56 protein-coding genes (1 of these 56 only partly in view) are annotated in these 56,030 nt (G+C 72.2%); 24 read left to right on the plus strand and 32 right to left on the minus strand.

The features are described from left to right. Positions 1 to 222: 222 nt before the first annotated feature. From JJV70_RS14750 to JJV70_RS14785, 8 genes are all read right to left on the minus strand, one after another. Positions 223 to 1,839 carry a type IV secretory system conjugative DNA transfer family protein gene (locus JJV70_RS14750; protein ID WP_219048419.1) on the minus strand — a complete coding sequence of 539 codons (1,617 nt, stop codon included), beginning with the start codon at positions 1,837 to 1,839 and terminating at the stop codon, positions 223 to 225. 1 nt (position 1,840) lies between these two features. Continuing rightward, complete coding sequence (locus JJV70_RS14755; RefSeq protein ID WP_219048420.1) at positions 1,841 to 3,262, minus strand: ATP-binding protein; 1,422 nt, start codon at positions 3,260 to 3,262, stop codon at positions 1,841 to 1,843. Then, positions 3,259 to 4,803, minus strand: a complete 1,545-nt coding sequence (locus tag JJV70_RS14760) for an SCO6880 family protein (RefSeq protein WP_219048421.1) — start codon at positions 4,801 to 4,803, stop codon at positions 3,259 to 3,261. Before JJV70_RS14760 ends, JJV70_RS14755 begins: the two co-directional genes overlap by 4 nt. Next, entirely contained in the window at positions 4,800 to 6,125 is a 1,326-nt protein-coding gene (locus JJV70_RS14765; RefSeq protein WP_219048422.1) for a cation:proton antiporter, read from the minus strand. Before JJV70_RS14765 ends, JJV70_RS14760 begins: the two co-directional genes overlap by 4 nt. A 49-nt stretch (positions 6,126 to 6,174) precedes the next feature. Next, on the minus strand, positions 6,175 to 7,011 hold the full coding sequence (locus tag JJV70_RS14770) for a hypothetical protein (protein WP_257573985.1): 837 nt from the start codon (positions 7,009 to 7,011) through the stop codon (positions 6,175 to 6,177). 216 nt (positions 7,012 to 7,227) lie between these two features. Further along, positions 7,228 to 7,518 carry a DUF397 domain-containing protein gene (locus JJV70_RS14775; protein ID WP_306823464.1) on the minus strand — a complete coding sequence of 97 codons (291 nt, stop codon included), beginning with the start codon at positions 7,516 to 7,518 and terminating at the stop codon, positions 7,228 to 7,230. 33 nt (positions 7,519 to 7,551) lie between these two features. Next, entirely contained in the window at positions 7,552 to 8,202 is a 651-nt protein-coding gene (locus JJV70_RS14780; protein ID WP_219048423.1) for an O-methyltransferase, read from the minus strand. 87 nt (positions 8,203 to 8,289) lie between these two features. After that, on the minus strand, positions 8,290 to 8,598 hold the full coding sequence (locus JJV70_RS14785; protein WP_219048424.1) for a hypothetical protein: 309 nt from the start codon (positions 8,596 to 8,598) through the stop codon (positions 8,290 to 8,292). Positions 8,599 to 8,749: 151 nt separating this feature from the next. Between JJV70_RS14785 and JJV70_RS14790 the strand changes: the two genes are divergently transcribed. Next, positions 8,750 to 9,670 carry a bifunctional lytic transglycosylase/C40 family peptidase gene (locus JJV70_RS14790; protein ID WP_257573991.1) on the plus strand — a complete coding sequence of 307 codons (921 nt, stop codon included), beginning with the start codon at positions 8,750 to 8,752 and terminating at the stop codon, positions 9,668 to 9,670. A 257-nt stretch (positions 9,671 to 9,927) separates the two neighbouring features. Beyond that, the gene (locus JJV70_RS14795; RefSeq protein ID WP_219048425.1) at positions 9,928 to 10,599 is read left to right on the plus strand and encodes a phosphatase PAP2 family protein; all 672 of its coding nucleotides are present in this window, start codon (positions 9,928 to 9,930) and stop codon (positions 10,597 to 10,599) included. A gap of 213 nt (positions 10,600 to 10,812) precedes the next feature. Here the strand turns inward: JJV70_RS14795 and JJV70_RS14800 are convergent, their stop codons facing one another. Further along, positions 10,813 to 10,983 (minus strand): hypothetical protein, encoded by a 171-nt coding sequence (locus tag JJV70_RS14800; RefSeq protein ID WP_219048491.1) that lies wholly within the window; start codon positions 10,981 to 10,983, stop codon positions 10,813 to 10,815. An 87-nt stretch (positions 10,984 to 11,070) separates the two neighbouring features. Between JJV70_RS14800 and JJV70_RS14805 the strand changes: the two genes are divergently transcribed. Next, complete coding sequence (locus JJV70_RS14805) at positions 11,071 to 11,976, plus strand: hypothetical protein (protein ID WP_219048426.1); 906 nt, start codon at positions 11,071 to 11,073, stop codon at positions 11,974 to 11,976. A 148-nt stretch (positions 11,977 to 12,124) separates the two neighbouring features. Next, positions 12,125 to 12,283, plus strand: coding sequence for a hypothetical protein (locus JJV70_RS14810; protein WP_219048427.1), 159 nt, complete (start codon positions 12,125 to 12,127; stop codon positions 12,281 to 12,283). Between the two features lie 176 nt (positions 12,284 to 12,459). Here the strand turns inward: JJV70_RS14810 and JJV70_RS14815 are convergent, their stop codons facing one another. Beyond that, complete coding sequence (locus tag JJV70_RS14815) at positions 12,460 to 12,822, minus strand: metal-sensitive transcriptional regulator (protein WP_219048428.1); 363 nt, start codon at positions 12,820 to 12,822, stop codon at positions 12,460 to 12,462. A gap of 217 nt (positions 12,823 to 13,039) precedes the next feature. Between JJV70_RS14815 and JJV70_RS14820 the strand changes: the two genes are divergently transcribed. After that, positions 13,040 to 13,660, plus strand: a complete 621-nt coding sequence (locus tag JJV70_RS14820) for a DUF47 domain-containing protein (protein WP_219048429.1) — start codon at positions 13,040 to 13,042, stop codon at positions 13,658 to 13,660. 5 nt (positions 13,661 to 13,665) lie between these two features. Beyond that, entirely contained in the window at positions 13,666 to 14,664 is a 999-nt protein-coding gene (locus JJV70_RS14825; RefSeq protein WP_219048430.1) for an inorganic phosphate transporter, read from the plus strand. 273 nt (positions 14,665 to 14,937) lie between these two features. Here JJV70_RS14825 and pstB read toward each other — a convergent pair whose 3' ends face one another. The 7 genes from pstB to JJV70_RS14860 all read right to left on the minus strand — a co-directional run bounded on the left by pstB (position 14,938) and on the right by JJV70_RS14860 (position 21,414). Further along, positions 14,938 to 15,714 (minus strand): phosphate ABC transporter ATP-binding protein PstB, encoded by a 777-nt coding sequence (gene pstB / locus JJV70_RS14830; protein ID WP_219048431.1) that lies wholly within the window; start codon positions 15,712 to 15,714, stop codon positions 14,938 to 14,940. Between the two features lie 52 nt (positions 15,715 to 15,766). Further along, positions 15,767 to 16,846 (minus strand): phosphate ABC transporter permease PstA, encoded by a 1,080-nt coding sequence (gene pstA, locus JJV70_RS14835; protein ID WP_219048432.1) that lies wholly within the window; start codon positions 16,844 to 16,846, stop codon positions 15,767 to 15,769. Continuing rightward, a complete protein-coding gene (gene pstC / locus JJV70_RS14840; RefSeq protein WP_219048433.1) occupies positions 16,843 to 17,841 on the minus strand; it encodes a phosphate ABC transporter permease subunit PstC in 999 nt (332 codons plus the stop codon). The genes pstA and pstC overlap by 4 nt, the downstream gene beginning before the upstream one ends. A gap of 147 nt (positions 17,842 to 17,988) precedes the next feature. Next, entirely contained in the window at positions 17,989 to 19,116 is a 1,128-nt protein-coding gene (pstS, locus tag JJV70_RS14845; protein WP_219048434.1) for a phosphate ABC transporter substrate-binding protein PstS, read from the minus strand. A gap of 741 nt (positions 19,117 to 19,857) precedes the next feature. Beyond that, entirely contained in the window at positions 19,858 to 20,208 is a 351-nt protein-coding gene (locus JJV70_RS14850) for a DUF2516 family protein (RefSeq protein ID WP_219048480.1), read from the minus strand. Positions 20,209 to 20,326: 118 nt separating this feature from the next. Next, a complete protein-coding gene (locus JJV70_RS14855) occupies positions 20,327 to 21,019 on the minus strand; it encodes a hypothetical protein (protein WP_219048435.1) in 693 nt (230 codons plus the stop codon). 20 nt (positions 21,020 to 21,039) lie between these two features. Continuing rightward, positions 21,040 to 21,414 (minus strand): helix-turn-helix domain-containing protein, encoded by a 375-nt coding sequence (locus tag JJV70_RS14860; protein WP_219048436.1) that lies wholly within the window; start codon positions 21,412 to 21,414, stop codon positions 21,040 to 21,042. Between the two features lie 331 nt (positions 21,415 to 21,745). Between JJV70_RS14860 and JJV70_RS14865 the strand changes: the two genes are divergently transcribed. After that, on the plus strand, positions 21,746 to 22,849 hold the full coding sequence (locus JJV70_RS14865) for a DNA alkylation repair protein (RefSeq protein ID WP_219048437.1): 1,104 nt from the start codon (positions 21,746 to 21,748) through the stop codon (positions 22,847 to 22,849). Positions 22,850 to 23,061: 212 nt separating this feature from the next. On the opposite strand, the gene JJV70_RS14870 is transcribed toward JJV70_RS14865, so the two are convergent. Next, positions 23,062 to 26,613 carry a GDSL-type esterase/lipase family protein gene (locus JJV70_RS14870; RefSeq protein WP_219048438.1) on the minus strand — a complete coding sequence of 1,184 codons (3,552 nt, stop codon included), beginning with the start codon at positions 26,611 to 26,613 and terminating at the stop codon, positions 23,062 to 23,064. A gap of 453 nt (positions 26,614 to 27,066) precedes the next feature. On the opposite strand from JJV70_RS14870, the gene JJV70_RS14875 reads away from it, so the two are divergent. Then, entirely contained in the window at positions 27,067 to 28,278 is a 1,212-nt protein-coding gene (locus JJV70_RS14875; RefSeq protein WP_219048439.1) for a hypothetical protein, read from the plus strand. Here JJV70_RS14875 and JJV70_RS14880 read toward each other — a convergent pair. Next, positions 28,262 to 29,116 (minus strand): putative protein N(5)-glutamine methyltransferase, encoded by an 855-nt coding sequence (locus JJV70_RS14880; RefSeq protein WP_219048440.1) that lies wholly within the window; start codon positions 29,114 to 29,116, stop codon positions 28,262 to 28,264. The two genes, JJV70_RS14875 and JJV70_RS14880, sit on opposite strands and share 17 nt — an antisense overlap. Positions 29,117 to 29,315: 199 nt before the next feature. Between JJV70_RS14880 and JJV70_RS14885 the strand changes: the two genes are divergently transcribed. Beyond that, the gene (locus JJV70_RS14885) at positions 29,316 to 30,653 is read left to right on the plus strand and encodes a diaminopimelate decarboxylase (RefSeq protein WP_308294826.1); all 1,338 of its coding nucleotides are present in this window, start codon (positions 29,316 to 29,318) and stop codon (positions 30,651 to 30,653) included. Between the two features lie 426 nt (positions 30,654 to 31,079). Next, on the plus strand, positions 31,080 to 34,247 hold the full coding sequence (locus tag JJV70_RS14890) for an alpha-N-acetylglucosaminidase (protein WP_257573987.1): 3,168 nt from the start codon (positions 31,080 to 31,082) through the stop codon (positions 34,245 to 34,247). An 86-nt stretch (positions 34,248 to 34,333) separates the two neighbouring features. Here the strand turns inward: JJV70_RS14890 and JJV70_RS14895 are convergent, their stop codons facing one another. Then, entirely contained in the window at positions 34,334 to 34,858 is a 525-nt protein-coding gene (locus JJV70_RS14895) for an SRPBCC family protein (RefSeq protein WP_219048441.1), read from the minus strand. A gap of 127 nt (positions 34,859 to 34,985) precedes the next feature. Next, entirely contained in the window at positions 34,986 to 35,411 is a 426-nt protein-coding gene (dtd, locus tag JJV70_RS14900) for a D-aminoacyl-tRNA deacylase (RefSeq protein ID WP_219048442.1), read from the minus strand. Positions 35,412 to 35,513: 102 nt separating this feature from the next. Between dtd and JJV70_RS14905 the strand changes: the two genes are divergently transcribed. From JJV70_RS14905 to cutA, 5 genes are all read left to right on the plus strand, one after another. Next, positions 35,514 to 36,143, plus strand: coding sequence for a hypothetical protein (locus tag JJV70_RS14905; RefSeq protein WP_219048443.1), 630 nt, complete (start codon positions 35,514 to 35,516; stop codon positions 36,141 to 36,143). Between the two features lie 51 nt (positions 36,144 to 36,194). Beyond that, on the plus strand, positions 36,195 to 37,247 hold the full coding sequence (locus JJV70_RS14910; RefSeq protein WP_219048444.1) for an asparaginase: 1,053 nt from the start codon (positions 36,195 to 36,197) through the stop codon (positions 37,245 to 37,247). 71 nt (positions 37,248 to 37,318) lie between these two features. Further along, complete coding sequence (locus JJV70_RS14915; protein ID WP_219048445.1) at positions 37,319 to 37,717, plus strand: ankyrin repeat domain-containing protein; 399 nt, start codon at positions 37,319 to 37,321, stop codon at positions 37,715 to 37,717. Positions 37,718 to 37,853: 136 nt separating this feature from the next. Then, positions 37,854 to 38,192 carry a hypothetical protein gene (locus tag JJV70_RS14920; RefSeq protein ID WP_257573988.1) on the plus strand — a complete coding sequence of 113 codons (339 nt, stop codon included), beginning with the start codon at positions 37,854 to 37,856 and terminating at the stop codon, positions 38,190 to 38,192. A 49-nt stretch (positions 38,193 to 38,241) separates the two neighbouring features. Then, positions 38,242 to 38,568, plus strand: coding sequence for a divalent-cation tolerance protein CutA (gene cutA / locus JJV70_RS14925; RefSeq protein ID WP_219048447.1), 327 nt, complete (start codon positions 38,242 to 38,244; stop codon positions 38,566 to 38,568). Between the two features lie 32 nt (positions 38,569 to 38,600). Here cutA and JJV70_RS14930 read toward each other — a convergent pair whose 3' ends face one another. From JJV70_RS14930 to JJV70_RS14945, 4 genes are all read right to left on the minus strand, one after another. Next, complete coding sequence (locus tag JJV70_RS14930) at positions 38,601 to 39,440, minus strand: carbohydrate ABC transporter permease (protein ID WP_219048483.1); 840 nt, start codon at positions 39,438 to 39,440, stop codon at positions 38,601 to 38,603. Between the two features lie 86 nt (positions 39,441 to 39,526). Continuing rightward, a complete protein-coding gene (locus JJV70_RS14935) occupies positions 39,527 to 40,864 on the minus strand; it encodes a carbohydrate ABC transporter permease (RefSeq protein ID WP_219048448.1) in 1,338 nt (445 codons plus the stop codon). A 19-nt stretch (positions 40,865 to 40,883) separates the two neighbouring features. Further along, complete coding sequence (locus JJV70_RS14940) at positions 40,884 to 42,215, minus strand: ABC transporter substrate-binding protein (RefSeq protein ID WP_219048449.1); 1,332 nt, start codon at positions 42,213 to 42,215, stop codon at positions 40,884 to 40,886. A 309-nt stretch (positions 42,216 to 42,524) separates the two neighbouring features. Then, complete coding sequence (locus JJV70_RS14945) at positions 42,525 to 43,796, minus strand: ABC transporter substrate-binding protein (RefSeq protein ID WP_219048450.1); 1,272 nt, start codon at positions 43,794 to 43,796, stop codon at positions 42,525 to 42,527. A 135-nt stretch (positions 43,797 to 43,931) separates the two neighbouring features. On the opposite strand from JJV70_RS14945, the gene JJV70_RS14950 reads away from it, so the two are divergent. From JJV70_RS14950 to JJV70_RS14960, 3 genes are all read left to right on the plus strand, one after another. Next, positions 43,932 to 44,438 (plus strand): PadR family transcriptional regulator, encoded by a 507-nt coding sequence (locus JJV70_RS14950; protein WP_219048451.1) that lies wholly within the window; start codon positions 43,932 to 43,934, stop codon positions 44,436 to 44,438. Between the two features lie 83 nt (positions 44,439 to 44,521). Then, the gene (locus JJV70_RS14955) at positions 44,522 to 45,256 is read left to right on the plus strand and encodes an ABC transporter ATP-binding protein (protein ID WP_308294828.1); all 735 of its coding nucleotides are present in this window, start codon (positions 44,522 to 44,524) and stop codon (positions 45,254 to 45,256) included. Positions 45,257 to 45,261: 5 nt separating this feature from the next. Next, positions 45,262 to 47,706: an FtsX-like permease family protein gene (locus JJV70_RS14960; protein ID WP_219048453.1), complete on the plus strand. Its 2,445-nt coding sequence runs from the start codon at positions 45,262 to 45,264 to the stop codon at positions 47,704 to 47,706. Between the two features lie 116 nt (positions 47,707 to 47,822). Here the strand turns inward: JJV70_RS14960 and JJV70_RS14965 are convergent, their stop codons facing one another. The 6 genes from JJV70_RS14965 to JJV70_RS14990 form a co-directional block, all read right to left on the minus strand. Beyond that, positions 47,823 to 50,219, minus strand: a complete 2,397-nt coding sequence (locus JJV70_RS14965; protein WP_219048454.1) for an ABC transporter permease — start codon at positions 50,217 to 50,219, stop codon at positions 47,823 to 47,825. After that, entirely contained in the window at positions 50,216 to 50,899 is a 684-nt protein-coding gene (locus JJV70_RS14970; protein ID WP_308294827.1) for an ABC transporter ATP-binding protein, read from the minus strand. The genes JJV70_RS14965 and JJV70_RS14970 overlap by 4 nt, the downstream gene beginning before the upstream one ends. 116 nt (positions 50,900 to 51,015) lie before the next feature. Then, positions 51,016 to 51,390, minus strand: coding sequence for a hypothetical protein (locus JJV70_RS14975; RefSeq protein ID WP_219048455.1), 375 nt, complete (start codon positions 51,388 to 51,390; stop codon positions 51,016 to 51,018). Between the two features lie 547 nt (positions 51,391 to 51,937). Beyond that, positions 51,938 to 52,264, minus strand: a complete 327-nt coding sequence (locus tag JJV70_RS23515; protein ID WP_219048456.1) for a DUF397 domain-containing protein — start codon at positions 52,262 to 52,264, stop codon at positions 51,938 to 51,940. 64 nt (positions 52,265 to 52,328) lie between these two features. Next, positions 52,329 to 52,538, minus strand: coding sequence for a DUF397 domain-containing protein (locus JJV70_RS14985; protein ID WP_219048457.1), 210 nt, complete (start codon positions 52,536 to 52,538; stop codon positions 52,329 to 52,331). Continuing rightward, positions 52,535 to 53,371 carry a helix-turn-helix transcriptional regulator gene (locus JJV70_RS14990; protein ID WP_219048458.1) on the minus strand — a complete coding sequence of 279 codons (837 nt, stop codon included), beginning with the start codon at positions 53,369 to 53,371 and terminating at the stop codon, positions 52,535 to 52,537. The genes JJV70_RS14985 and JJV70_RS14990 overlap by 4 nt, the downstream gene beginning before the upstream one ends. 107 nt (positions 53,372 to 53,478) lie before the next feature. On the opposite strand from JJV70_RS14990, the gene JJV70_RS14995 reads away from it, so the two are divergent. Genes JJV70_RS14995 through JJV70_RS15005 form a run of 3 tightly spaced genes read left to right on the plus strand, consistent with a single transcriptional unit; the run spans position 53,479 to position 54,421 of the window. Continuing rightward, a complete protein-coding gene (locus tag JJV70_RS14995; RefSeq protein ID WP_219048459.1) occupies positions 53,479 to 53,733 on the plus strand; it encodes a hypothetical protein in 255 nt (84 codons plus the stop codon). Then, positions 53,730 to 53,999 (plus strand): hypothetical protein, encoded by a 270-nt coding sequence (locus JJV70_RS15000; protein WP_219048460.1) that lies wholly within the window; start codon positions 53,730 to 53,732, stop codon positions 53,997 to 53,999. Before JJV70_RS14995 ends, JJV70_RS15000 begins: the two co-directional genes overlap by 4 nt. After that, on the plus strand, positions 53,996 to 54,421 hold the full coding sequence (locus JJV70_RS15005) for a hypothetical protein (protein WP_219048461.1): 426 nt from the start codon (positions 53,996 to 53,998) through the stop codon (positions 54,419 to 54,421). The genes JJV70_RS15000 and JJV70_RS15005 overlap by 4 nt, the downstream gene beginning before the upstream one ends. A 412-nt stretch (positions 54,422 to 54,833) precedes the next feature. On the opposite strand, the gene JJV70_RS15010 is transcribed toward JJV70_RS15005, so the two are convergent. Then, on the minus strand, positions 54,834 to 55,109 hold the full coding sequence (locus tag JJV70_RS15010) for a GntR family transcriptional regulator (RefSeq protein ID WP_219048462.1): 276 nt from the start codon (positions 55,107 to 55,109) through the stop codon (positions 54,834 to 54,836). 183 nt (positions 55,110 to 55,292) lie between these two features. Here JJV70_RS15010 and JJV70_RS15015 point away from each other — a divergent pair, with 183 nt between their 5' ends. The 3 genes from JJV70_RS15015 to JJV70_RS15025 form a co-directional block, all read left to right on the plus strand. Further along, positions 55,293 to 55,634 carry a hypothetical protein gene (locus JJV70_RS15015; RefSeq protein ID WP_219048463.1) on the plus strand — a complete coding sequence of 114 codons (342 nt, stop codon included), beginning with the start codon at positions 55,293 to 55,295 and terminating at the stop codon, positions 55,632 to 55,634. Continuing rightward, a complete protein-coding gene (locus tag JJV70_RS15020) occupies positions 55,631 to 55,837 on the plus strand; it encodes a hypothetical protein (protein ID WP_219048464.1) in 207 nt (68 codons plus the stop codon). Before JJV70_RS15015 ends, JJV70_RS15020 begins: the two co-directional genes overlap by 4 nt. A gap of 90 nt (positions 55,838 to 55,927) precedes the next feature. Beyond that, positions 55,928 to 56,030, plus strand: partial view of a Fur family transcriptional regulator gene (locus tag JJV70_RS15025; RefSeq protein WP_219048465.1) — the 5' portion only. Its footprint extends 335 nt past the window's final position; 103 of the gene's 438 nt are visible here — the first part of the coding sequence; it begins with the start codon at positions 55,928 to 55,930; its stop codon lies off the right edge, out of view.

Here is a 56,030-nt window from a genome sequence, read left to right on the forward strand (position 1 = left end):
CAGCGCCGATGGTACTGCATGCGGGAGCGTGTGGGAGAGTAGGACACCGCCGAACAGTTTGTGTGGAAGAGCCCCGTCGGGATAACCGACGGGGCTCTTCTGCGTTTCCGGTAACACGTGTTATTGAGGGAAACTCTTGCGGTTCTTCCTCGCGCGATGCGTAGCCGCAGCTCAGCAGTGCTGCGTGAGGGAAGTCGAAGAGTTCCCCTTTCCATACCAGGTTCAGGGGCGCGGGGTGGTGAGGGAAGCGGCGGGGAGGTCGGGCCACCAGGTGTGGGCCTGATCGACGGAGCGAAGGTAGGCGTGGGTGTGCAGGCCCCACTCCGGGCCGACGGTGAGCAGGGCGGGGAGGCTCGGGAGCGGAGCCAGCGCCGCAGGGTCATCGAGGATCAGGGTGAGTGGTGGGTCGAGCCGACCGGAGGATGACCGTTCGGCCATGCTCCGGCCGTGCTCGACCACGCTTTCGGTGAGCGCCGTCAACAGGGGCAACACGCCAGCCTGGCGACGTGGAGCCTCGGCCGGTTCGCCCACGACATACAGCGTGCCCAGTTCGGCAGCGAAGGATTCCAGCGCTACCGAATCGTTGCGTACGGCGGTGCAGGCGTCGCGTACGTGCAGCTGGCCGAGCTCCGCCAGGGCGTGCCGGATCAACGCGGTGGCGGCGTCGCGGCGTTCGGAGTGCGCGGTGAGCGATGCCTCCAGCTCTCCCGCGGTACCGGAGGCGGCACGCGGGTCGCGGCGCAGGATGCGGACGGCGTCCACGGTGCCGCTGCCGGTGGCCCAGCGGTGCGCCTGACGGAAGGGCTTGCCGGAGACGGCCGCCGCGTGCAGGCAGCAGCGCAGCAGGGTCTCGGCGGTGTCGTGCACGGTGCGGTCCACGGTGGCCGGACTGCGCACGGGGGCGAGCAGGGCGGCGGCCCGGGCGCGGGCGGTGTCCAGGTGGGCGCAGCCGTGTTCCGGTGCCCAGCGCAGGCGTTGGGGGGCGTTCGTGCGGTGGGTGGGGTCGTAGACGTGGACGGGGCCGAGCTTGGCGCGGGCACCGACGGTGGCGGCCCACAGCTCGGGGTCGGCGGTGAGGACGAGGGCCGCGCCCGCCGCGGCGTCCAGCGCGGCGGCCGGGTCGGCTCCGTGGCGCAGGTGCAGCCCGGAGACGGCGCCGGGGAAAGGAGCCTCGGCTCGCGGGAGGCCGTGCACCGGCGCGGGGTGGGAGGAGGACGGCTTGGTGAGGGGCACCGGCTGGTCGGCCGGAGACCGCGTGGGCGGTGGGTCGTCCCGGTAGGCGCCCGGTCGCGGCAGGTGGCTGTGCGCGGTGGTGCCGGGCGGCAGCACGGGGCCGGGCGCGGGAGCTTCGGCGGCCGGGACGGGGCCGTGGGCGGGGGTGCTGCTCGCGGGGGACGGCGCCACCGGAGTGCTGGGCTCCGCGTCTGCCGTGGCCTGCCGTGTGGCGGCGCGGGCGCGCTTGCGGGCGCGGCGCCGGGCCACCGACGTCAGCACGGTGAGGGCCAGCGTCAGGAGCACCAGCAGCTGGCCGATCAGGAGGCCCCAGAACAGGCCGGGGCCGGAGAGCGCGGCCGGGTCGGTGTCGGGCCAGGCGGCGCTCACGTCAGCTGGATCGGACACCAGGGCGCGGAGGGCCAGCGGGGCGCGGGCGAAGGACAGCCCGGGCGGCCAGGCGCCGTGGGCGAGGAGCCCGGCGAGCCCGGCGGCCGTCCAGGTGAGCACGGTGCCGCCGAGCAGCAGGCCCAGCAGGCCCAGCAGGAGCCCGTCGGGAACTCCGGTGCCGGGTGTGCGGGCCGGGCCGGTGGCCGGGGCCGGTCTGCCCGGGGTGCCGCCGGTCATGTCAGGCCACCGTCTCGTCGGCGTGGCTCAGCTTGTCGAAGGTGAGCGCGCGGCGTTCGGTCTCGGAGTCCAGCGCGTGCTCCAGCTCGGCCAGGGCGGACTCGCCGACCTCGGTATTGTGCGCGGCGGCCTCCGTCATCGCCCGGTCGGTGAAGACCAGGGGACGTTCGGTCTCGGTGACCAGATGCTTGACCACCTGCACGTTGCCGTTGACGTCCCACACCGCGATGCCGGGGGTGAGGGTGGGGATGATCTCGACCGCCCAGCGGGGCAGGCCGAGCACCCGGCCGGTGGCCCGGGCCTCGTCGGCTTTTTGGGCGTAGACCGTGCGGGTGGAGGCCATTTTGAGGATCGCGGCGGCCTCCTTGGCGGCGGCGCCGTCCACGACGTCGGACAGGTGGTGGACCACGGCGATGAAGGACAGGCCCAGGCGGCGGCCGAACTTCAGCAGCCGCTGGAAGAGCTGCGCCACAAAAGGGCTGTTGATGATGTGCCAGGCTTCTTCCACCAGGAAGATGCGCTTCTTGCGGTCGGGCCTGATCCAGGTGTGTTCCAGCCACACGCCGACGATCGCCATGAGGATGGGCATGGCGATGGAGTTGCGGTCGATGTGGGAGAGGTCGAAGACGGTCAGCGGGGCGTCGAGGTCGATGCCGACGGTGGTGGGTCCGTCGAACATGCCGCGCAGGTCGCCATCCACGAGGCGGTCCAGGACGAGGGCGACGTCCAGACCCCAGGAGCGAACGTCGTCCAGCGCGACGTTCATGGCCTGGGCGGCCTCGGGCTTGGGGTGGCGCAGCTGCTCGACGATGTCGGTGAGGACCGGCTGGCGCCCGCTGACGGTGGCGTTGACGTAGGAGTGGGCCACCTTGAGGGCGAACCCGGCCCGCTCGTCCAGCCCGTGGCCCAGGGCGACCTCGATGATCGTGCGCAGCAGGGCGAGCTGGCCGGTGGTGGTGATGGCCGGGTCCAGCGGGTTGAGGCGGATGCCCTGGTCGAGGGCGGCCGTCGGGTCGAGGCGGACGGGGGTGATGCCCAGGTGTTCGGCGATGAGGTTCCACTCGCCGACGCCGTCCTCGCCCTGCGCGTCGAGCACGACGACCTGGCGGTCGCGGAACCGCAGCTGGCGCAGGACGTACGTCTTCTCCAGCGCCGACTTGCCGTTGCCGGACTCGCCGAGCACGAGCCAGTGCGGCGCGGGGAGTTGCTGGCCGTAGAGCTGGAAGGGGTCGTAGATGTAGCCCTTGCCGCTGTAGACCTCGCGGCCGATGATCACTCCGGAGTCGCCCAGGCCGGGGGCGGCGGTGGGCAGGTAGACGGCCTGCGCCTGCCCGGTGGAGGTGCGCACCGGCAGCCGCGTCGTCTCGGTCTTGCCGAACAGGAAGCTGGTGAAGGCGTCGGTGACGGCGGTCAGCAGGTTCATCGGCGGATGCCCGTCGCGAACGGCAGCGTGTTGACGAAGGCGCGGTGGTGCTCGCGGTCGCACCACTCCAGCTTCAGGTAGCTCTTGCCGGCGGCGGCGCGCATGGTGCGCTTGTCGCGGGCGAGGGCTTCGGGGGAGCGGGCGGAGACGGTGAGGTAGCCCACCAGGTTGACTCCGGCGGCGCCGCTGGCCAGGTCCTCGCCGCGCTGGTCCACGCGGCCGCTGGCGGCGATGTCGCGCGGGTCCACGGTGCGGTTCATCTTGGCCTGGCGGCTGGCCTCGGCGGAGTCGTTGGTCTTCTCCGTCAGCATCCGTTCGATGGCCAGCTCGGTGGGCTCCAGGTCCATGCAGACGGCCACGGTGCGGATGACATCGGGGGTGTGGACGAGGAGCGGGGCGAGGAAGTTCACGCCGACGGGCGTCATCGGCCACTCCTTGACCCAGGCCGTGGCGTGGCACCACGGCTCCCGGGTGGCGGACTCGCGGGTCTTGGCCTGGAGGTAGGTGGGCGCGGTGGCGTCCAGCTCGGCGGGCCAGGCGTTGCGCTGCGTCATGGCCTGGATGTGGTCGATGGGATGGTCCGGGTCGTACATGGCGTGCACCAGGGACGCCAGGCGGGCCTGGCCGAGCGGCTGGCGGACGCGGATGTCGGCCTCGGCGAGGCGGGCGCAGATGTCGGTGAGTTCGCGCGTCATGACGACGGCCAGGCCCTCGTCGCGGGAGAGTCTGCGGCCCGAGCGGCGGCTGGCCTTGGCCATCGTGGCGGCCTCGGCGGCCAGCTCGCGGCCGTAGCTCATGCAGGCGACGAGGTAAGCGCGGTGCTGCTCGCTGGAGGTGGAGACCATCGACTGCAACTGGTCGTAGGACTCCGCGAGCCAGTCCGGGCAGCGGGCGTCGCCGCGCTGGGCGACGTCCTTGGCGTGTGCGTCGGGGTCAGCGGGCAGGGTGCGGGCGAGCATCTGGAGCCGGGTGACGTAGCCGTCGCCGTTGGCCACGTGTTTGAGCAGGGTCCCGAACCGGTCCACGAGTGCTTCCTGGTCCTCGCTGTCGCGCAGGCCGACGCCGGGGCCTTCGATCTCGATGGCGGCGGTGACGGTGCGCCGGTCGGCGTGCAGGAGGACGGCGATCTCGTCCGGGCCGAACGGCGCCGCGAGCCAGGTGATGCGGCCCACCCCGGGCGGCGGGCCGATGGCGGCCTCGCGGCCGTCGAGGCTGATGCCCGCCTCCGGCGCGGCGGAGCGGTAGGTGGCGCCGTGCCGCCGCAGCCGCCGGTAGGAGCGGTCGATCTCGATCCAGCGGAAGAAGGTGCGGCCCCGGTAGGGGACGTACACGGCGGCCAGCGCCAGCATCGGGAAACCGGCGAGGAGCACGATGCGCAGCGACAGCGCCGGCACCAGCAGGCCGCTCATCATGCCGAGGAAGGCCCCGGCGATGATCAGCGCGATCTCGCCCGTTTCCCGGTTCTTGCCGATGAGGGCGTTGGGGCGGGCGCGGCCGATGGTGTACGTGCGGCGCGGTGCGACGGCATGGGGTGTCGTCACCTGCGGTCACCTCCGGTGCGGTGGTCGGCCTTGCGGGTGTGGGTGCGCGGGGGTGGCGGCGCGGAGGGACCCGGTGGTGCGGCGGTGCGCGCGCTGTGCGCGGCGACGCCACCGGAGACGGGGTTGGGCTGTTTGGCCGCGCCGCCGCTGCCGCCGGACTGCTGGCCGCCGGCCGGGGCGGGGCCACGGGCGCTGTGGGTGCTGATGCCCTGGCGGAGCATCGCGGCGGGCGTGGAGACGGCGGCGACGGCCTTGCGGGAGGCCGGGTCGGCGGAGGCGTTGCGGTGCTGGACGATGTCGTCGCCGAAGCCGGGCACGAAGCGGTAGATCATCGCGGAGGCGAAGATGGCCAGCAGGATGATGGCGAGTCCGGCGACGACCGCCCCCATGGCGCCCGGGCCGTCCTCGGCGGACAGCGCCCCAGCCAGCCCGAGCACGATGACGATCACCGGCTTGACCAGGATCACGGCGATCATGATCCCGGCCCAGCGGCGGACGTGACCCCACAGGTTCTTATCGACCAGCCCCGCGTACACGACGACGCCGAGCAGCGCGCCGACGTACAGCAGGGCGGCGCGTATCACCAGTTCCAGCCACAGCACGCCAGCGGCGAGCACGGAGACCAACGAGACGACGATCAGCATGATCGGCCCGCCGCCGATGTCCTCACCGGAGCGCAGCGCCTCGGCGAAGGTGCCGAAGAACGCGTCGGTCTGTGAGCCGGTCGCGGAGGCGATGACGTCGGTGACGGCGTCGGTGGCCGAAACGAGGGTGTAGAGGACCAGCGGGGTGAAGGCGGACGCCAGCACCACCAGCCACAGGAAGCCGACGGCCTCGCCGATGGCCGTCACCAGCGGCACGCCACGCACCGCGCGTTTGGCGACGGCCAGCAGCCACAGCACCAGGGTGAGGATGGTGGACGCGGCGAAGACGACGGCGTACTGGCGCAGGAACGTGGGGTTGGTGAAATCGACGTGGGCGGTGGCCTCGACGGCCTCGGAGAGCTTGCCGACGATCCACGCGGCGGCGTCGGCGCAGCCACGGGCCAGCGAGGCGAGCGGGTCCAGCGTCTCCAGCGCCTCCGCGCGCGGCCCGCCACCCCCACCGCCGGGGTCTTCCCCGCCTTCGCAGTATTCCCGGGCCGTGCCGCGCACCAAGTCGCACGGATCGTTGCTGGAATCCGGACTTGCCTCCGGACTTGCCTCGGGCTGTGCGCCCGGGGAGGCACTGGGCGTCGGCTCGTCCGGTGAGGGGGTGGGCTCGGCCCACGCCGCCTCGGCGGTCAGCACGGGAGCCGTGCCGGCCAGAACCAGCGCGAGCAACGCTGGGCGGCGCCACGGCCGGTGACGGGGCTGCTGAGGATGCCGCTGGTTACCGCGCATAGGTGAGCCCTCCGAAGCGTTCCTCGGCAGCGGCCATCTCCTTGGCGGAGGAGGCACGTTGGTCGCGGCCCACCGGCGTCGGGCCGTCCTGCTGGTCGAAGTCCAGCACCTTCCAGTCGTCCTCGGACCACTGGAGCTGGAACGTGTCGGTGTACCAGGCTTCAGTGACGGGATTGCGGGAGTCCTCACCGCTCATGCCGAACAGGGTGACGTACCAGACGGCGACCGTCGCGGTGCCCGCCGCTTCGTCGTACTCCACCAGGTCTGTCCCGATCGGGTTGGCACGGGAGACGAACGTACTGCCCTGCGGTGGCTCGCCGTTCCCTTCGAGGCCGATGCGCTGAAGGAAGTCCGCGTCGCTGTATACGGCGTCGATGGCGTCTCTCCGTTCCGCTACCACGTCGGCTGCGTACACGGTGCCGACAATCTCTGCCCGCGTTCCGGCGTTGTACATACCGTCGCCGGTGAGCGCCACCACGTAGTTCGCGGCGGCGCTCTGGGCGCCCTGGCCGGTGCGGGGGAAGCCGGTGGGGATGGTGCCGGGGGCGGCGGGGACGGGGGTGACGCCGGTGGGGGCGGTGGGGCGTGCCTCGGCGGTGGCGGGGCCGGAGTCGTCCCCGCCACCGCCGCGCGTGGCGAAGGCCAGGGCCGCGACGAGGAGGACGACCACGCCGACGACCGTCAGCAGGCTCCGGCCCGGGCGGAGGGCGGGGGTGCGTGCGCCGGTGTCCGGGTCACCCTCGGGCAGGCGGACGCGCGTGCCCGCACGGCGCGGTTCGTTGTACACGCGTTCGTTGTGCACACGGTCGTCGCCGCCGTTGCTCATGGAAGGCCGCCCCTCGCCCGTCGCCGTCAGTCTCAACCATCAACCGTCTTCCGCTTATTGTCCCCACACTTGACGGTAGCGGGGTCTCGCCGTCCACGGGCGCAGTGTGACGATGTGACTGCAAAGTGAGACGAGGGCAACGGGTGAGGCGGGGCAAGGGCTGTGTTGTCCACCCCTGTGGACAACGCGGCGGGCGCGCAGCGGCGGCAAACGGCGTCAGGCGTCGCCGTCCGGGTGGGCGTCATGCTCCACACCGGTCACGAAGTGATCGAACTCGTCGTTCTGCACGCCGAGCACGAACGCTTTCCACTTCGCCTTGGTCGTCGTCACCACGTGGTCGGGTTCGTCCGTCTGCCGGAGGTGGATGAGGTCGCCCTCGCCCGCGGCCACCTCGATGCACTCCTCGTCCGGATCGTCGGATGAGCGAATCCACTCCAGCGCGTCCCAGTTCGTCGGCGCGCTGTGCTGCCCGTCCTGCCGCGCGTGCGGTGGCATGTTCGTCGTCATGCGGTCAGCCTAAGCGGCGTCCACCCCCGCACGTCAGCGCTTACGGACCACCGTGACGCCGTCCCGCAGCGGCAGCATCACCGAGGTGACGCGCACGTCGGCGGCGATGGTGTCGTTGACGGCGCGGATGGCTTTCACCGTCTCGCCCTGTTCGGCGGCGTCCACCACCCGTCCGCCTTGCAGCACGTTGTCCAGGGCGATGACGCCGCCCGGACGCAGCCGGGTGACCAGCTCCTCGTAGTAGTCGGGGTAGCCGCCCTTGTCGGCGTCGATGAACGCGAAGTCGATGTGCTCCTCGCGGGGCATCGCGCGCAGCGTCTCCACCGCCGGGCCGAGTCGCAGCTCCACGCGGTCGGTGAGCCCGGCGCGCTCCCAGTAGCGGCGGGCGACCGACGTCCACTCCTCGTTCAGGTCGCACGCGATGAGCTTGCCGCCGTCCGCCAGGCCGCGCGCGATGCACACCGACGAGTACCCGGTGAACGTGCCGACCTCCACCGCGAGCCGGGCGCCCGTCAGCTGCGTCAGCAGGGTGAGGAACGCGCCCTCGTCCTGCGTGATCTGCATCGACGTCAGATCGGGCACCGCTTGCCGCGTCTCCTCCGCGAGGTCGCGCAGCACGTCGTCGGCGGCGGGGCTGCAGTGCTCCAGGAGGTAGGAGTCAAGGTCAGGGTGGACGATGTGCACGAAACGCTCCAGTGCGGACGAAGTGGCGCTGAGCAGGGCAGACGCGGGGAGCTGCGGCTACAGACGGCTAGTTACGGCTAGCTACGGCTAGATGGCCATACCGTAAACGATCGTGAACAGGGTCCCCAGCGACCCGATGATGAAGACGCCGGTGAGCCCCGCGACGATCAGGCCCTTGCCCTGCTCCGCGCTGAAGCTGTCGCGCAGCGCGGTGGCGCCGATGCGCTGCTTGGCCGCGCCCCAGATGGCGATGCCGAGGCAGATGAGGATGGCCACCGCCATGATGACCTCGATCATGAGCCGCGCCTCGGTGCCCAGAGAACCGAACGGCCCCCAGTCAGGCGCGATGCCACCGATGATGGAGGTGATGTCGCCTTCTTCAGCCGCGAGGAACATGTGAACTCACCGCCTGGGGTGGAATACCGGTCAGGGAGGCGCTGCTTCTTCCCGAGCGCTCTTCTCGAATTCTGCCACGGAATGGGAAGGTTGGGGGGTGCGGAAGGCGGGCTGGGCGGCTGCGGTGGGCATCTCACTGGTGCTCACCCTCATGGCGTTGCTGGTGGTGGGCACCTACGTGGCCGCGTCGCGGCTCGGCGGCGCAGGCGTCGGGCCCGCGGTGGCGCTCGCGCCGGGCGCGGTGCCCGCGCAGTACGAGAAGCTGGTGCGGCAGTGGGGCCGGCTGTGCCCGGAGCTCAATCCGGCGCTGCTGGCCGCGCAGCTGTACCAGGAGAGCGGCTGGAACCCTGACGCGCGCTCCCCGGCCGACGCACGGGGTATCGGCCAGTTCATCCCCGGCACCTGGGCGACGCACGGCCTGGACGCCAACGGTGACGGCCGGGCCAACGTGTGGGACCCGGAGGACGCCATCCCCTCGGCCGCCTCCTACGACTGCGCGCTCGCCGGATACGTCGAGGATGTCCCCGGCGACCCGACGGCGAACATGCTGGCCGCCTACAACGCCGGGCCGTACGCGGTGATCAAGTACGCCGGGGTGCCGCCGTACGCGGAGACGCGGAACTACGTCCAGCGCATCCAGAGCCTGGAGGACAGCTTCGCCCAGCCGCTGGAACGCCTGTCCCCGTCCAAGCAGGCGGCCGGGGCCATCAACTTCGCGCAGGAGAAGCTCGGCACGCCCTACCTGTGGGGCGGCGACGGCACGCCCGAGGACGGCGGCCGCTTCGACTGCTCGGGGCTGACGAAGGCGGCTTACGCGTCCGTCGGCGTCGAGCTGCCCCGGGTGGCCAACGACCAGTGGAACACCGGGCCGCACCCCGCACGCGACGAGTTGCTGCCGGGCGATCTGGTGTTCTTCGCGCACGATCTGGGCGACCCGCGCTCGATCCATCACGTGGGCATCTACGTCGGCGGCGGATACATGATCGACGCGCCCTACACCGGCGCGGTGATCCGCTTCAGCCCGATCGACTCGCTGCCGGACTACTTCGGGGCGACCCGGCCCACGGCGTGACGCGCGGTGCCTCACCTCCCCCAGGCGGGGCGCGGTCCCGTGGCGGACACGGGTCGCCGGGCGCGTACCCTGAGTGAAGCGGGGGCGTTGAGCTGCGGTGATCGGTCACCCTTCGGTAACAGCACAGTGATCGTTCGGTGGAGGGCGGAACGTCGTGGCCCGGCCCGGCGTTTCCTGGCAAGGATCGGTTCTTCCGACACCACGGGGGCCAGCGAACAGACGCGTACGTACGAGTGAGTGAATGCGAGGCCAGCGCCATGGGTGACTGGGAGAGTCCGGACGTTGACCTGCTGTACCACGTCAACGGCTGGGCCGCGTCCGTCCCGGACTGGGCGGACTCCGCGCTGGCGTTCCTCAGCGAGTACGGCGTCATCGTCGGCATCATGGTGCTCGGCCTGTACGCGTGGTGGACCGCCCGCCGCCGCCCCGACGCGGTGCACGCCGTCGCCGGGCTGCTGTGGGCGCCGCTGGGCGCGTCCGTCGCGTACCTGGTCAACTATCCGATCCGGGAACTCGTCGAGCGTCCCCGCCCCTTCGTCGATCATGACGGGCTGGACGTGCTCGTCCACGGCAAGGACGGCTACTCCTTCGTCAGCGACCACTCCGCGCTGGTGATGGCGCTGGCGGTGGGCATCTTCCTGGTCAACCGGCGGCTGGGCGCGCTGGCCATTGTGCTCGCGCTGTTCCAGGGCTTCGGCCGCGTCTACACCGCGGTGCACTACCCGACGGACGTCATCGGCGGGCTGGCGCTCGGCACCGCCGTCGTGCTGCTCCTGGCCCCGCTCGCGCTCGCGCTGCTGACCCCGCTGACGCGTGCGGTGGCCGCGTCCCCGCGGGTGGGACGCCTGGTGGCCGCGCCGCGCGGTGGCGAGGAGGGGGCGTCCCGCGAGGCGGAGCCGACACCCCGCGCCCGCGACCTCGCGGCGTAAGGCGCCCGCGCGGGGCGGGCCGCGCGGGCGCCCTTCGCGCCGCGCATCCGCGCCGCGCGCCCGGTGACGGTGGCGGGCGACGCCTGTTCCCGGCGGGCCGTCCCCCGGGTCCGGCCGTCCCCGGGGGCCATCCGTCCCTGAGCACGTCCGTCCCTGAGCACGTCCGTCCCTGAGCACGTCCGTCCCTGAGCACGTCCGTCCCCGGGGCGTCCGTCATTCCTTGCTGTCGGTGTGGGCGGCGGCGTCGTCACGGGCTCGGGACCGGGCCCGCCTGCCGGGGCCGCGCCAGCCGCAGGCGCAGTGGGCGCTGACGAACGGGCCGTTGTCACGCATGCTGATGCGGTGCCCGGCGGAGGTGGCCGGGGCGTTGAGCGTCTCAGGCACGTGACCCACGCTACCCGGGCGTAACGGCCTCCTTCGACCCTCGTTATGCGGAGCGGGTTCCACAGACGGTCTTGGGGGTCTGTTGCGATGGACAGGCGGAAGGCCACGGCCGCCGGGCTCGCCGCGCTCGTGCTGACGGCGGTGGGCGGCACCGGCTGCACGCGGCGCACGGTGGCGGTGGCAGAACCCCCGGACGCCCAAGACGCCCGGGACGGCGATGCGCGGCAGCGGGTACGGGGCGCGGCGGATGCCCTGGTGCGCGCGGGCAGCTCGGATGTGCGTACCGGGATGGAGCTGCTGAGCGGCGGCACCCGGCTGACGATCCGGGGCGTGGGCGTGTTCGACTACGCACGCCGCCGGGGCCTGCTGGAGGTGAGCCTGCCGGACGGACGGGAGCGGCCGGTCACGCAGGTCATCGCGCCCGGTTCGCTGTTCATGAAGCACCGGGGCGCCGGGGTCCCGGCGGACAAGTGGGTGGAGGTCGATCCGCGCCGGCTGGCGGACGGCAACCTGGTCACCAACGGCGCGACGGACCCGCTGACGGCGGCGGCGCTGCTGCGCGGCGCGACGTCGGTGCGGTACGCCGGGGCGGGTGAGGCGAGGGGCGAGCCGGTGCGCCGCTACACCGGCACCACCGACGCGGCTGCCGCCGCCCGGGCCGCGACCGACGGGGTGCGCGCGCAGCTGGCCGCGGCGGCGAAAGGGTTCTCCTCCGGCGCCGTCCCCTTCGAGGTCTGGCTGGACGGGCGCGGCCTGCCCCGCCTGCTGCGGTACACCTTCGCCTTCGCCGACAGTACCGGCGCGGGCAGGGGCACGGGGGAAGGGCCGGAGGAAGGGTCGGGGGAAGGGTCGGGGGAGAGCGCGGCCGAGGAGCCGGTCGAGGTGGTCTCCACCAACGAGTTGCACGGCTTCGGACGCCGGGTGGCGGTGCGGTTGCCGCCGCCTGCCGAGGTGTACCGGGGGACGATCGCGGTGCCGGGGCAGCGGCCGTGAAGCGGGTACCGGGTCCGGCGGGCGAGGTGGCCAAGTGCCGGGTACCCGCAGGCAGATCGTCCTACTCTGGGGTGGTGCGGGAGAGCGGCCGGACACCCTGACGCGGGCCACCGGCCGTTCGTGGTCCAGCTGCGAGGAGGTGGCCAGGATGCCGGGGGAACCGATGGTCCAGGACCGGGAGGCGCTCGCCGAGATCGAGCTCTACGGGGAACTGATGATCGCCGCGTCGGCCGAGCCGGAGGAGCGGCTCAGCGACGACCGTATCGACGAGGTGCTGGGGGCCCGGCCAGGCGCGCCGCACCCCTGAACCATCCGAGGTGGCACCGACGATTGGGCGGGGTGCTGATGCGCGGGGCTCCGCGCTCCCGTGCTGGGTGCCGATCGTTTGCTGGGTGCCGATCGTTTTCGGCCACGTCCAGTGCGGGACGTGGGCTTCGATGCCGGGGGTCGCGTGCGCCGGGTAGCGGATGGCGGGTGGCTGGGTCAGGTGCGCAGGAGGCGGGCGATGGCGGCGGTGGCTTCGGTCACCTTGGCTTCCATCTCCTCGCCGCCGTCCTGCGCGGCCGCCGCGACGCAGTGCCGCAGGTGCTCCTGGAGGAGTTGCAGGGCGAAGGACTGCAGGGCCTTGGTGGAGGCCGAGACCTGGGTGAGGATGTCGATGCAGTAGACGTCCTCGTCCACCATGCGCTGCAGGCCGCGGATCTGGCCCTCGACGCGGCGCAGCCGCTTGAGGTGGGCCTCCTTGTCCTTGGCGTACCCGTGCGGGCCGGGCGAGGTGGCCGCGGCGGTGTCGGTGGTGGTGTCGGTGTCGGTGGCGGCCGGCGGCGTGGGCTCCACGGTCGTCATCGTCTCTCTCCCTCGTCAGCGGCGATGGGATCATACCCAGGCCGGGTATATTGTACCGATTGTCCCGGCGGCCCGGCGACGCCATGGAGGTCCCGGTTTCGGCCCCGGTGCCCGGCGCCGGGACCGATGGGCGACACTGGTGGCCGCCGGTTCGCTGTGGCCGGATGATGCGCCTAGCATCAACGAGACTGTCGCCCGAGCACACCGAGGACCTGAAGTGCGCTTTCGTCTGACCCCCAGGGAGACGAGCTTCTACGACATGTTCGCGGCGTCCGCGGACAACATCGTGACCGGTTCGAAGCTCCTCATGGAACTGCTCGGGGCGGAGTCCTCCGCGCGGACCGAGATCGCCGAGCGCATGCGGGCCGCCGAGCACGCGGGTGACGACGCGACGCACGCCATCTTCCACCAGCTCAACTCTTCCTTCATCACGCCGTTCGACCGCGAGGACATCTACCGGCTGGCGTCCTCGCTCGACGACATCATGGACTTCATGGAGGAGGCCGTCGATCTCGTCGTCCTCTACCAGATCGACGAGCTGCCCAAGGGGGTTGACCAGCAGATCGAGGTGCTGGCGCGGGCGGCCGAGCTGACCGCCGAGGCCATGCCGCACCTGCGGACGATGGAGAACCTCACCGAGTACTGGATCGAGGTCAACCGGCTGGAGAACCAGGCCGACCAGATCCACCGCAAGCTGCTCGCCCACCTGTTCAACGGCAAGTACGACGCCATAGAGGTGCTGAAGCTCAAGCAGATCGTCGATGTGCTGGAGGAAGCCGCCGACGCGTTCGAGCACGTCGCCAACACGGTGGAGACCATCGCGGTCAAGGAGTCCTGACCGCCGTGGACACGTTCGCCCTGGTCGTCGTCGTCGGCGTCGCCCTCTTCTTCACCTACACCAACGGTTTCCACGACTCCGCCAACGCCATCGCGACGTCCATCTCCACCCGGGCGCTGACGCCCAGGGTGGCGCTGCTGATGGCGGCGGGGATGAACCTCGCCGGTGCCTTCATGGGCAGCGGCATCGCGCAAACCGTCTCCGAGGGCCTCATCGAGACGCCGACCGGCTCGCACGGCATGGTCATCCTGTTCGCCGCGCTGGTCGGGGCGATCGTGTGGAACATGATCACCTGGTATTTCGGCCTGCCGTCGTCCTCCTCGCACGCCCTGTTCGGCGGCATGGTCGGCGCGGCGCTCGCCGGGTCCATCACCGTCTACTGGGACGGGGTGCTGGAGAAGATCGTCCTCCCGATGTTCATCTCACCGCTGGTCGGCATGGGGCTCGGCTACCTGGTGATGACGGCGATCCTGTGGATGTTCCGGCGGGCCAACCCGAACCGGGCGCAGCGCGGCTTCCGCATCGCGCAGACCGTCTCGGCCGCCGGCATGGCGCTCGGCCACGGGCTCCAGGACGCGCAGAAGACGATGGGCATCGTGGTGATGGCGCTGGTCATCGCCGATGTCGAGGACTCCGGCGATCCCATCCCGGTGTGGGTCAAGCTCGCCGTCGCCGCGATGCTCTCGCTGGGCACATACGCGGGCGGCTGGCGCATCATGCGCACCCTGGGGCGGCGCATCATCGAGCTCGACCCGCCGCAGGGTTTCGCCGCGGAGACGACGGCGGCCTCGGTGATGTACGCCACCGCCTACATCTTCCACGCGCCGATCTCCACGACGCACACCATCACCTCGGCGATCATGGGGGTAGGCGCGACGCGGCGGGTGAAGGCGGTGCGCTGGGGCGTGGCGAAGAACATCGTCGCCGGCTGGTTCATCACCATGCCCGCCGCCGCCACGGTCGCCGCGATCAGCTACTTCTTCACCAATCTGATCTTCGGCTGAGGCGGGCCGACCGACCGGGCGGGCGTCGGCCCCGGGGCACGCGCGGGTGGCCCGGTCGGCCGCGGCCACTGAACTGCCCGGGAGAGGCGGAACACCCCGGAACCGGGTCGGCGGCGTCGCGGGCGGTGGGCGGGGATCGCCCCGGGGGCGCCAGGCCGGCGGGGCGCCGGGGCCTCGGGGGTGCCAAAACGACAGTGGGCCCGTCTCCCTGGAACCAGGAGACGGGCCCTCGCCGCGCGGCGGCACCGCCATGCAGCGCCGCGCGACGCCGGCTCAGCCGAAGCGGCCGGAGATGTAGTCCTCGGTGGCCTGCACCGAGGGGTTGGAGAAGATGCGCTCGGTGTCGTCGATCTCGATGAGCTTGCCGGGCTGCCCGATCGCCGCGAGGTTGAAGAACGCGGTGCGGTCGGAGACGCGCGCGGCCTGCTGCATGTTGTGGGTGACGATGACGATCGTGTACTGCTCCTTGAGCTGCCCGATCAGGTCCTCGATGGCGATGGTCGAGATCGGGTCGAGCGCGGAGCACGGCTCGTCCATGAGCAGGACCTGTGGCTCGACGGCGATGGCGCGGGCGATGCACAGGCGCTGCTGCTGACCGCCGGAGAGGCCGGAGCCGGGCTTGTTCAGCCGGTCCTTGACCTCGTTCCACAGGTTCGCGCCGCGCAGCGACTTCTCGACGACGCCGTCGAGCTCGCTCTTGCGGTACTTGCCGTTCAGCCGCAGCCCGGCGGCGACGTTGTCGTAGATGGACATCGTCGGGAACGGGTTCGGCCGCTGGAAGACCATGCCGATGGTGCGGCGGACGGCGACCGGGTCCACCCCGGGCCCGTACAGGGACTCGTCGTCCAGCAGCACCTTGCCCTCGACGCGCCCGCCGGGAGTGACCTCGTGCATGCGGTTGAGGGTGCGCAGGAAGGTGGACTTGCCGCAGCCGGAGGGGCCGATGAAGGCGGTCACGGAGCGGGGCTCGACGGTCATCGAGATGTCCTCGATGGCCTTGTGGGTGCCGTAGTAGGCGGTGAGGCCGCTGACGTCGATGCGCTTGGCCATGTCAGATCACTTCTCTTCTGGTGCCTGTGTCACGTCGTGGGTCTGCCGGGCCTCAGCGACCGGCCTTGGGGGCCTTCCAGCGGGCGATGCCGCGGGCCAGCAGGTTGAGCAGCATCACGAAACCGATCAGGACGAGGGCGGCGGCCCAGGCCCGGTCGTACGCGAACTGGTTGCCTGCCTTGAACTGCGTCCAGATGTAGTACGGCAGCGAGGACTGCGGCCCCTCGAACGGGTTGCTGTTGATGGAGGCGGCGCCGAACACCAGCAGCATCACCGGTGCAGTCTCGCCCGCGATGCGCGCGACGGCGAGCATCACACCGGTGGTGATACCCCCGATCGCGGTGGGCAGGACCACCTTGAGGATGGTGCGCCACTTGGGCACGCCCAGAGCCAGGGACGCCTCACGCAACTCGTTGGGGACGAGCTTAAGCATCTCCTCGGTGGAGCGCACGACGACCGGCATCATCAAGATGGCCAGCGCCATGGCACCCGCCCAGCCGGAGTAGCCGAAGTCCAGCAGGATGATCCAGAAGCTGAGGACGAACAGGCCGGCCACGATCGACGGAATGCCGGTCATGACGTCGACGAAGAAGGTGACGGCGCGGGCGAGCTTGCCCCGGCCGTACTCGACGAGGTAGATCGCGGTGAGCAGGCCGATCGGCGCGGCGATCAGCGTGGCCAGGCCCACCTGCTGCACGGTGCCGATGAGGGCGTGGTAGACGCCGCCGCCGGGCTGCAGGTCGCGCAGGCCGCTCATGGAGTGCGTCAGGAAGTACCCGTCGAGCATGCCGATGCCGCGCGCGACGGTCTCCCACACCAGGGAGGCGAGCGGGACGATGGCGACGATGAAGCACACCCACACCAGGCTGGTGGCCAGCCGGTCCCTGGCCTGCCGCACGCCTTCGACGGCGGTGGTGAGCGCGAAGGTGAGGGTCAGGAACAGCAGGGCGCCGATCAGGCCCCACTGGGCCTTGCTGTCCATGCCGCCGAGCAGGCCGATGCCGCTGCCCAGCGCGGCGGACAGCACGGCGATGCCCAGCGGCGCGAAGCGCGGCAGCCGGGCGTGCCGGAGGCTGGTGGACGGGGAGCCGGCGCTGCCCACGGGGGTCTTGTCCAGGACGGCGTTGCTCATGCGTTGGCCCCCGAGTACTCCTTGCGGCGAGCGATGATCAGGCGGGCGCCGCCGTTCACCAGCAGGGTGATGACGAACAGCACCAGGCCGGAGGCGATGAGGGCGTCCCGGCCGGTGTCCCCGGCCTCGTTGAAGCCCGCGGCGATGTTCTGGGCGAAGGTGCCGCCGCCCGGGTCGAGCAGGCTCAGATTGATGACGAAGCTGGGCGAGAGCACGGTGGCGACCGCCATCGTCTCGCCGAGCGCGCGGCCCAGGCCCAGCATGGAGGCGCTGATGACGCCGGAGCGGCCGAACGGCAGGACGGACATCCGGATGACCTCCCACCGGGTGGCGCCCAGGGCGAGTGCGGCCTCCTCGTGCATCTTCGGCGCCTGGAGGAAGACCTCGCGGGAGACGTTGGTGACGATCGGCAGGATCATGATCGCCAGCACGATGCCGACGGTGAACAGGGAGCGTCCGGCGCCGCCGGAGTAGCTGAAGAACCCGGTCCAGCCGAGGTAGTCGTCCAGCCAGAAGTACAGCCCGGACAGGTGCGGGACCAGGAACAGCGCGCCCCACAGGCCGTAGACGATGGACGGGACGGCCGCCAGCAGGTCGATGACGTACCCGAGCGGGCTGGCCAGCTTGCGCGGCGCGTAGTGCGAGATGAACAGCGCGATGCCGACGGCGACGGGCACGGCCAGCGCCATGGCGATGATCGAGCTGACCACAGTGCCGAACGCCAGCACGGCGATGCCGAAGACCGGCGGGTTGGCGTTGGCGTTCCACTCGAAGGTGGTGAAGAAGTTGCCCTCGTTGACGGCGAGGGCGTTGATCGTCCGCCAGGTCAGGAAGGCCGCGATGGCGGCCATGATGACCAGCAGGGCGATGCCCGAGCCACGGGAGAGGCCCAGGAAGATGCGGTCACCGCGGTGCTGGGCGCCCGGGGACGCCTTGCTGGCCTGCGGGGGTAGGTCCCGCTGGGGCGGCGGGGCGAGGGTGTCGGCTATGTCCATGATGACTCCGGTCTGGTGCGGGGCCGGGCGCTGAGCGGGGACCGGTCCCTGGCGGCGGTGCACCGGATGGGTTGCGGGTGGGTCACTGGCCGGGGACGCCGGACGCCGGTGCGGTTCCCTGGGCTGGGGAACCGCACCGGCCTCGGGTCAGGAGAGGGTGTCGATCTTCTCGCGCACCTTGGTGATGACCTCGTCCGGGATCGGGGCGTAGCCGATGTCGGCGAGCTGCTGCTGACCGTCCTCGCTCGCGGCGTAGGTCAGGAAGGACTTCGTCGCCTCCAGCGTCCCGGCGTCGTTGCCCTGGTCGCAGGCGATCTCGTAGGTGACGAGGATGATCGGGTAGGCGCCCGCCTCGTCGGTGGAGTAGTCCAGCTCCATGGCCAGGTCGCCGTCGGTGCCGACGATCTTGCCGGCGGCGATACCGGTGGAGGCGTTCTCGACGGTGGCCTCGACGGCGTCACCCGCGCCGGTGTCCAGCGCGACCGTGTCGATGTCGTTGCCGGTGGCGTAGGACAGCTCGAAGTAGCCGATCGCGCCGTTGGTCTGCTGGACGTTGGTGGCCACACCCGCCGAGCCGTTCGCCGACTGGCCGCCCTTCGCCGCCCACGCCTTGGCCGGCTCGTACGGCCACTCCTTGGGGGCGGCCTCGTTCAGGTAGGTGGTGAAGTTGTCCGTCGTGCCGGACTCGTCCGAGCGGTGGAACGCCTGGATCTTGGTGGCGGGCAGCTCCGCGTCCGGGTTCAGCTCCTGGATGGCCGGGTCGTCCCACTGCGTGATCTTCGTGTCGAAGATCTTCGCGATGGTGGACGCGTCCAGGACGAGGTTGTCCACACCGGAGAGGTTGTAACCGAGGGCCACCGGGCCGCCGACCATCGGCAGGTTGATGGCCTTGCCCCCCTCGCAGACCTTCTGGGACTCCTCGACCTCCTCGGGCTTCAGCGCGGAGTCGGACCCGGCGAAGGCGGTCTTGCCCTGCAGGAACTCCTGGATACCGGCGCCGGAACCCGTCGGGTTGTAGTTGATCTTCGTGTCGGGGCACGCTTCCTGGTAGCTCTGCACCCAGGCGTCGATGGCGTTCTTCTGGGCGCTGGAACCCGAGGCCAGCAGGTTCCCCTCCCCCTGGCACTCGATGTTGCCGGCGGCGGCGCTCTCCGTGCTGTCCCCGCCCTGTGCGGTGTTGTCGTCCGAGCCGCAGGCGGACAGGACCAGAGCACTGGTGACTGCCATAGCGCCGACGGACAGGGCGCGAAGCCGGTTCGTGCGCTGAAGCTTCACTTCGGTTCAGTTCCTTCCTGAGCCCGCCGGTGGGGGAGCGGCAAGCGATGGAGTGCGGACGTTCTCTTGTCAGCTAGGGGGTGAACTCCGCGCCTCGCGAGGTGGCACACCCTCCGTACGGCCGAAATTAGGCAGGACAGGTGAAGCGCCCGACCGTCGAGAGTGAACGGAAGGTGAACCTCGCTCATCAGGGCGGTGTCCGTGTTCGTCCTGTATTCCACTCGTATCCGGGGCGTGACCCTGTGACGGGTGGGGAGCCGGTGGCGTGCCCACGGCAGGCCCGGGAGGGAACACCCGCGCGCGGAAGTCGCGTCCGCGGGCGCGGGAGAACGTGCAGGGGTGGACATCGCTCCCGGCAGACGCCGGGGCGGGGGGTGCCGGGGGCGGTTGCCCGGTACCGCTCCTGGTCCGGCCGGTACGGGGCCGCGCTCGCTGCCCGAGGCGGCCGCGGCTGGGCGCCTGGCCCGCTGCCGTGCGCCGCCGGGCCCGTCCCCGTGCCGGGCTGGGTGGTGAGTGGAGTCTGATGCTCCGCACCGACGGCCTGATGGAGGGCTGCGTCACCGTCGGCTCACGGGCGCGGCCCGGCCGGGACGGCATGCCACAGGCCCGGCCGGGACGGCATGCCACAGGCCCGGCCGGGACGGCATGCCGCAGTCGGCCAGCGCGCGGTGCGTGGCCGGGAGCGCGCGGGCGGGGCGCTGCTCGGCGGCGTCCTCGCGGGCGCGGGCGCGGGCGGGCCGCTCAGCGCCCCCCGTTGTACGGCCCGTACGGCCCGTCGCTGCTGCTGCCCCGGTACCGGCCTCCGCCGCGCCCGCCGCCGACCTGGATCAGCGCGGGACGGACATCGACCAGGTACACGATGTTGGCGATCACGACGACGATCGTCAGCAGGAAGCCGAGCCCCGGAACGCCGATCAGGTGCACGGCGACCCCGACGCCCAGCAGGATCAGCCAGAAGTTCTTGGTGTTCTTGTCGGCCGCGCGGAACGCGTCCTCGCGACGCAGCACGGCGTCCACGAAGCAGAAGATGGCGAGGACCAGGAGCCCGAGGAACACCACCGTCAGCAGGGTGTTGAATCCGGACAGAATCACGCTGCTCATCCTCCTGGTTCAAAGCCGACCCGGCCTCCCACGCTACCGGCACGGAGGCCGGGCAGGTAGCCGTACCCGGCTGTGCCCGGCCGTGCCGTCGGCCTGGTGGGGCGGTGGGTCAGGACGCCGAGGGGGGCGTGGTCTTGCGTGTCCCCGACGCCTTGGCGCCCGTGCCGCCCTTGGCCGTCCCGCTCTTCGCCGTGCTCCGCGCCCCGGCGCTCTTGGCGGCGGTGTCCTTGGCGGTGTCCTTGGCAGCGGTGTCCTTGGCGGCGGTGTCCTTGGTCGCGCTGTCCCCGGCCGCCTTGCGCGTGGGCGGGGTGGTGGTGGCGGACTTCGCGGAGGCCGTGGAGGTGGTGCCCGCGCCCCGCTTCGGGGGCTCGCTCGGCTCGGCCTGCTCGGAGAACTTGGTCTTGCCGTCCACCGGCTCCGTCACGGTGACCGGCTCACGCTCGATCGTCGTCGCGTAGTCGGAGTCCGTCTCGCCCTCCTTGCGGCCGCGCCAGCCTTCGACGGCGACCTTGCCCTGTTCGGCGAGCGCGTCGTAGCCCTCCTTGGCCTTCACCGCCGCTTCGGCCGCGTAGCCCACGCCCTGCAGCGCCAGCGTCTGCGCCTGCTCGCGCCACTTCTTGACGTCCGTGTCGAGCGAGGCGAGCGCCTGCTGCATCCGCGCCTGCACGGTCTTGGGGTCGGTCTCGCGGAGCTTGGCGATCCGCTCGGGCGCCTCGCTGCGCAGCTTGTCGAGCACCCCGGCCGCGAAGTACAGCGGCGTCGGGTCGGTCAGGACCTTGCGGAAGTCGGTGTTGGTCGCCATGGTGCGTCCCTTTCGGCGTTTCAGGGTGTGGCGCCGGTTGCGCCGCCGCTGTCGGGTGTGCTGCCGTTCTGGGCCCGGAACGACGTGTAGATCTGGAGCAGCGCCTGCTTCTGCTGCTCGGTGAGCGCCGGGTCGGCGAGGATCGCGGCGGTGACGTCGATCTCCGCCTCGGCCCGCTCCTCCAGCATTCCCGCGCGCACGTACAGCGTCTCCGCCGAGATCCGCAGCGCCTTGGCCAGCTGCTGGAGGATCTCGGCGCTGGGCTTGCGCAGCCCGCGCTCGATCTGACTCAGGTACGGGTTCGAGACCCCGGCCGCCTCAGCGAGCTGCCGCAGCGACAGCTGCGCGTTGCGCCGCTGTTCGCGCAGGAACTCACCAATGCCGCCAGTACCCATACCCCCACCCTGCCCCACTCCGCTAACTTCTGCAAGCACCCCGCTTGCAACCGTGTCCCCCACCACGCGCCGAGCGCTCAGCCGGCCTAGTTGATCTTGCTCGGGCGGCAGAGGGCCCGTCTGTGAGAGTCCGGGGCGTGGCAGCCCAGAGATGTTGAGGCCCGGACCGTGTCAGTGGCCCGTGGCAGAGTCGAGCCCATGAGGTCCAGGTTGATACGCACCCCGCTCCCGAACGAACAAGGGGAGAGCATCGAACCCCTCCTCCCGCCGACCGAGAGCCCTGCAGGGCGAGCGGTCGGGCACCTCGACGTGACCGTGGGCGGGCGTTGAGATGGCCGATTTCAAGGAGGAACTGTCGCCGGAGCTCATCAAACGTCTCGCGGGTGACCTCGCGGGTGCCTCGGCCTCGTTCGACCGGACGGCGTTCGAACAGCTCGCGGGCACCGGTATCGCTGACCTGGAGTTGAAGGCCCGTATCGATTGGATCGCCCGGGCCCTCACGGCGACGATGCCGGAGTCCCCCGAAGAGGCTGACCGCGTAATCCGTGCCGCCCTCGACGGTGGGGGCCTGGCGGGGTGGGCTTCCATGCCCGTCAACGCCTACGTCGCCTCGGCGCTGTTGGACCGGCCCGACATCGCGCTGCCGCTGCTGGCCGCGCTCACCCCCCGCTACACCGCCGAGTTCGCGATCCGCCCGTTCGTCGACGCCCACTACGGGATCACGATGGACCAGCTCAGGGCGTGGACCACTGACCCGGACGAACACGTTCGGCGGCTTGTCTCGGAGGGCACGCGTCCGCGCCTGCCCTGGGCACAGCGGCTCTCCCGGTTCGTCGCCGATCCCGCTCCCGCGCTGGCGCTCCTGGAGGCTCTCGTCAACGATGAGTCCCGCTACGTGCGCCGTTCCGTGGCGAACCACCTCAATGACATCAGCAAGGACCACCCCGACCTCGTCCTCGACACCGCACGGCGATGGTCCCGCAGCAGCACGCGAGGCGATTTCGTCGTGCGCCACGGCCTGCGGACGCTCGTCAAACGAGGACACCCGCAGGCTCTCGCGGTGCTCGGGTTCGATCACCAGGCCCCGATCGACATCATGGACCTCGCCTGCTCACCGTCCAGCATCTCCGTCGGGGAGGCGACCACTGTCGTCTTCACCCTGCACGCCGCCCAGGCAACGACAGCGGCGATCGATTACGTGGTCCACTACCAGGGGGTGCGCGGACCCAAGGCGGGCAAGGTGTTCAAGCTGACCGTCCGGGACCTTCCCGCGGGCCAAGCGGTCCACTTCTCACGCCAACACCGCTTCGCGAGCCTTTCGGTCCGCACGATCCACCCCGGGCCTCACCGCATCGAGGTTCAGGCCAACGGACGCATCCTCGGTGCGACCGAGGTCCACATCACCGCCGCCGACACATCGGAGGGCCCGGTCTGAGGCAGCTGAGCTGAACGCCCAGCGCCCCGGGACGGTCTTAAAGCGCTGACAAGCACGCCCCCAATCCGCTCCAGAGAGCGACTGGCACTTCGCCGTGGCTTCGGGAGACAGGGCCATGAAGGACAACGATGACACGGGCCGGCCCCTGGCTGGGGCCGCCCGTGTCACCACCATCCGGGCGCTTGCCGGGCTGTTTCCTGGCAGGAGCGGTTTTAAGCGGCGTCGAAGCGCCACCACTGCCCGAGGTTGTTGGCCCGTTTCCTGAGCGCCAGTGGCTCACCGGAGCGGGTGGCGGTCAGGACCGTGCCGTCGAGGTTGTTCACGACGCGGTACCAGCCGCCGCCGATCGGTTCCAGGCGCCACTGTTCGCCCTTGTTGTCGGCCACCGCGTCCATGAGTGCGGCGACCTTGTCGATGACGTTGTACGACAGGTGCCGGGAACCGGTCAGCCGTGGTGCCAGGCGCCAGATGCCGTCGGGACCGGTGTCGGCGTGCAGGTCCCACATCTGACGGTTCTGGCCCGGTGCCGGAGCCGCCCCGGTGATCTTTGCTCCGGCGGTGGTGTCACCGCCCGGCAGCTCCATCGCCAGTCCCGTGGCGGAGCGCAGGGCGACGCGGTCCGCGTCCTTGGGTGCGATGCCGCCCTTGAGCGCGTCGGGAACGGTGACGCAGTCGGTCAGTCCCACCGTTCCGAAGAGGCCGGGCTTCAGGCACTGGCCGCTGTCCACGGAGCGCAGTGTGCGGCCCTGCCAGGCCCACTGCTGGTCACGGCTCTGTGCGCACGGCCCGAGCGCCACCTCGTGCTCGGCCGCGTCGTAGCGCAGGCACTTGTCTGAGGCGGGGTTCACCAGGAAGAAGGCGCCGCCCGCGGTCGGCGTCGGGGGCGTGTGCGTCCGGGCTCTGGCGGCCGTTTTCGCCGGTGTTCCCGTGGCCGTGGTACCGGCCGCCTTGGCCGGGGGCGTGGTGGAGGGCGGGGTGGCCCGCCACTGCTGGTCCGCCGCGCCGGGCGAGCACGGCATCATGCGCGCGCCGCCAGGCCCGGGGCCGTTGCCGTCCAGGCACGTGCCCAGCTGGTCGCTGGTGATCGGCCCCGGGGTGGTCCCCCCGCTTTGGTCGTCCCACCCGCGGGGCTTGAGGCGGGGTCCGGGCAACTGCCCCGGCGGCTCAAGCCACCACCACTGGTTGGACCGTTCGCCGCAGGGTTCCACGGTGAGCCAGCTCTTGCGGTCGGTGTCGGTCATGGTCTGCGGGTTCTGGGTGAGACAGCCCGCCACCTTCCGCTTGCCGTCGTGCTCGCGGAGGTAGAAGTACTGCACGGCTGCACGGTGATCGGGCAGGGAGAGGGCCCATGTGGTGACGCCGTCACGACCGCCCTTCGCCAGCTGCGCCCACCTGCCGTCCTCGCTGTGGGACAGGAAGCTGTCGGCATACTTGACGGTGACGTCGGCGAGGACGGGCTGCGGTTGGTCCGAGTGCTGCTCGACGGTCGGCCCGGCGGGCCGGGACGCGGTGAAGTCCCACCGCTGCTTGCCGGTGTCGCGCTCCTCCTCACCCCGGACGTAGGCGCCGTTGCCGCCCCAGTCGGCTTCGACGAGATCCCCGCTGGTGGCATTGCGCAGCACGATGCTGTGGGTCTCCCCCTCGAGGAGGGTTGCCGAGGGGTGCTTCTCGTGGATCCGCACCTGGTCAGGTCCCATGCCGGGCGCCCCGTAGCAGGCGAAGTAGCGCGCGTGGGCGAGGTTCGGCAACGCCTCCATGGTTTTGCGCAGGCACGTGCCCAGGGCCTGCTGCCCGTACGCGTTGGGGTGTGCCGCCTCCTGCGTCTCGCCCTGGGTCCAGGGGAGTCCGTCGGCCAGGCCGGGAATCCACCGCACCCACTCGGTCACCCTCGCGTCGGGCGGGTTGTCGAGGGTGTTGTCCTTGCCTGCCTGGTCGGCGCCCTGCCCGCACAGCTGGTGACCGGCGAACGCGGACTGGGTGTCGAGGAAGATGACCTTGTGCATCCCGGCGACGTCGGCGAGGTGCTGGTTCAGGCCGGGCACGACCTCGTAGTGCAGCCAGTCGATGTCCTGGTCGGTCAGCGGGCAGCCACCGGCCATCTCCCGCATCCACATCCTGTTCTCGTAGCGCACGTTCAGCGCTGAGGGGACAGGGTTGGGGTACCCCTGAAGGATGATCCTCGCATTGCGCTGGCCGGAGCGGTTCAGCGTCTCCCTGACCGCCTCGACCGTGGTGCTCACCGCTTCCCGCACCGCGCCGTACTTGCGGACGACCTCCTCGCGGCCCTTGGCGCTACAGGGGCGGTTGGCCTCGTAGCCCAGCACACAGTTCTGGGCGATCTCGGAGAAGCCCAGGTCGTTCCCGCCGACGGAGAGCACCACGTACGTGACGCGGTACCGGCTGGTCAGCTTGGCCAGTTGCTCCACCTGGGGCTCTTCGCCCTTGAAGCTTCGGGAGGTGACATCTTCGGTGGTGGCCCCGGAACAGGCGATGTTGAAGCGCCGCTCCCGTGGGATGCCGAGCGCGTCACCGAGCGACTTGATCGGCGCGACATCCGAGCGGTGGCACCTCTCGTTGCCCTCGGCGGTCTCGCCGTAGACCCGCTTGGGGTCGTGCTCGCACTTCTCGGCGCTCCCGCTGCCGGTGCAGTCGAACGCGGCCCGGTCGGTGCCGTACGAGGAGCCCTGGCGGGCCTTGGTGCTGTACTGGCCGCTGGAGCCGTTGCCCTGCCAGCGCCCGGCCTCACCCGAGATGTAGCTGTCGCCCATGGACACCACCGCGTCCTGACACTGCTCGGCGTCGGCGGCCTGTGCGGCCTGGGACGGTGCGCCGCTGGCGCGGGCGGTGTTCGCCGCTCTCCAGGCGCACGCCTGGTGGGAGATCAGCAGCACGGGGGTGTGGTCGGAGTAGCGGCCCGGTTCGTCGATCCGCTCGGGGAGCATGCTGTCCCGCCCATGGGGGTCGCCTACGAGCGCGTAGTCGAGTTCCCTTTTCACGCCGTTCTTGTCGACGTGGGTCTTCTTGCCCGTGTTGTTCAGGGTCAGGCCGTTGAGGTCGCCGAGCTGATCCGGCTCCCGGTTGAAGTCACCGCCGACCATGATGGTGTAGCCCTCATCCTGCGCCCAGGCCCAGGCCCGGCGCGCCTGCGACATCGCGTCGCCGCCCCCGCTGGCACTGGCGTGCAGGGTGAAGTACACGTCGTTGCCTATGCGCACACCCAGCATCGGGCGCAGCCTGTCGGAGACCCGCCCGACCAGGACCGTCTCGGTGGCCTCTTCTCGGGTGACGATCGCGAGGTTCACCCGGTGCCCGCCGCTGTCCCAGTCGATGCGGTAGATGTGGTAGTTCCGCTGCGTCGAAACCTTCCAGGTGCGGTGCTCGACCTGGTTGATGGGCTCGGCCTCGCCGTGGAGGACCTTGGGCGTCAGCGTTTCCTTGTGCTTGGCGCTGGCCGGTACTTCTGTGGGCCCGGCCTCCTGGAGGAGCGCGATGTCCGCCTGGGCGCTCCCCGGCTGGGACATCAGAGGGTTCTTGAGGTCCTCCCACTTGGCGGCGGGGTTGCGGCCCGTGCCGCCGCCCTGCATGTTCCACGCCAGAACGGTGCGGTCAACGGTGGCGGCGTGGGCCGGTGCGGCGCCGACCGTGGCGGTGAGCGCGGTGAGCAGCCCCGCGATCAGCGAGGTGACCAGCAGGAGAACGAGCGATATTCGGGGTCTTGCGCCCTGCCCCCGGGGCGGGGGGCTAAGCGAGAATAAGGCTTGCATGCGTGTACGTGCGTCCCTTCGGGGGTTTGGGGCACTTCTGCTTCTGGACCGGTGCGCGACGGGTGCGGCGTAGCCGCCGTGCGTACGGCGAGGGGTCCTCGGCATCGAAAGAGGATGCTACGTGCAACGGTCCGTGCTTCGACAGTGTCATCGCGTGAACGTTCGCTGGAAGAGGGTGAGTTGAGACAGAAGAGTCCGTACGCACGCGTTGCCTGCAAACCGGTGGGAGGGACCTGGCGGATGCCTGTGCGGCCCGGGGTGATCCGGGCTGCCGGGATCTGTGTGACGTGCCGAAGGGGTGATCGGCGCAGCCGGGTTGACGTCCTGCGGGCCTTGCCGCGTGTCGGCGGCGCGCGGGACGGGCCGGGGGCGCGGCGCGGCGTAGGGTGCGGCGGCATGGTGTGGGTGTGGAGGCACAGGCGGTCGGACGCGGCGGACCGCTGGCCCCCGGCCGTGACCCGGGTCGAGCGGGACGTGCGAGCCCGCCTGCTGGACGGGCGCGAGCCGATGGACGTGCGGTACGCGTGGACGCCCGCCGGGGCCCCGGAGCCCGCGGGCCCCGCGCTGCGGGCGTGCGCGGTGCTGGAGCGGTACGCCGGGCGCCGTCCGCCGCGCCTGCTGGTCACCGGCGCGACGGGCGCGGGCAAGACCGTGCTGGGCGTGAGCCTGGTGCTGCGGCTGCTGGAGCAGCGCGCACCGGGCGACCCCGTGCCGGTCCGGCTGCCCCTCCCGCACGGCGACGACGCGGCCGGCCTCGACCCGCCCGGCGTCCTGGCGGGGTGGCTGCGCACCGCGTACCGCCTGCCGCGCGCGGCGGCCGAGGAACTGGTGCGGGAGGGCAGCCTCGTCCTGATCCTGGACGCCGCCCCGCCCATCCCTGCCACCCCGCCCGCGCAGTTGCCCGCCCAGCCGGAGTCGGGCTGGGACGCGAGGTGGGAGGCAGGCCGGGACGTGAGCCCGGGCGCGGAGCGTGACGCAGGCCGGGACATTGCCCCGGACGCAGGGCCAGACGCGAGCCGGGACGCGACCCAGGACGGGAGGCCGTGCGCGGGGCGGGGCGTGGGCCAGGACGGGGGATTGGGGGCTGGCCGAGGAGTGGCCCTGGACGTGCGGCCGTGCGCGGGGCGGGACGTGGGCCAGGACGCGCCCCCGGCCGGGGAGGACGAGGCGCGCCCCGGCGTGGCTCCGGACGCCGACGACGCCGGACTCCCCACGGCTCCCGCACCCCGCCCCGGCCCCGCCCCCGCCGGTGCAGCCCTCCGCGCCACGCTCGCCGCGTTCGCTGCCCACCAGCAGGCCGTCGGCGCGCCGGGAACCGTGCTGTTGTGCCCGGCCGACGCCGTGCTGCTCGACGCCGTGCGGGCCGTACCCGGCTGGGGTGAGGACGCCGCCCGGGTGGAGGTGCTGCCCCTGCGTGCCGAGGACGCCCGTTCCTACCTCCGCGCCCACGCCACCGCCCCCGACCGCTGGCGCGCGGTGTGCGACGTGCTGACCGCCGCCCCGCACGGCCCGCTCGCCGCCGCGTTGAACACCCCGGCCCGTCTGCTGGAGACCGTGCGCGCGTTCGAGGTCCGCGCGGAGTCCGGCGGCTACACCCGCCACCCCCGCGACCTGCTGACCGAGCCTTTGCCGGTCACCGACCTCGCCGTCACCCGCCCGGCGTGACGCCGCCCTTCGCCCCGGGGCCGTCGCTACCCGGTGGGGTGCCGATGACGACGGTGACGTGCAGGTCGTCGCTGGTGACGAGGCGGGGGGTCAGGCCGTGGCGACGGTACGTGCGGGCGGTGTCCGGGGCCTGGGCGACGCTGGTCTCGATCAGCAGGTGACCGGTTGGCGCGAGCCACCGCGCGGCCTGCGCCACCACGCGGCGCTGGACGGCCAGGCCGTCGGTGCCGCCGTCGAGGGCGACGCGCGGTTCGTGGTCGCGGGCTTCCGGGGGCAGCAGGCCGAGCGCGTCGGTCGGCACGTAGGGGGCGTTGGCGACGAGCACGTGGACGCGGCCGCGCAGCGTGGGCGGCAGCGGGCGGTAGAGGTCGCCGTGGTGGACGTGGCCGCTAAGGGGGGCCAGGTTGCGGCGGGCGCAGGCCACGGCGGCGGGGTCAACGTCGGCGGCGTGGAGTTCGACGCCCCGGGCCGCCCGGGTCAGGGCCGCGCCCACCGCGCCCGAGCCGCAGCACAGGTCCAGCACGACGCCCCCGGTGCGGGGGAGCAGCGCGGCGGCCTGCTGGACCAGGAACTCGGTGCGGCGGCGCGGCACGAACACCCCGGGCTCGACGACGACGCGCGTACCGCAGAACTCGGCCCAGCCCAGCACCTGTTCCAGCGGAAGCCCGGCACAGCGGCGTTCGGTGAGGGTGGCCAGTTCGGTGGGGGACGCGGCGGCGGCGAGCAGCAGGTCTGCCTCGTCCTCGGCGAACACACAGCCCGCGGCCCGTAGCGCGGCGACGACCTCGGTGGAGGAGAGGGCGGACTGGCTGTCGGCGCTGGTGAAGAGATCTGCCATACGGGTGCTCACCGTACGCGGACTTCCGCGTGGGCGCCGGTGTGTTTCGTAGTTGCCCGGGCGGTGAAGGCGCAGGGTGGTCACCGGCCCGACGCGGTGCCGTGCCGGGCGGGACGGCGGCCGGGCAGCACGGCGGCCGGGCAGCACGGCGACCGGGCGGGACGGCGACCGGGCGGGACGGCGACGGGAAAGGTGAGGCGTGGACGGTTCCCAGACGGCGTGGCGTCGCGAACGCATCCTGCGCGCGGCGGTGCGCGAAGGGCTGCTGGACCCCGAGAACGCGCTGCTCGCGGGGTTCGTGGACCTCGACGGCGTCGCCGCGAGCGTCGCCGCCCTCCACGCCGCGTTCCCCGACGTGCCCACGCTGCACACGTTCGCCGCCAAGGCCAACTGCCTGGTGCCGGTGCTGGCGGAGCTGCGCGCGCTGGGCATGGGGTGCGAGGTGGCCAGCCCGGGCGAGCTGGCACAGGCGCTGGCCGCCGGGTTCGCGCCGGAGCGGATCGTCTTCGACTCCCCGGCCAAGACCCGCGCCGAGCTGCGGCACGCGCTGGAACTCGGCGTCGCGCTGAACGTGGACAACTTCCAGGAGCTGGAACGCCTCGACGCGCTGCTGGGCGCCAGCGGCACGGGTACCGCCGCGCGGCTCGGGGTGCGGGTCAACCCGCAGGTGGGCGAGGGCGGCATCGGGGCGATGAGCACCGCGACCGCCACGTCCAAGTTCGGCATCCCGCTCACCGACGACGGCAACCGGCAGCGGCTGCTGGACGCCTACGCCGCGCGTCCCTGGCTGACCTGGGTGCACACCCACGTCGGCTCACAGGGCTGCCCGCTGGAGCTGATCGCCGACGGCGTGGCCCGGGCCGTCGGCTTCGCCGAGGAGGTGAACGCCCGGCTCGGACGCCGTCAGGTGACCGGTGTGGACATCGGCGGCGGGCTCCCGGTGAACTTCGGCGGTGAGGAGCACACCCCCGAGTTCCCCGCCTACGTGGCCCACCTGCGCGAGCGTGCCCCCGCGCTGTTCAGTGGCCGGTACCGGGTCGTCACCGAGTTCGGGCGCGCCCTGCTGGCGAAGAACGGTTTCACCGCCGCCTACGTCGAGTACACCAAGTCCGCCGGGGGACGTGCGATCGCGGTGACGCACGCGGGCGCACAGGTCGCGGCGCGCACGGTGTTCCTGCCCGAGGCGTGGCCCCTGCGGCTGACCGCCCACGATCCGACAGGCGCGGAGAAGCAGGGCGAACCCGTCCCACAGGACATCGCGGGCCCCTGCTGCTTCGTCGGCGACCTGCTCGCCCGCGCCCGCCCCCTGCCCCCGCTCGACCCCGGCGACCTGATCGCCCTGCTCGACACCGGCGCGTACTACTACTCCACCCCGTTCCACTACAACAGCCTGCCCGAGCCCGCCGTGCACGGCGCCCGCGTCCACACCGACAACACCGTCACCTTCCAACTCCTGCGCCCGGCCCAAACCCTCGACGACCTGCTCGCCCACACCACCGCCCCCCAAGCCCCCCAGCCCGCACCCGATCAAGGCTGACTGGCGCAGCCGAGGTGACCATGACGCCCTCCCCGCCACCCCGGACGTTCGTTCTCACAGCCGGGCAGTACCGACGGCTCCCGTGGCCCCTGACAGCCCCGGCGGATTTCACTGCGGCGGTGACGGTGTTCCTCGCGTAACGCGGCCGGGTGCGACGGCGACTGGGGTGAGTCGTGATAGCAGCCCACTTCCCCCGGGCCGCTTCCCGCCAGATCCTCCCAGGTGGTGAAGTCACTCAGTGAGCCGGAGGCTTGCCCCCAGCCCCCAGCCCCCAGCCCAGCCCAGCCCCCGGAGCGGTGCTGGCGTGGGCTCACTGGCGCGGCGTAACGCGGGGGGTGCTTGCCGCGCGGTGTGGTGGGGAAGGATGTAGGGCGCGTTAACGTGCCGTGCGTTCTTCCGTTAACACCGCCGCACAGAGTCGGGGTCATGGTGAGTGGACTGAGCAGGCGTGCGTTGCTGGGATCGGCCGGAGCCCTGGGGGCCGGCACCGCGCTGACGGGGAGCGCACCCGGGTTCTCGCCGCAGGACCCGGCCCCACCGGGCGGCGGCCCCACCGGCGCCCCCACTGGCAACCCCGCCGGCGGTGACCCCACCGGCGTCGCGCCCGCCCGGGCCGCGCTGCGCCGCCTGTTGCCGGACCACGCCGACCAGTTCACCCTCCGCCTGCTGGACGGCGGTGAGGAGCGGTTCACCGTGGACGGGGACAGCGGTGCCGTGACCGTCGCCGGGACGAGTCCGGCCACCGTGCTGACCGGCGTCCACTGGTACCTGAAGTACACCTGCCGCGCCCACCTGAGCTGGGCCGGGAGTCAGACGGAGCTGCCGCGCCAGCTGCCCGCGCCCCAGCAGCCCGTCGAGCAGCGGGCCACCGTGCCGCACCGGTTCGCGCTCAACGACACCCACGACGGCTACACCGCCCCCTACGCCGACTGGCCGCGCTGGGAGCGGCTGATCGACGTGCTCGCGCTGCACGGTGTCAACGAGGTGCTGGTGACGCCGGGCACCGAGGCCGTCTACCACCGGCTGCTGACGGATTTCGGGTACTCCGACGCCGAGGCGCGCGCGTGGATTCCGGCGCCGTCGCACCAGCCGTGGTGGCTGTTGCAGAACATGTCGCACTACGGCGGCCCGGTCAGCCCCGGCCTGCTGGCCGACCGCGCCGACCTGGGGCGGCGCATCACCGCGCGGCTGCGGGAGCTGGGTATGTCGGCGGTGCTGCCGGGCTACTTCGGCACCGTGCCGCGTGACTTCGCCACCCGCAACCCCGGCGCCCGCACCGTGCCGCAGGGCACGTGGGCCGCGCTGCCGCGCCCGGACTGGCTGGACCCGCGCACCGCCGCCTTCCGCGACGTCGCCGCCGCGTTCTACGCCCACCAGCGCGAACTGTTCGGCGCGGTGACCCACTTCAAGATGGACCTGCTGCACGAGGGCGGCGACCCCGGCGACGTCCCGGTGCCGGAGGCGTCCCGCGCCGTCGAGGAGGCGTTGCGGCGCGCCCACCCCGAGGCCACGTGGGTCATCCTCGGCTGGCAGGAGAACCCGCGCCGTGAGCTGCTGGACGGCCTCGCCCACCCCGAGCGCATGCTCATCGTGGACGGCCTGTCCGACCTGGAGCGCGTCACCGACCGCGAAGCCGACTGGGGCGGCGTCCCCTACGCGTTCGGCACCATCCCCAACTTCGGCGGACGCACCACCCTCGGCGCCAAGACCCACCTGTGGACGGAGCGCTTCACCACCTGGCGCGACCGCTCCGGCAGCGCGCTCACCGGCACCGCGTTCATGCCGGAGGCCGCCGAGCGCGACCCGGCCGCGTTCGAGCTGTTCAGCGAGCTGGCCTGGCGCGAGCAGCCGGTGGAGCGCGCGGCCTGGTTCACCGAGTACGCCCACTTCCGCTACGGCGCCCCCGACCGCGCCGCCGAGGACGCCTTCGCCGCGCTGCGCGAGACCGCGTACCGCATCAGCTCCACCGACGGCCGCCCGCACGACAGCATCTTCGCCGCCCGCCCCGACCTCGCCGCCCGCTCCGGCACCCGGTATGCCACCCACGCCCCCGCGTTCGACCTGCCCTCCTTCGACGCCGCCTTCGCCGCCCTGCTGAACGTCAGCCCCGCGCTGCGCGGTTCGGACGCCTACCGCCACGACGTGACCGACACCGCCCGGCAGGCCGTGGGCAACCGCTCGTGGCTGCTCATCGGCCAGCTCCAGCACGCGTACGCGACGAAGGACCGGACGGCGTTCGGCAAGCTGGCCGCGCTGTGGCTGGACCTGATCCGGCTGCTGGACGACGTCACCGGCGGCCACCGCCTGTTCCTGCTCGGCCCGTGGCTCGCCGACGCCCGCCGGGCCGCCGCCGACGCGGGCGCGGACGCCGCTGAGCGGGCCCGGCTGGAGCGCACCGCCCGCGTGCTGATCACCACCTGGGCCGACCGCGCTACCGCCAGCGGCGGCAACCTCGTGGACTACGCCAACCGCAACTGGCACGGCCTGACCGCCGACTACCACTTGCCGCGCTGGCAGACCTACCTGGACGAACTCGCCGACGCCCTCGCCGCCGACCGGCCGCCCCAGGACATCGACTGGTACGCCCGCGAGGAGGCGTGGACGCGGCAGACCAACGACTACCCGCAGCGCCCCGTCCACGACGCCCACCGCACCGCGCGCCGCGCCCACGACGTGCTCGCCCGCGCCCCGTACCAGGGCAGTCTCACCGCCTCCGCCGACCCGCGCGTGCTGCGCCCCGGCGGCGCCACCACGCTGACGGCGGCGTTCCGCAACGAGAACGGCCTGCGCGCCACCGGCACCGTGGACCTGACGCTGACCGGCCTGGAGCGGGCGCAGCCGCAGGGCCCCACCTCGTTCGACACCGTGGCCCCGGGCGCCCGTGCTCAGGCGGACTGGCGGGTCACCGCCGCCGACAGTGCCCTGCGCGACCCGCTGCGGCCACTGCCGTACGAACTGGCCGCCACCTTCGGCCCGCAGGGCGAAAACCGGGTGCGCACGGCGCGCGCGGGCACGCTGTTCCTCGCCGGTGAGCTGGACCCGGGCCTGCGCACCCACACCACCAACGACGCCGTTTTCGGCCAGCTCGGCGCGCGCTACGCCGTCCACGGCGGCGGCAACGACCTGTGGCGCACCCGGGAGCAGTTCGGCACCGTCTACCGTCCCGGTGGCCTGCGCGACGGCGGCAGCGTCACCGTGGACGTCACCGCGCAGCCGGACACCGGGCCGTGGGCGCGGGCCGGGATCATCGCCCGCAATAGCCTGCCCGAGGCACGCGGTCGCGGCGTGGTGAACCTGGCCATCACCCCGGGCAACGGCGTGGTGCTGTCCTACGACCCCGACGGCGGCGGCCTGCTCCGCGCCTACCGCCGCCTCACCGGCGTCCGCGCCCCGGTGCGGCTGCGGCTGACGCGCTCGGGCTCGTCCTTCACCGGCGCCTGCTCCACGGACGGCGGCGCGAGCTGGCGCACCGTGGCCACGGTGACCGTGCCGGGCACCGCCACCGCCCAGGACGCGGGCCTGTTCATGACCACGGCGAGCGGCGGCGGCGACACCCGTGCCACGGTGGAATTCCGCGACTGGACGACGAGGTGACACGGCGCCTGAGGTGCGGGGCGGACGAGGCGCGGGGCTGGCCGGAGCGGAACTGACCCCCGGGCGGGCCTGCCTGCCCGGGGCGCTCACCCCTGTTCGGCGAGCTTCCTGACACCTTCCAGCGTGGCGTCGATGCCCCGCCGCAGGACGCTGACGCGGTAGGCCATGATCTCTTCCTCCTGGCCCGGGGCCTGTTCGATGGCCCGGGCCAGCCCGGAGGGGCCCAGGCCGATGCGCACGGAGTGCCGGAGCCGGGTTCCGCCGCCCTCGGGGGCCACGTCGTAGCGCCAGGTCGCCAGGGGCTTGGCCGGGGCGCCGGGGCTGTCCTGCGGCGCTTCCGGGGCGTGCACGACGTAGGAGTAACCGCGCTCGGGTTCCAGCTCGATCACCGTGCTGACCGTCCGCCACTCGCCCATGTGCGCGCTGCGGTTGTGGCCCGCGAAGCGCGCCCCGAGGGCCATCGCGTCCGCGCCGTCGAGCCAGGCCACGCGCTGGAGCTCCGGGCTGAACCGGGTCGGCAGCTGGATGTCGGTCACCAGGGCCCACACGGTGGCGGGGCTCGCGTCGATCAGCACCTCACTGGCCACTTCGGGCTCGTCCGCGAATCGCATGGTCTCTCCTCACCCTCGTCACCGCGCCTGCGCGGCCATCGTCGTCCACACCGGACGACTTCGGTGACGAGTGTGTCCAGGGTCACGAACCTCCGCTCAGGGGAAGGGAGTTGACCGGGCAGAGAGGTCAGACCTCCACCAGCACGGTGAAGGGGCCGTCGCCCAGCAGGGACACCTTCATGTCCGCGCCGAAGCGGCCCTCGGCCACCTCCGCGCCCAGCGCCCGCAGCCGCGCGCACACCTCGGCCACCAGCGGCTCCGCCACCTCGCCGGGCGCCGCCGCCTGCCAGGTGGGACGCCGCCCCTTGCGCGCGTCCCCGTACAGCGTGAACTGGCTGATCACCAGCAGCGGTGCGCCCAGGTCCGAGCAGGACTTCTCGCCGGACAGGACGCGCAGCCCCCACAGCTTGCGGGCCAGCTTCTCCGCCTGCTCCGGACCATCCTCGTGCGTGACGCCGACGAGGACGCACAACCCCTCCCCGACGATCTCCCCGACCGTCTCGCCGTCCACCGTCACGCTGGCGCCGTTCACCCTCTGAACTACTGCTCGCATGGGTCCATGATGCGCCGGATGGGTGCCAAGTCGCTGCGCGCCTCCCGCCCGAAGTGACACGATGCGGGCACCGGACACCAGGCCGGGGACAAGGGGACGACCATGAGCACAGCCGGAGCCGGCGGGACCCCCGGCACCGTACCGGCGGCCGGTGGCCTGCCGCCGCGGCAGCGCGGCTCGCGGGACACGCCTGACAGCGAGGTCACCGACACTTCGGTCACCGACAGCCCAGTCACGGACAGCGAGGTCACCGGCACCGAGGACCCGGCCGCGCTCGGCCTGCCCCAGCTGCGCGCCCTGCGCCGCGCCGCCCAGCGCGACGAGGCGGACCTCAGCTACGTGCGCAGGCTGCTCCAGGGCCGTATCGACATCCTGCGCGCCGAACTCGCCGACCGGACGGGCCCGGCCACGCCGCTGGTGGACCGCCTGCCGCAGATCCTGGCCGACGGCCCCACCACCCGGCACCGCTCCTCCCGTCATATGACGGTCACCACACCGCGCGGCGCGGAGTACCGGGAGCTGGCCGCAACGATGCTCGCCGAAGTGGAGCTGTCCGACCTGCCCTCCCGCACCGACGGTGAGCTGCGCGAGGCGATGGGCCGCCTGAAGCGCTACGAGCGGCAGGTCTCGCAGCGGCGGCTGGCGTTCCAGCGGACGGCCGACGATTGCGGCACCGAGATCGCCCGCAGGTACCGTGAGGGCGAAGCACACGTTGACGACCTGCTCGCCTAGGCGACCCCTTAGGGCGGGACGGGCGTCCCCAGCAGCACCGAGGTACCGCTGATGCCGCCCACTCCCGCCGAGCCGCCCGCCATACCCACCGTCCCCGGGCCTGCCGCGCCCGAAGCCACCGCACCTGGCCCGTCCGCCGCCGTGCGGCCCGCGCACACCGGGCAGGCGCCGCCGGTGCTGGCCGAGGTCGTCCGCTCCGGGTTCGTGGAGGGGCACCACCGTGGCTCCCTCGTCGTCCTGGACGCCGACGGGGCCGTCGAGTGGGCGCTCGGCGACGTCGCCGCTCCCGTGTTCCCGCGCTCGTCGAACAAGCCGTTCCAGGCCGTGGCATGCCTGCGCGCGGGCGCCCCGCTGGCCGGTGAGCGGCTGGCCCTGGCCGCCGCCAGCCACTCCGGCGAAGCCATCCACCGCGAACTGGCCGCGAAGGTGCTGGCCGAGCACGGCTTCACCGAAGACGCCCTCCAGTGCCCGCCCGACCTGCCGCTGGACCCGGAGGAGGCCGAGGCGTACCTGGCGGCCGGGCACGCCCGCGCCCGGCTCACGATGAACTGCTCCGGCAAGCACGCCGCGATGCTCGCCGCCTGCCGGGCCGCGGGCTGGTCCACCGACGACTACCTCGACCCGGGGCACCCCTACCAGCGTCTGGTCGCCGACGCCCTGGCCGGGGCCGCTGGTGAGCCCGTCGCCGCCACCGGAACCGACGGCTGCGGCGCGCCGCTGCTCGCCGTCTCCCTCACCGGCCTCGCCCGCGCCTTCCGCGCGCTGGTCACCGCGCCACAGGGCACGCCGCAGCGCCGGGTGGCCGACGCGATGCGCGCCCACCCCGAGTACGTCGCCGGGACCCGCCGCCACGACACCTGGCTGATGCGTGAGGTGCCGGGCACGCTGGCGAAGATGGGCGCCGAGGCGGTGCAGGCGGTCGCGCTGCCGGACGGGCGGGCGCTGGCCTTCAAGCTCGACGACGGCGGCACCCGTGCCCTGGGCCCGGTGCTGGCGCGCGCCCTGGAACGCGTGGGCGTGACGTCGCCGGTGCTCGCCCGCATCGGCGCGCACCCCCTGCTGGGCGGCGGCGTGCCCGTCGGCGAGGTGCGCGCCGCGTTCTGAGGGGCAGGCGTACGTAGGGTGATCCCCACCGGCTCACGCCGACCGTACGTCCCGCCTGCGAAGGAGTCGCCATGACCGAAGAGCCCGCACACGACCCGGAGGTCCTGCAGCTCGCCGCGAAGGTCTTCGACCTGGCCCGCGCCGGTGAGACGGACACACTCGCCGCCTACGTAGACGCCGGTGTCCCGCCGAACCTGACCAACGACAAGGGCGACACGCTGGTCATGCTGGCCGCGTACCACGGGCACGCGGACGCGGTGCGGGCGCTGCTGGAGCGCGGCGCGGAGGCGGACCGCGTCAACGACCGGGGCCAGACGCCGCTGGCCGGGGCGGTGTTCAAGGGCGAGCTGGAGGTCGTCCGCGCCCTGGTGGCGGGTGGCGCGGACCCCTCAGCGGGCACACCCAACGCCATCGACACCGCCCGCATGTTCGCCCGCGACGACATGCTGACCCTGTTCGGCCAGCGGTGAGAGGCTGCCTGAGATCGCGGTTCGGGATCTGAGTACGCGTACTCAGGTCACCGGGCGTGAAGTGGGGAATCCTGGAGCCATGGACCAGCAGACGCGCACCCGCGGCCCTCTCCACCAAGCTCTCTCCGTCTTACTCATGGCCGTGATCGCGGGAGCGGCATGGGCCGCGTGGCTGGGCTGGGACCAGCACCGCGAGGTCGGCGCGGACAGCGGCCCGTACGAGGCGTGGCAGATCCTGGGCCTGGCGGTGACCTTGCTGCTCCCGGTGGTCTGGGCGGCGTCCCGCCGCTACGTCCCCGGCGCGGTGCTCGGCACGACGGCGGGCCTGGCCATCGCGGCATACCTCGACTGGTCGGACGACGCGAGCGGCCTGTTCGGGGTGGGGGTCCTGCTGCTAGTGCTGGGCAGCCTGGCCGGGACGGCACTGGTTTCGGCAGCGGTACGGGCCTGGCCGCGCCCCCGACTTCCCGCGTAATCACCTGCCGTCGCCAGTTCCGCACGGGGCCAGGGACTAGGCTCGCCGCATGGCTGAGTACCTACAGGTGGCCACGGCCACCCAGACTCGCGAGGAGGCCGTACGGCTGGCTCAGTCGGTCGTGGCGGCCCGGCTGGCGGCCGGTGCGCAGATCGTCGGCCCGGCGGCGTCGGTGTTCTGGCACCAGGGTGAGTTCGGCACGGGTGAAGAGTGGCAGCTCGTGCTCAAGACCCGCGCCGACCGATACGCCGCGCTGGAAACGCACCTTCTGGAACACCACCCGTGGAAGAACCCGGAGGTCTCCTCGGTGCCCCTGTCAGGGGCGCCGGGCTACCTGCGCTGGATCGACAAGACCACCCAGCCCGACGCGACCTGATCCTCCCGCCCGGGCGCGCTCCCCGGGCCGGGCTACTTCACCGAGCCTGCCATGACGCCCTGGACGAAGTGGCGTTGGAAGGCGAAGAAGACGAGGACGGGTACCACCAGGGAGAGGAACGCGCCGGGTGCCAGGATGCCGATGTTGGAGCCGAACTGGCGCATCTCCGATTGCAGGGCCACCGTGAGCGGCTGCGACGAGGTGTTCGCGAACAGCAGGGCGACCAGCATGTCGTTCCACACCCACAGGAACTGGAAGATGGCCAGCGAGGCGATGGCGGGTTTGCCCAGGGGCAGGACGAGCCGGGTGAAGATGCGTCCTTCGCCGCCGCCGTCGATGCGGGCGGCCTCCAGCATCTCCTTCGGGATCTCGGCGAAGTAGTTGCGCAGCAGGAACACGGCGAACGGCAGCCCGTAGGCGACGTGGAACAGGACGACGCCGGGGATGGTGCCGAACAGGCCGAGCGTGCCGAAGAGTTTCGCGACCGGCAGCAACCCGATCTGCACCGGCACCACCAGCAGGGCGACCACGAGCAGGAAGATGGCGTCGCGGCCGGGGAATTCCAGCCAGGCGAAGGCGTATCCGGCGAGCGCGGAGACCGCGACGACGAGGAACGTCGCCGGGACGGAGATCAGCACGGTGTTCCAGAACGCCTGGGTGATGCCGGAGTCGGCGAGCAGGGCGCTGTAGTTGTCGAAGGAGAGCTGGGCCGGGTCGGTCAGCGCCGTCCACCAGCCGCTGGAGGCGTTGGCGTCCTCCGCGCGCAGGGAGGAGAACAGCAGCCCGGCCAGCGGGGTGATCCACACCAGGGCGATGAGGACGAGCAGGGCTTGCACCAGGCTGTTGTTGAGGGCGGACGTGACGCGGCGCAGCGGGGAGCGGGGGCGGACGGGGGCGGCGAGGGCACCGGCGACCGCGGGCGCCCCGGCTGGTTTCCGCGCAAGCGTGCCTGGGGTACTCACGACTGGCTCCTGCGGAAGCGGCGGACGTTGAAGATCATGGCGGGGATCACCAGGACGAGCAGCAGCACGGCGAGCGCGCTGCCCAGACCCTGGTCGTTGCCGCCGCCGAAGGAGACCAGCCACATCTGGGTGGCCAGTACCGTCGCGTCGGGCTGCACGGGGCCGGGGGCGATGATGTAGACGAGGTCGAAGACCTTCATCACGTTGATCACCATCGTCACGAAGACCACCGTCAGCACGGGGGCGAGCAGCGGCACGGTGATCAGGCGGAAGATCTGCCATTCGCTGGCGCCGTCCATGCGGGCGGCTTCCAGCGCGTCGCGCGGCAGGGCGGCGAGCCCGGCGCCGATGAGCACCATGGCGAAGCCGGTCCAGATCCACACGTAGGCGCCGATGATGGCCGGGGTGACCAGAGCCGGGCTGAGCCAGGAGACGCCCTGGTAGGGCTCGGCGAAATTGGCCGCGGGCAGCCGCACGGTGTAGGGGCCGTCGGGCAGGCCGGTGAGGGCGAAGGAGCCGTCGGCGGCGGTGGTGGTGGAGGCGGCGACGGTGCCGTCGGCGGCGACGGCTTCCACGGCCATCGTCGGCAGCCCGGACTCTCCGGGGTCTACCTGGCCTTCGTCCCCACCCCCGCCGGGGACGAAGTCCAGGTAGACGACGCCGCTGAGCGCGTCGTCGCGCGCGTCAGCGGGGGCGGCGGGCTCGGCGCCGTCCGGCACGTCGCCGGGGGCGATCCCGACGAAGCCGAGCGTCACCGTCTCACCGGGTGCGGCGGGCGACGGCGTCACGTAGGAGCCGCCTGGCCCGGCCGCGAGCGCGTCCTCGCGGGGACGCGCCGTCGGGTAGGGGGAGGGCGCGGTGAAGGTGTCGTGGACGGCGACGACGGCCGCGTTGAGCACCCCCTTGTCCGGGTCGTGTTCGTAGGCGAGGCGGAAGATGATCCCGGCGGCCAGGAAGGACACGGCCATCGGCAGGAACAGCAGCAGTTTGAACGCCGTCGCCCAGCGGATCTTCTCCGTCAGCACGGCGAGGATGAGCCCGAGTCCGGTGAGCAGGACGGGGGCGACGACGACCCAGATCGTGGAGTTGCGGATGGCCGTGAGGGTGGCCGGGTCGCGGAACATCTCGGTGTAGTTGCCGACGCCGACGAACCGGGTGCCGGAGGCGTCGAACAGGCTGCGGCCCACGGAGAACAGCACCGGGTACACGACCAGCGCGCCGAGCAGCAGCGCGGCGGGCAGGACGAAGGCCCAGGCGACCAAACGTTTGCGGCGCTGGGCGCGGCGCCGCCGCTGGGCGGCGCCGGGGGTGGCCGGGGCGAGCGTGGTGGTCACGGCGTCGGGTGCCTGTCCGTCAGCGGTCGAAGGCGTCGGCCGCGGCGGCTTCCAGCTGCTCGGCGGTCGCCTTCGGGTCGGAGGGGTCGCGCAGGAAGTCCTGGAGGAGTTTCCACTCGCCCTTGCCCACGGTGCCGCCGAACGCGGCCGGGGCCTGGTCGGACATGTCGAAGCGCACGCTGTCCCCGGCCTCGACGAGTGACTGGGCGGTCTGCCGCGTCAGGTCGTCGGCGTAGGCGGAGACATCCAGTTCGCGGTTGGGGGAGAGGTAGCCGCCCGCCTTCGCCCACACCGCCGCCGCTTCGGGGGTGGCCAGGAACTCGATGAGCGACATCGCGGCCTCCTGGTGCTCGCCGTCCTTGAGGACGACGGCCGCGTCCCCGCCGCTGACGACGGGCTTGGGGCCGCCGTCCACGGGCGGGAAGAGGAAGAACCTGGCGTCCTCACCGAGCGTCTTGCCGAAGTCACCGGCCACCAGCGCGCCCACGAAGTCGCCCTCGTAGACCATCGCGGCCTTGGGCTCGGGGCCGAAGACGTGCTGGACGGAGGTGGGGAAGTCGGTACGCAGCGCGGTGTCCGCGCCGCCCGCGACCAGTTCCTTGTCGGAGAACAGCTCGCCGAGCGTGGTGAGCGCTTCCACCACGGACGGGTCGGTCCACGGGATCGCGTGATCGGCCAGCTGGTCGTACTTTTCTGGCCCGGCCTGGGAGAGGTAGACGTTCTCGAACCAGTCGGTCAGCGTCCAGCCGTCCTGGCCCGCGACGGAGAAGGCGGGCAGGCCGGAGTCGGAGATCGTGCGCCCGTTCTCCAGCATCTGAGCGTAGGTGGCGGGTTCGTCCACGCCCGCCTGCTCCAGCGCGTCCGGGCTGTACCAGACGAGCGACTTGTGCGCGGCCTTGAAGTACAGCCCGTAGTACTTCCCGCCCACGGTCCCGTAGTCCTTCCACACGTTTGCGAAGTTCTGCGTCACCTCCTGCTCGGCGTCCGCTGACAGCGGGGAGAGCCAGCCGCTTTGCGCGAACTGCTTGAGCACGCCGACCTGCGGCACCATCACGACCTCCGGCGCGTCGCCGCCCTCGATCTTGGAGCCGATGACGGTGGAGACGTTGTCGCCGGTGGACAGGAACTCCACGCTCGCGCCGGACTCCTCGCTCCAGGCGTCCAGCACCTTCTGGAAGTTCTTCTGCTCGGTGCCGGTCCACACCCCGGCCACGGTGATCGTCTGGCCGCTGAACTCGCCGTCGGACGCGGGGCCCGTGGTGCCGCCGTCGCCGCAGGCGGTGGCGGCCAGCGCGAGGGCGAGCGCCGTGGCGGCGGTGGCGGCGGTACGGGTGGCCGGGGTGCGTCTCATCGGGTGGTCCCTTCGCGGCACAGCCATGACGTGTTATGCATGCATGTTAGGTATGGCCCACGTCGGAGTGTCAACGGCTTACCCACGGGTAACCAGGGGTGAAAACCAGCCAAATCCGGCCCGCCCCGGACCCTCAGCGTGAGCGGGGGAGGGCACGGACCGCAGCCGGACGACGGCCTCGCCACGGTCGGACAACCGGAGACGACGCCCCGCCCGGCGGGGTAGCGAAGGAGCCGCACTCGCCCGTCGGGACAGCTGAAAAGGCCCGGCCCACGCACCCGGCTCGGGAAGGGGCCGGGCGGGCCGTACCTACCGCGCCAGCGCCTCCAGCTCCCGCGCCAGCCGGGCGACGGCAGCCCCCGGCGACACCCGCAGCGACAGCGCGTCGTGGACGACGGCCTGCACGGCGAGGCTCACCTGGTCATACCGTGGGCTCTTGGGCCGTGGCTCGGCCGCCAGCACGCTCTCCCGCAGCGTCGGCAGGTAGGGGTGTGCCCGTACCAGCTCCGGGTCGGCGTACAGCGAGGCCCGCACCGGCGGCAGCGAACCCTCGGTCAGCACCCGCCGCTGCACCGGCTCGCTGGTGAGGTAGGCCAGCAGGTCGGCGGCCGAGTCGGGGTGCCGGGAGTGCGCGCTGACGGCGAGGTTGGAGCCGCCCAGCACGCTGGTGCCGGGGCCGCTTGGCCCGGGCAGCGGCACCGCGCCGAACTTCCCCGCCACCGCCGAGCCCGGCGCCGACGCCAGCCCGTACACGTACGGCCAGTTCCGCAGGAACAGCAGCTCGCCGCGCTGGAACGCCAGCCGGGACTCCTCCTCCTTGTAGCGCAGCGCCGCGCGCGGAATCCAGCCGTCGCGGACCCCGCCGGCGAGGAAGGCCAGCCCGCGCTGTGCCGCCTCGGAGTCCACCGTCACCCGGGCGCCCTCGTCACCGAGGAAGGACCCCCCGGCCGAGCGCACCACCTCGGCGGCGTTGACCGTCAGCCCCTCGTAGGGCAGGAACTGGCCCGCGTACCCCTCCAGCCCGTGCGCCGGTGCGATCGTCCGCGCCTGCCGCTCCAGCTCCGCCCAGGTGCGCGGCGGCTGGACGCCCTCGGCTGCCAGCACATCCGCGCGGTAGTACAGCAGCGCGGCGTTGGTGACGTAGGGGACGGCGTACAGCTCGCCGCCGAACGTCGCGGTGTCCACGACGGGCGGCAGCATCTCCGTCAGCGCGAAGCGGTCGCGGTGCAGCGGGGTGATCCAGCCAGCGGCGGCGAACTCCGAGGTCCAGGAGACGTCGATGTTCAGCACGTCGAAGCGGTCGCTGCCGGAGCGCAGCTCGGTGATCATCTGGGCCCGGGTCTCGTCGGCCGCGTCGGGCAGCTCGACGACGGTGACCTCCTCGCCGGGGTGGGCCTGGTTCCAGTCGTCCAGCAGCGGGGTGAGGTAGCTCGTCAGGTCACCGGCGGTCACCAGCGTCATCGGCCCGCGCCGCTCGCCCTCGCCGGGCACGGACGACGCCGACGGGCTGAACCCCGCGTACGCGCCCAGCAGTACGGCACCGGCCAGGAGAGCCCGGCCCACGGCCCGCGTCCACCGCATCCGCCCTCCCCGCAGCTCGCGCACTCCCTCACCGGCCCTGGCTCACTGGCCCTGGCCCATATATACCTGTTAGGCAATGCGCGATACTAGAGGTGCAAGCGTCGCCAGCGGAGCCCGCAGGAGAGGAGAGCGCCGTTGCGTCTGCCGCTCCTGGCCCTCCTCGCCCGTGGCCCGGCCCACGGTTACGAGCTCAAAGGGGACCTTGAAGCCCTGCTGGGCTCCGCGTACCCGCAGCCGAACATCGGCCAGATCTACGTCACCCTCGGCAGGCTGGAGAAGTCCGGGCTGATCGAGGGCGAGGACGTCGAGCAGACGGACCGGCCGAACAAGCGCACCTACCGTCTCACCGACGCCGGACGCGAGGCGGTGGCCGCCTGGTTCGACGAGACCACCCGCGAGCCGCGCGTGCGGGACGAGTTCTTCATGAAGCTCGCCCTCGCCCCGTGCTCGGGCATGGCAGACCAGGTGACCCTGATCAACAAGCAGCGGCGCCAGTACCTCAACACCATGCGTGAACTCTCCCAACTCGCCGCCACCGAGGAACGCGACCACCGCGTCGCCCAGCTGCTGATCGAGGGCGCCATGCTGCACCTGCAAGCGGACCTCGACTGGCTGGAACGCTGTCAGGAGGAACTGGATTGACGCCGCCACCAGCACCCGCCGAATCAGCTGCCCCCGCCGACCCCGCCGACCCCGCCGCCCACCGCTCCGGGACGCCGCACCCCATCGTGCGGGCCGAGAACCTGGTCAAGACCTACCACGGCGACTCCGCGCCGGTGCCCGCCGTGCGCGGCGTGAGCCTCGCGGTGGAGCGCGGCGAGTTCGCCGCCGTCACCGGGCCGTCCGGCGCCGGGAAGTCCACGCTGCTGCACCTGCTCGGCGGCCTCCAGCGCCCCGACTCCGGCAGCCTGTGGATCGACGGCCAGTGCGTCGATGGCCACAGCGAGGCGCGCTGGGCCACCCTGCGCCGCCGCAGCATCGGCGTCGTCTTCCAGTTCTTCAACCTGGTCTCCCACCTCACCGTCGCCGACAACGTCGAGTTGCCCGCCCTGCTCGCCGGGCAGTCGCCGAAGGCCGCCCGCGCCGCCCGCGAGGAACTGCTCGCCGACCTGCGGCTGGACGGCAGGGAACGCGCGCTGCCCGGCGAGCTGTCCGGCGGCGAACAGCAGCGCGTCGCGCTCGCCCGCGCGCTGGTCAACCACCCGGCGCTGCTCCTGGCCGACGAGCCCGCGGGCAGCCTGGACAGCAAGGGCACCCGCGAGGTGCTGCGCCTGCTGTCCCGCTTCCACCAGCGCGGCCAGACGATCGTCCTGGTCACCCACGACGCCCGGATGGCCGCCGCCGCCGACCGGGTGCTCAGCTTCTTCGACGGCCGCATAGCCGACGACGCGGCCCTCGGCGACGGCCCGCGCCGCACCCCGCCCGGCGGCGTGTCCGGCACGCTGGAACTGGGGGGCTGAACCCCGTGCGGGCCGAACTGCGCTGGGCACACGCCGACCTGCGGGCCCACCGGGGCGAGGCGGTGTTCGTGCTGCTGGCCACCGCGGGCGTCACCGTGTCCCTGCTGCTGGCCGGAGCCCTGTTCAGCTACGCCGCCAACCCCTGGCAGCGGGTGTTCACCCAGACCGAGGGCGCCCACGTGTGGCTGCACACCCGCGCCGGTGCCGACACCTCCGCACTCGGCGAGCTGGACGGCGTCGCCGCCACCGCGGGCCCCTACCGCACCACGCGCACCACGGCCGCCACCGACAGCGCCGAGGCCACCGTCGAACTCCGCGCGGTGGCGCCCCGGCCGCCGTCCGTCGCCCACCCCTTGCTGACCTCCGGCCGCTGGCTGACCGCCGCCGACGCGGACGGCGCCGACGGTGTGGACGGTGCCGACGGCGACGCGGACGGCAACGGCGCGGAGGGCAACGGCGCGGACGGCACCAACGCCCACAGCGCCAGCCGTGCCAGACCCGGCGTCGTCCTGGAACAGTCGCTCGCCGACGCCCTGTGGGCCGTGCCCGGTGACACCCTCACCGTCCCCGGCACCGGCGGCGGCGCCCGCACCCTGACCGTCGTCGGCGTCGCCGCCACCGCCGAACCCCGCTACCGGCCCGGCGAGCGTCCGGGCACCGCCTGGGTGTTGCCCGGCACGCTGGCCACCGCCGCGCCCGACGGCTTCGGCCAGACCCTCGGCCTGCGCCTGACCGACCCCGCCGACACCGACTTCACCGTCCAGCGCGCCGTCACCGCGCTCGGCGCCGAGCACGTCACCCAGGTCACCAAGTGGCAGCGGGCGCGCGCCGAAGCCGGAAGCGATGACTGGCTGCTCGGCCTCCTCTTCGGCGCCTTCGGCCTCGGCGGCCTGCTCGCCGCCGGACTCGCCGCGTTCAGCGCCATCAACGCCCGGGTGCGGGGCAGGCTGCGGGACATCGCCGTCGTCAAGGCCATCGGTTTCACGCCCGGCCAGGTGGTGCGCACCTTCCTCGCCCAGCACCTGGCCTACGCGCTCGTCGGCGTCGCCGCCGCGACCGCCGCCGTGGCCGCGTTCGGCGCCCGCCTGCCCGGCCGCGTCGGCGAGGTCGCCGGAGTGTGGAGCGAACTGCCCGGGCACACCGCCGCGCTGCTCGGCATCCCGGCGCTGACCCTGCTGTTCATCGCCGCCGCGACCACGCTCGCCGCCTGGCGCGCCGGACGCGTGCCGCCCGTGCCCGTCGCCCGCGCCGCGCTGCCCGCCGGGGGCCGCCTGTCCGCCCCGGCCCGGCGCGCGCTGGGCCTGCGCCTGCCGCCCGCGCTCATCCTCGGCTGGCGAGGCGCCTTCCCCGGCGGCGCGCGCCGCCCGCGCTGGCTCGCCCCGGTCGCCCGGCTCGCGGTGCCGCTCGTCCTCATCACCGTCGCGCTGACCGCGTGGAGCACCCTCGACCGCTTCCGCACCGACCCGGCCGCCGTCGGCCTGCCCGTCGCGCTCACCGCCCACGTCACCGACCCCGCCGCCGTCACCGACGCCCAGGCCCACCGCACCCTCACCGCCCACCCCGGCGTCGCCGCCGCCCACCCCGGTGCCGAGGTGGCCGCGCTCGTCCCCGGCCAGACCGGCACCATCACCCTGCGCGGCCTGGGCACCGCCGACGCCCCCTACCCCTTCACCCTCGCCGAGGGCCGCGCCCCGCTCGGGCCGGACGAGGCCGTCGCCGGACAGGGCCTGCTGGACCTGCTCGACGTGCGCGTGGGGGACTGGGTGCGCATGACGGTCGAGGGCAGCCCGCAGATCCTGCACATCGTCGGCCGCGCCCTCGAACCCGAGCACCACGGCCGCGTCATCTCCACCACGCTCGACACCCTCCGCGAACGCGACCCCACCCTGCGCCCGGACTTCTTCCACCTCACCCTGCGCGACCCCGCCGACGTGCCCGCTGCCGTGACCGCCGCCAGCGTCCGCGCCGACCTGGCCGACGCCACCGGCCCCGCGCTGGACCTCCGCGAACCCCCCAGCGTCCTGGACGCCCTGGCCCCCGCCCGCACGGTGTTCCTCGGCTTCCTCGCCGTCCTGGCGCTCATCACCCTCACCGAACTGCTCACCGCTACCGGCACGACGATCCGCGACCGGGGCCGCGACCTGCTCGCGCTGAAGGCCATCGGCCTCACCCCGCGCCAGATCAGCGCCGTCCTCATCCTCACCACCGCCTTCACCGCGCTGGCCGCCGCCGCCCTCGCCCTCCCCCTCGGCGTCCTCGCGGGCCGCTGGCTGGTGAACGCCCAAGCCGACGCCTCCGGCATCGGCGCGGGCATCGCCGTGGCACCCCCACCCCTCGCCCTGGCCGCCGTGACGGCACTCACCGTCCTCGCCGCCCTCGCGGTCTCCACCCTCCCCGCCACCCAGGCCGCCCACCGCCGCCCCGCCGACACCCTCACCGAACCCCTTTAACCCCGCCCCAAACCACACCTGTTTCTTTTATGCGCCGGTGTGTGTCGTCTTCCGGGTGTCCGGTGACCATCGGCCGAGCACACGCCAGTTCTTCAGTTCTTCAGGTGCGCGTTCGATCAGTCGCGGGTGCGCAGGGCGTCGAGTGGCACCTCTCTGGGGGCAGCCGCCACGGCGATGAGCTGTACGAGTGTGGTGAGCACGACGGCGATGGCGAGGCCGGACACGTAGGGGCCGGTGTTGATCTGGACGGGGACGCGGACCAGGCGGTCGTAGCCGACGTCGGTCAGGAAGGTCATGAGCCAGGCGATGGGCAGGAGGATGAGGACGGGCAGGATGCTGTAGAGGGCCCAGGAGCGGCCCAGGATCTGTGGGGGGACGCCGACGATTCCCAGGTAGGCGTGGACGCGTCGGCGTTCGATGAGGGCGGTCAGCGCGGAGACGAGGACGAAGGTGCCGGCGACGGCGAGGGTGACGATGGCTGCGGAGGTGAACCAGCCGCGGTAGTGGCCGGTGCGGTTCAGGCGTTCGGCGTAGGCGGTGGTGTCGTCTTGGACGTCAGCTGTCGGGTCGGCCGCCAGGGCTTGGGTTCGTGCTCCCGTGTGGTCGGCGTCCTGGCCGGGAAGGATCAGCGTTCCCTGGTGGAGGGCGGGGGCGCCGGAGCGTTGCCAGGCTTGGCGGTCGATGAGCAGGGAGATGTCTCCCACGGAGCCGGCGACGCCGGGCAGGGCTTCGTAGGTCACGCTGCGCTCAGGAACGGGGAACGCGGTGGGAGGGGTCTGGTGGGTGTCCGTGGGCTGGAGCGGCGTGGCGTGGAGGGTGCCGCCTGGCGGGAGGGGGTTGGGGGCGAGGTCGGAGGTGAGACTGACGGTCCCGCCGGCGCAGTGGGCGGTGTCCTGTTTCAGCAGAGTGAGCAAGGCTTCGCAGTCACCCACTACGGCGCTTGCTTCGATGTTCAGGTAGGGGTCGTCCATCAGCTCGTTCCGGCTGCCGTCGTTGTTGCGGATGTCGGCCACGGACACGGGGCTGATCGCGGCGGCGTCGGGCAGGGCTTGGCGGATGTCGGGGAGATGGTCGGTGGTGATGACGGTCAGGGCTTCGTCGGGAGTCGTGCGGTAGAGCTCGGTGTCGATGTAGGCGATCTGGCTGGTGAGGGAGCCGACAATGCCGGAGGCCGCGACGGCCAGGGTGATCGCGAGGGCTCCCAGGGTGCCGGTGTGCGGGTCGGCTGCCAGGCGACCGCTGCCCAGAGCCAGCCAGGGTGTGCCGGAGCGGGAGAGCTTTCGGCCAGCGGCTTGGACGAGGACGGGTCCGGCCCACGCCAGGCCGGTGACCGCGACGACGAGCGCCGCAATCCCGGCGTAGACCACCCAGGTCTTGGGGGTGGCGTCCGCCTCCCAGGGGAAGACGGCGATCACGGCCAAACCGCTCATGCCGACAACAGCGGGGGCGAGCCGGAGCCAGCGCCGCTGCGGACGTCCGCCGGTTCGGTGTGGGTGGTGGGTGCCGCGCAGTGCGGTGATGACGGCTGCGGTGACGAAGAAGACCATCGTGCCCAGGGCGGGAATCCACCGCAGGGCGACATCGCCGGGGAACCAGGCAGCGGGTTCCGGAGGCAGGGAGGCAGCCGCCCGCATGAGCCTGGGCGTCGCCGCAACCCCCAGGGTCCAGCCGACGAGGGCGACGGCGGTCACCTCCGCAGCGGTGATCAGCCGCACGGTGGTGGGTGCCGCACCCAGCAGTTCGAGTGAGGCCAGCGTGCGGCGGCGCCGTTCACGCAGGAGCGCCGAGCTGCCCAGCACCAGCATGGCCAACGGCACGCAAATCGCCACCGTAGCGACCATGAGCAAGGTCTTCACCGGTCCGGCCAGACGGGGAACCTCCCCGAGGGAGCCGTACAGCTCCGGGTTGGGCGGGGTGCCGAAGCCGTCCACCGGGTTCGGTTCAGCGACGTCACCGACGGGGACGGCGACGTAGGCGACGCGTTCGTCGGGATGAAGGAGCCCAGCGTCGGCGATCGTACCGGCGACCTGCCCGTACTGGGCCTTCACCAGGGCTGGTGAGGTGTCCGCGAGTTCGGCCTTCAGGGCAGGCGAGACGACGGACTGGCCGGGCTCAGGCCAGGCCGAAACTCCCGGAGGGAGGGGCGTGCGGGGCTGGTCGGGCACGCCGATGATGAAGCGCCCGACGGGCTGGCCGTCGAGGGAGCCGGTGCGCGGCGTCCAGACCACCTGGTGCTTTTCGGGTTGGGCGTTCTCCTCGTAGAGGTGGTACGGGGAGCGTGCTTCCGCGCGGTGGATGCGCTGCTCGATGATGTGGGACATCGACAGGGCGGCGAGCAGGCTGACGGTGCCTACGGCTGTGCACAGCATGACGGCGAGGGTCGTCCACGAGCGGGCCCGCAGGGCGAGGTGTACGCCGATGCGCAGGATCGAGACGGTCCTGCGGGCTTCCGACCGGCGGGTGGTGCCCGGGCTGGGGTGGGGCGGTGTGGTGGTGCGGGGGGAGGCGGTCATGCGATCAGCCGCCCGTCGGCCATGCGCTCGGTGCGGTTCATACGCTCGGCGACGCGTTCGCTGTGGGTGACGACAACGAGGGCGGCGCGGGTGCGGGCGGCCTCGGTGAGCAGGAGTTCGACGACGGCGTCGCTGGTGCTGGAGTCGAGTGCGCCGGTGGGTTCGTCCGCCAGGATGACGGCGGGCTCGTGCACCAAGGCTCGGGCAAGCGCCGCACGCTGCATCTCCCCGCCCGACACCTGGGAGGGTCGCTTGCCGTGCAGGGCCGTTCCCAGGCCGGTGGCATCCAGGAGCGGCCGGGCGCGTTCGCGGGCGGCTCGACGGGAGACGCCGGTGAGCCACAGCGGCAGACTCACGTTGTCGGCGAGACTGAGTTCGGGGACGAGTTCACCGAACTGGAACAGGAACCCGAAACGCCGCAGGCGCATTTCGGAACGCTCTCGCGGGGGAAGGTGGTCGAAGCGTTGACCTTGGAGACTGACGGTCCCGGTGTCGGGCGTGACGACGCCTGCCAGGCACTGGAGGAGCGTGGACTTCCCCGCGCCGCTGGTTCCCACGACGGCGACACTCTCGCCGGGCGCAACACTCAGTGAGGCTCCTCTGAGGACGTCGGTGCTCCCCAGCCGGACGTGTAGGTCCTTCGCCGCCAGACAGTCCGTGGCCACTTCGGTTTGCACCACAGCGCTTTCCCGCCTTCTTCCGCGAACGTGCTCAGATTCCCCATGATGCGGCGGTGCTGCCGACCGCCCGGCCAGCAGCACCGCATCTCTCGTTGACGGGGTGGTCCCCCCTCGTCTCAGGGGCGGAGGGTCTTGGTGGCGCCGACACTGTCGGGCAGCCAGCCCCGGTCGGTGACTGCCTTGAACCTGAAGGCGCCATCGCGGGCGAAGGTGTAGGTGTAGTTGGCGTAGGTGTTGTTGCCGCTGCGCAGGTTGTCCTTGCCGTCCTTACCAGGACCGCTCCACTCGATGCGCACGGAGTTGCCGTCCGACTTGGTGTCCCGCAGCTTGCAGGACACCTTCATGCCCGGGCCAGTGCTGTTCATGCGGCACGTGGCCTTCGCACCGATCGAGTCGGACGTCAGGCTCTGGCCGTTGTAGGCAGAAGCTGACGGGGCAAAGGCCAGGCCCGCCATCGCCAGCGCACCGGCTATACCTGCGACTGCGCGCATTCTCATGAAATCTCCCCTCCGTGGGCCATTACCGGCCCGGTCAAGACAGCGGATCAGTCCCCTGCTGGAGTCCGCCGAGAAACAGCAACCGGCGTATGGTCATGCACCGGTCGACGCGCTTCACCCTGCCACCCCTCCTCAGTGCCCTCCCCCAAGATTCCGGCCAGAGCACGAAATCAGGACGCGTGATCGGTGGCGCGACATCGCGGTGTGCCCGCACCAGAATCACCACCAACCACTCCAGAACACCGGCATACACCGCCGCATCCTGGCGTGATCACGCCACCAGCGCTGCGACCGAAATGGCCGGATCCTCTACCCAGTCATCACACGAGCAGGCCCGTCGGCCCCGCCGGCCGCTTGCCCTGGCCTTGCACGCTCGGTCGGCGGTACGGCACCGTCTGAGGGCAGACTTGAAGGGTGCACCGGTCCCGGGTCGGCGATCGGGGCAGGTGCTCGCCGCACGGGCTGTGAGGCTGCCCGCGCTGATCCTGGTGGCCCTGCGCGCCGCGCCAGTCGTCGCCGGGGTGTGCGCGTTCGCGGTGCGCTATCCGGGCCCGCGCTCGTCGGCATCGCGCGGAGCGCAGGCGGGGCCGTGCGTGGCGCCGCCGTCGCGCTCTTCACGTTCCCGCGCTTCGTGGGCGCGAGCGACGGCCAGCGGCTGGTCAGGTGGTGACAGGGTGCTGGTGTGGAGGGCGGTGAGGAAGGAAGCGAAGGCGGGGGCGGGGAGGTGCAGCCTCGGCCCGGTGGGGTTCTTGGAGTCGCGGACGGGGACGATGTGGCGGGAGGCGGCGAGGTTGGTCGCGAGTTCGACGCAGGCACCGCCGTTGTCGCTGTAGGAGGAGGTGAACCAGCGGAGGGATTCGGCCGTCATGGGGCGCCCCTTCGTCGCGTGGGCCGTCCTGGGGCCTGGCGGGTGGCCCCAGGACGGGGTGAGGTCAGGCGTGGCCCCATTCTCCGGTCTTGACCCCGGTGACGAAAGATGTGAACGCGTCAACGGGGAGGTGCAGCCTCGGCCCGGTGGGGTGCTTGGAGTCGCGGACGGGGACGACGCGGTGGGACGCGACGAGGTTGGCGGCGACCTCGACGCACTGGCCGCCGTTGTCGCTGTAGGAGGACGTAAACCAGCGGGGAGATTCGGTCGTCATGCGGTGCCCTTTCGCAACTGGCTGATCATGGCCACAGACGCCGCCTGCGAAGCGGCTTCGGCCTGTAGCTGATGGTAGGCCGTCAGCATGGGCAGCACGAATGTGCTTTCCCGCTCCAGATGCCCACGGTGAGCGGACTCGGCATACGAGAGGAGAGAACGGTCTGGCAGGGTCAGTACGGTCACGGGCAGGTTGAAGGGCCTGCGAGCCCCCATATCGAACCGGGCAACCTGGACTACGGTGTTCGGCAGATCGGCGAACCCCTGTAGACGGGCCAGCTGTCCGTCCATGACGGCAGAGCTGCCGACGGGCCGCCGGATACAGCTCTCGTCCAGGACCACGAAGACCAGCGGTGGGGGCGTGCGGACGAGCGCGGCTTGGCGCTCGGCTATCAGCATGATGCGCTCGTCGGCCTGCTCGGGTGTGATGGCTCCCCGCTTCACGGCGCTCTGCGCGAGCACCGCCGCGTACTCCGGGGTCTGGAGCAGGCCGGGCATCACTCCCACCTCGTACAGCCGGATCTCTACGGCGCGGCCCTCATAGCCGACGAACTCCGGGAAGCCTTCCAGCAGGGAGCCGTGGCGGATTTCGCGCCACTCGCGTTCGAACGAATCTTCCGTTCCGGTGAGGCCGAAAGCGAGGTCGGCGCTGCGCGAAAACCGCAAGGTCGGCATCTTCCGACCAGTTTCTACCGAGGAAATATGCGTACTGGAATATCCCATGGGCACGGCCAGGTCTTCCTGTGTCCAGCCGCGTGCCTCGCGCAAGCTGCGCAGGCGGGCGCCGAAGGCCGCCTGGGGCGAGCTGTCGGGGTTCAAGTCCTTGATGTTCAAGCAGCTTTCACCGACCTTCCGTCCTCAACTGACAAGTTGAAGGGCCTCCAACTCTAGGCCACGCTGAGCCGCCTTGGTAGTGGAACCACTACGGAGAGGAGCGGCCCGTGTCCGACAACAACGGTTCCGCACCCCGGCAGCCAACTCCCCCCACTCCCCAGGTCGGTGCGCTGCTGATAGATGCGCAGAACCAGGTCGGTGAGTTCCGTGGCGCATGGTGCGGACGCTGGTTCCTACGCCCCGTCACCGGCGGAAAGGAGTGGGCGGTCCTCCCCGAGGAGGTGCGTCCGGTGAGCCCGGCGGAGCGCCTGCACGCCGAGGTCGCCCGGGCGAACGCCCGCAGCCAGGGGAAGGTGCTATGAGCGCCGCGACGCGCCGTATCTTCCGTTTCGTCAACTGGACGCTGCGGCCTGACGAGGACGACGACGCGCCACCGCTCACCGTCCGTTTCCGGTGTCTCACCCTCACGGGTGACGATGCCGAGTGCGGTGCGCAATCCGAGACCCACGCTGATCCGGGCGCCGCGCGGAAGTGGACGTTCCAGCACGTACGGGAGCACCCCGACCACACGAGTTACGCCGAAGTGATCGAACGTCCCTGGGTGATGTGGCGGGGTGGACCGGCGTGACGGGGCAGCAGGCGTCCACCTGGTACGCGGCGGAGGTCCGCGCGGAAGGCCCGGTGTACGGCACCCGCGAGGTCGTGACCTACGTGCTCGCGACGTTCCAGACGATCTCGCCGGAACTGGCGCTGGGGTGGGTGCGCGGACAGGCGCTGTGGCTCGCGTCTCGCCTCGACCCCGACCCGGCGCGCTCGGCGTGGGCGCGCCCGGTGACGCGCCAGTCCTCCGTCCCGCTGCCCGACGCGCCCGCCGAACTGCGCGCGTGGGCCGGTCGGCCCGACCCGGCCGGGGAGCGGGCAGCCTGCGCGTACCTGACCGCCGGGTACGCGCTGGCCCTCGTCGTCCCGGACGCGGACTGCACGTACACCCTGTCCCTGCGCCCGGTGTCCCTGCCCGCCCCCGCCCCACGCCTCACCCCGAGCGCGTAGGTGCCCTCCCGCTTGACCCGGGAACCGGCCACGGTACCCGCGCGCACGCACCTCGTCGGAAGCTGTGTGCTCATGGCTTCATTCCGGCCTCACGACGTAACTGGCCGTCAGGTATTGGCGGTTACGAGGAAAAGCAACTGGTAGCGGTACTGGACGGCATGGACGCCGACTTCGACCGCGCCGAGGTCTTCGGCCCGCTCAGCTGAGCCGCGTCCCGGTCGCGCAGCCCGCCGACGGCGCGACCGGGATTCCCCCGCCGTCCCTCAGCCGAGGCCGCCTTTCCAGCTACCGGCGGGCTTTCTCCGCTCACGCGCCCCCGCGACTACTCGTCTCCCTTAACGCGTTCCGGCCCCGTACCGCGCCGATATCAGGCGTTCCGGCGGTTTGGCCAAACCAGCGACCATTCCGGGGGTCAGCCGTCCCGGCGTTCGGGGTCGTCCCGGTCGTCAGCAGCGGCGACGAAGGTGCCCTTGCCCCACTCGGTGACGACGAGTCCGCGTTCGCGCAGTACGCGAACCGCGCGGCGGGCGGTCTCGCGCGCTACGCCGTGCCGCTCACACAGGTCCGCTTCGGAGGGGATGCGCTCACCGGGGGCGTACTGCCCGGCCCGGATTTCGGCGGCCAGCGCGTCCAGGACGCGCATGTAGGGGGCGCGAGGAGTGTGCGGGTCCACAGAGCGCTCGGGCATGGGGGAGAGCGTAGACAACGGGACCACCCCGGGCGACTTGGACAGGTGGACGGGCAGATGGGTAGACGAGTTAGACGTGTTGCCGTACTGTGAGTGTCCGGATACAGCAAAGCGCCCCGGCAGGCCGATTAGGCCCGGCCTGCCGGGGCTTGCCGAGACAGCTTCCGAGGAGCTGACACGACCATGCGTGATGCTATCGTCCGCGCCCTCTCCTGGGCGCTTTCCGTCCTCGCACCGCGTCCGCCCGGGCGGCACAGTGCCGCGTACTTCGCCGCGCGTGCCCGGGAAGCCGGGGCCGCGCCCGAGCCCGTCAACCCGTGGTCCCGGCCGTGGACCACCCCGACCAAAGAGGAGGCCGCCGAGTTCTTCCGGCGGCAGGCGGGGCAGCGGCCCGCACCCCGGCCGGTGACCCGGGAGCGTCGGCGCGCGGTCCTGCTCGCCACGATGGGCGTGGACTACCCGTACACCTACGAGGGCGCGCCGTTCCCCCGGGCCGCGTTCGAGGGCGCGGGGGTGGTCGCGTGAGCGCTCAGGAGTGGTTTCCCGCCGTGCTTGCCGGGCATGTGGCGCTGTGCGTCGTGTGCGAGACGTACACCCGCGCCCCGGTCCCCGCCCGGTGGATTCCCAGCGCCAGCGGCCCCGGCACGACGCTGTACGCCTGCCCCGAGCACGCGACGGACCTCGCCCCGGGGCCGACGCCGGACGACGAGTTGGAGTGCGAGGTGTAGCCCGCCCGGCCCGACCGGCCGCGTCCGCCTTACCCCGCCGTACCCCGCGCGCGAGCGGGGTACGGCGGCGGGCGCCCCTACACTGGGCACGTGGTGAGCAGTGAGTGGCAGACGGATCTGCGCAAGCGGGGCTACCGCCTGACCCCGCAGCGCCAGCTCGTGCTGGAGGCCGTGGACACCCTGGAGCACGCCA

Source organism: Streptomyces sp. JJ66, assembly GCF_019303495.1.
Lineage (GTDB): Bacteria > Actinomycetota > Actinomycetes > Streptomycetales > Streptomycetaceae > Streptomyces.

Bases quoted from the DNA above. Each gene is read 5' to 3' on its own strand.
- JJV70_RS14910 (WP_219048444.1), top strand. From the start codon at position 36,195: ATGCCGCCCACTCCCGCCGAGCCGCCCGCCATACCCACCGTCCCCGGG.
- JJV70_RS14890 (WP_257573987.1), top strand. From the start codon at position 31,080: ATGGTGAGTGGACTGAGCAGGCGTGCGTTGCTGGGATCGGCCGGAGCC.
- JJV70_RS14880 (WP_219048440.1), bottom strand. From the start codon at position 29,116: ATGGCAGATCTCTTCACCAGCGCCGACAGCCAGTCCGCCCTCTCCTCC.
- JJV70_RS14750 (WP_219048419.1), bottom strand. From the start codon at position 1,839: ATGACCGGCGGCACCCCGGGCAGACCGGCCCCGGCCACCGGCCCGGCC.
- JJV70_RS14815 (WP_219048428.1), bottom strand. From the start codon at position 12,822: ATGACGACCGTGGAGCCCACGCCGCCGGCCGCCACCGACACCGACACC.
- JJV70_RS14895 (WP_219048441.1), bottom strand. From the start codon at position 34,858: ATGCGATTCGCGGACGAGCCCGAAGTGGCCAGTGAGGTGCTGATCGAC.
- JJV70_RS14915 (WP_219048445.1), top strand. From the start codon at position 37,319: ATGACCGAAGAGCCCGCACACGACCCGGAGGTCCTGCAGCTCGCCGCG.
- pstC (WP_219048433.1), bottom strand. From the start codon at position 17,841: ATGGACATAGCCGACACCCTCGCCCCGCCGCCCCAGCGGGACCTACCC.
- JJV70_RS14870 (WP_219048438.1), bottom strand. From the start codon at position 26,613: ATGCAAGCCTTATTCTCGCTTAGCCCCCCGCCCCGGGGGCAGGGCGCA.
- dtd (WP_219048442.1), bottom strand. From the start codon at position 35,411: ATGCGAGCAGTAGTTCAGAGGGTGAACGGCGCCAGCGTGACGGTGGAC.
- JJV70_RS14945 (WP_219048450.1), bottom strand. From the start codon at position 43,796: ATGCGGTGGACGCGGGCCGTGGGCCGGGCTCTCCTGGCCGGTGCCGTA.
- JJV70_RS15010 (WP_219048462.1), bottom strand. From the start codon at position 55,109: ATGCCCGAGCGCTCTGTGGACCCGCACACTCCTCGCGCCCCCTACATG.
- JJV70_RS14965 (WP_219048454.1), bottom strand. From the start codon at position 50,219: ATGACCGCCTCCCCCCGCACCACCACACCGCCCCACCCCAGCCCGGGC.
- JJV70_RS14810 (WP_219048427.1), top strand. From the start codon at position 12,125: ATGCCGGGGGAACCGATGGTCCAGGACCGGGAGGCGCTCGCCGAGATC.
- JJV70_RS14975 (WP_219048455.1), bottom strand. From the start codon at position 51,390: ATGCGCGCAGTCGCAGGTATAGCCGGTGCGCTGGCGATGGCGGGCCTG.
- JJV70_RS14790 (WP_257573991.1), top strand. From the start codon at position 8,750: ATGGCGTTGCTGGTGGTGGGCACCTACGTGGCCGCGTCGCGGCTCGGC.
- JJV70_RS14755 (WP_219048420.1), bottom strand. From the start codon at position 3,262: ATGAACCTGCTGACCGCCGTCACCGACGCCTTCACCAGCTTCCTGTTC.
- JJV70_RS15015 (WP_219048463.1), top strand. From the start codon at position 55,293: ATGCGTGATGCTATCGTCCGCGCCCTCTCCTGGGCGCTTTCCGTCCTC.
- JJV70_RS14985 (WP_219048457.1), bottom strand. From the start codon at position 52,538: ATGACGACCGAATCTCCCCGCTGGTTTACGTCCTCCTACAGCGACAAC.
- JJV70_RS14940 (WP_219048449.1), bottom strand. From the start codon at position 42,215: ATGAGACGCACCCCGGCCACCCGTACCGCCGCCACCGCCGCCACGGCG.
- JJV70_RS14770 (WP_257573985.1), bottom strand. From the start codon at position 7,011: ATGAGCAACGGCGGCGACGACCGTGTGCACAACGAACGCGTGTACAAC.
- JJV70_RS14860 (WP_219048436.1), bottom strand. From the start codon at position 21,414: ATGGGTACTGGCGGCATTGGTGAGTTCCTGCGCGAACAGCGGCGCAAC.
- JJV70_RS23515 (WP_219048456.1), bottom strand. From the start codon at position 52,264: ATGACGGCCGAATCCCTCCGCTGGTTCACCTCCTCCTACAGCGACAAC.
- pstB (WP_219048431.1), bottom strand. From the start codon at position 15,714: ATGGCCAAGCGCATCGACGTCAGCGGCCTCACCGCCTACTACGGCACC.
- JJV70_RS14920 (WP_257573988.1), top strand. From the start codon at position 37,854: ATGGCCGTGATCGCGGGAGCGGCATGGGCCGCGTGGCTGGGCTGGGAC.
- cutA (WP_219048447.1), top strand. From the start codon at position 38,242: ATGGCTGAGTACCTACAGGTGGCCACGGCCACCCAGACTCGCGAGGAG.
- JJV70_RS14785 (WP_219048424.1), bottom strand. From the start codon at position 8,598: ATGTTCCTCGCGGCTGAAGAAGGCGACATCACCTCCATCATCGGTGGC.
- JJV70_RS14855 (WP_219048435.1), bottom strand. From the start codon at position 21,019: ATGGCGACCAACACCGACTTCCGCAAGGTCCTGACCGACCCGACGCCG.
- JJV70_RS14775 (WP_306823464.1), bottom strand. From the start codon at position 7,518: ATGACGACGAACATGCCACCGCACGCGCGGCAGGACGGGCAGCACAGC.
- JJV70_RS14905 (WP_219048443.1), top strand. From the start codon at position 35,514: ATGAGCACAGCCGGAGCCGGCGGGACCCCCGGCACCGTACCGGCGGCC.
- JJV70_RS14805 (WP_219048426.1), top strand. From the start codon at position 11,071: ATGGACAGGCGGAAGGCCACGGCCGCCGGGCTCGCCGCGCTCGTGCTG.
- JJV70_RS15000 (WP_219048460.1), top strand. From the start codon at position 53,730: ATGAGCGCCGCGACGCGCCGTATCTTCCGTTTCGTCAACTGGACGCTG.
- pstA (WP_219048432.1), bottom strand. From the start codon at position 16,846: ATGAGCAACGCCGTCCTGGACAAGACCCCCGTGGGCAGCGCCGGCTCC.
- JJV70_RS14795 (WP_219048425.1), top strand. From the start codon at position 9,928: ATGGGTGACTGGGAGAGTCCGGACGTTGACCTGCTGTACCACGTCAAC.
- JJV70_RS14865 (WP_219048437.1), top strand. From the start codon at position 21,746: ATGGCCGATTTCAAGGAGGAACTGTCGCCGGAGCTCATCAAACGTCTC.